Source organism: Pirellulales bacterium (genome assembly GCA_035656635.1).
Lineage (GTDB): Bacteria > Planctomycetota > Planctomycetia > Pirellulales > JADZDJ01 > DATJYL01.
The window spans coordinates 1-57,671 of record DASRSD010000098.1; the positions used below are offsets into that span (position 1 = coordinate 1).

38 protein-coding genes are annotated in these 57,671 nt (G+C 55.9%); 12 read left to right on the forward strand and 26 right to left on the reverse strand.

The features are described from left to right. Nucleotides 1-275: 275 nt before the first annotated feature. A complete protein-coding gene (locus tag VFE46_08845) occupies nucleotides 276-668 on the forward strand; it encodes a hypothetical protein (GenBank protein ID HZZ28096.1) in 393 nt (130 codons plus the stop codon). Between the two features lie 302 nt (nucleotides 669-970). Beyond that, the gene (locus VFE46_08850) at nucleotides 971-2,305 is read left to right on the forward strand and encodes a DUF1559 domain-containing protein (GenBank protein ID HZZ28097.1); all 1,335 of its coding nucleotides are present in this window, start codon (nucleotides 971-973) and stop codon (nucleotides 2,303-2,305) included. Here VFE46_08850 and VFE46_08855 read toward each other — a convergent pair. From VFE46_08855 to VFE46_08865, 3 genes are all read right to left on the reverse strand, one after another. Further along, on the reverse strand, nucleotides 2,302-3,258 hold the full coding sequence (locus tag VFE46_08855; protein HZZ28098.1) for a hypothetical protein: 957 nt from the start codon (nucleotides 3,256-3,258) through the stop codon (nucleotides 2,302-2,304). The genes VFE46_08850 and VFE46_08855 overlap by 4 nt on opposite strands. Before the next feature lie 194 nt (nucleotides 3,259-3,452). Continuing rightward, nucleotides 3,453-4,361, reverse strand: coding sequence for a response regulator (locus tag VFE46_08860; protein ID HZZ28099.1), 909 nt, complete (start codon nucleotides 4,359-4,361; stop codon nucleotides 3,453-3,455). Between the two features lie 224 nt (nucleotides 4,362-4,585). After that, on the reverse strand, nucleotides 4,586-8,143 hold the full coding sequence (locus VFE46_08865) for a response regulator (protein ID HZZ28100.1): 3,558 nt from the start codon (nucleotides 8,141-8,143) through the stop codon (nucleotides 4,586-4,588). Between the two features lie 341 nt (nucleotides 8,144-8,484). Here VFE46_08865 and VFE46_08870 point away from each other — a divergent pair, with 341 nt between their 5' ends. Beyond that, nucleotides 8,485-9,579: a DNA polymerase III subunit gene (locus VFE46_08870; protein HZZ28101.1), complete on the forward strand. Its 1,095-nt coding sequence runs from the start codon at nucleotides 8,485-8,487 to the stop codon at nucleotides 9,577-9,579. Nucleotides 9,580-9,611: 32 nt separating this feature from the next. Here the strand turns inward: VFE46_08870 and VFE46_08875 are convergent, their stop codons facing one another. After that, entirely contained in the window at nucleotides 9,612-10,043 is a 432-nt protein-coding gene (locus VFE46_08875; GenBank protein HZZ28102.1) for a secondary thiamine-phosphate synthase enzyme YjbQ, read from the reverse strand. A gap of 367 nt (nucleotides 10,044-10,410) precedes the next feature. Here VFE46_08875 and VFE46_08880 point away from each other — a divergent pair, with 367 nt between their 5' ends. Further along, entirely contained in the window at nucleotides 10,411-10,635 is a 225-nt protein-coding gene (locus VFE46_08880; GenBank protein HZZ28103.1) for a hypothetical protein, read from the forward strand. 77 nt (nucleotides 10,636-10,712) lie between these two features. On the opposite strand, the gene VFE46_08885 is transcribed toward VFE46_08880, so the two are convergent. The 7 genes from VFE46_08885 to VFE46_08915 all read right to left on the reverse strand — a co-directional run bounded on the left by VFE46_08885 (nucleotide 10,713) and on the right by VFE46_08915 (nucleotide 19,156). Next, nucleotides 10,713-13,007, reverse strand: a complete 2,295-nt coding sequence (locus VFE46_08885; protein HZZ28104.1) for a hypothetical protein — start codon at nucleotides 13,005-13,007, stop codon at nucleotides 10,713-10,715. A 220-nt stretch (nucleotides 13,008-13,227) separates the two neighbouring features. Continuing rightward, nucleotides 13,228-13,446 carry a hypothetical protein gene (locus tag VFE46_08890; GenBank protein HZZ28105.1) on the reverse strand — a complete coding sequence of 73 codons (219 nt, stop codon included), beginning with the start codon at nucleotides 13,444-13,446 and terminating at the stop codon, nucleotides 13,228-13,230. Between the two features lie 6 nt (nucleotides 13,447-13,452). Next, nucleotides 13,453-13,680 (reverse strand): hypothetical protein, encoded by a 228-nt coding sequence (locus tag VFE46_08895; GenBank protein HZZ28106.1) that lies wholly within the window; start codon nucleotides 13,678-13,680, stop codon nucleotides 13,453-13,455. 162 nt (nucleotides 13,681-13,842) lie between these two features. After that, nucleotides 13,843-16,329 carry a phosphoketolase family protein gene (locus VFE46_08900; GenBank protein ID HZZ28107.1) on the reverse strand — a complete coding sequence of 829 codons (2,487 nt, stop codon included), beginning with the start codon at nucleotides 16,327-16,329 and terminating at the stop codon, nucleotides 13,843-13,845. A gap of 51 nt (nucleotides 16,330-16,380) precedes the next feature. After that, the gene (locus VFE46_08905) at nucleotides 16,381-17,499 is read right to left on the reverse strand and encodes an acetate/propionate family kinase (GenBank protein ID HZZ28108.1); all 1,119 of its coding nucleotides are present in this window, start codon (nucleotides 17,497-17,499) and stop codon (nucleotides 16,381-16,383) included. 273 nt (nucleotides 17,500-17,772) lie between these two features. Further along, on the reverse strand, nucleotides 17,773-17,991 hold the full coding sequence (locus tag VFE46_08910; protein ID HZZ28109.1) for a hypothetical protein: 219 nt from the start codon (nucleotides 17,989-17,991) through the stop codon (nucleotides 17,773-17,775). Nucleotides 17,992-18,031: 40 nt separating this feature from the next. After that, nucleotides 18,032-19,156 (reverse strand): sugar nucleotide-binding protein, encoded by a 1,125-nt coding sequence (locus VFE46_08915; GenBank protein ID HZZ28110.1) that lies wholly within the window; start codon nucleotides 19,154-19,156, stop codon nucleotides 18,032-18,034. 535 nt (nucleotides 19,157-19,691) lie between these two features. Between VFE46_08915 and ppdK the strand changes: the two genes are divergently transcribed. Next, nucleotides 19,692-22,400, forward strand: a complete 2,709-nt coding sequence (ppdK, locus tag VFE46_08920; protein HZZ28111.1) for a pyruvate, phosphate dikinase — start codon at nucleotides 19,692-19,694, stop codon at nucleotides 22,398-22,400. 348 nt (nucleotides 22,401-22,748) lie between these two features. After that, nucleotides 22,749-25,274: a family 16 glycosylhydrolase gene (locus VFE46_08925; protein ID HZZ28112.1), complete on the forward strand. Its 2,526-nt coding sequence runs from the start codon at nucleotides 22,749-22,751 to the stop codon at nucleotides 25,272-25,274. Between the two features lie 3 nt (nucleotides 25,275-25,277). Here VFE46_08925 and VFE46_08930 read toward each other — a convergent pair whose 3' ends face one another. Together VFE46_08930 and VFE46_08935 are read right to left on the reverse strand one after the other, a co-directional pair. Next, on the reverse strand, nucleotides 25,278-28,187 hold the full coding sequence (locus VFE46_08930; GenBank protein HZZ28113.1) for a hypothetical protein: 2,910 nt from the start codon (nucleotides 28,185-28,187) through the stop codon (nucleotides 25,278-25,280). A 313-nt stretch (nucleotides 28,188-28,500) separates the two neighbouring features. Continuing rightward, nucleotides 28,501-28,668, reverse strand: coding sequence for a hypothetical protein (locus VFE46_08935; GenBank protein HZZ28114.1), 168 nt, complete (start codon nucleotides 28,666-28,668; stop codon nucleotides 28,501-28,503). Nucleotides 28,669-29,009: 341 nt separating this feature from the next. Between VFE46_08935 and VFE46_08940 the strand changes: the two genes are divergently transcribed. Together VFE46_08940 and VFE46_08945 are read left to right on the forward strand one after the other, a co-directional pair. Next, nucleotides 29,010-29,678, forward strand: a complete 669-nt coding sequence (locus tag VFE46_08940; GenBank protein ID HZZ28115.1) for a hypothetical protein — start codon at nucleotides 29,010-29,012, stop codon at nucleotides 29,676-29,678. Between the two features lie 3 nt (nucleotides 29,679-29,681). Next, complete coding sequence (locus VFE46_08945; GenBank protein ID HZZ28116.1) at nucleotides 29,682-30,194, forward strand: S8 family serine peptidase; 513 nt, start codon at nucleotides 29,682-29,684, stop codon at nucleotides 30,192-30,194. 359 nt (nucleotides 30,195-30,553) lie between these two features. Here VFE46_08945 and VFE46_08950 read toward each other — a convergent pair whose 3' ends face one another. Both VFE46_08950 and VFE46_08955 read right to left on the reverse strand, forming a co-directional pair. Then, entirely contained in the window at nucleotides 30,554-32,548 is a 1,995-nt protein-coding gene (locus tag VFE46_08950; GenBank protein HZZ28117.1) for a S8 family serine peptidase, read from the reverse strand. A 3-nt stretch (nucleotides 32,549-32,551) separates the two neighbouring features. Beyond that, complete coding sequence (locus VFE46_08955) at nucleotides 32,552-33,574, reverse strand: WD40 repeat domain-containing protein (GenBank protein ID HZZ28118.1); 1,023 nt, start codon at nucleotides 33,572-33,574, stop codon at nucleotides 32,552-32,554. 710 nt (nucleotides 33,575-34,284) lie between these two features. On the opposite strand from VFE46_08955, the gene VFE46_08960 reads away from it, so the two are divergent. Beyond that, a complete protein-coding gene (locus VFE46_08960) occupies nucleotides 34,285-36,228 on the forward strand; it encodes an acyl-CoA dehydrogenase family protein (GenBank protein ID HZZ28119.1) in 1,944 nt (647 codons plus the stop codon). A gap of 5 nt (nucleotides 36,229-36,233) precedes the next feature. Here the strand turns inward: VFE46_08960 and VFE46_08965 are convergent, their stop codons facing one another. Beyond that, on the reverse strand, nucleotides 36,234-37,157 hold the full coding sequence (locus VFE46_08965) for a hypothetical protein (GenBank protein ID HZZ28120.1): 924 nt from the start codon (nucleotides 37,155-37,157) through the stop codon (nucleotides 36,234-36,236). A gap of 293 nt (nucleotides 37,158-37,450) precedes the next feature. Then, a complete protein-coding gene (speA, locus tag VFE46_08970) occupies nucleotides 37,451-39,373 on the reverse strand; it encodes a biosynthetic arginine decarboxylase (GenBank protein ID HZZ28121.1) in 1,923 nt (640 codons plus the stop codon). Between the two features lie 1,055 nt (nucleotides 39,374-40,428). On the opposite strand from speA, the gene VFE46_08975 reads away from it, so the two are divergent. After that, nucleotides 40,429-41,418: a Gfo/Idh/MocA family oxidoreductase gene (locus VFE46_08975; protein ID HZZ28122.1), complete on the forward strand. Its 990-nt coding sequence runs from the start codon at nucleotides 40,429-40,431 to the stop codon at nucleotides 41,416-41,418. A 19-nt stretch (nucleotides 41,419-41,437) separates the two neighbouring features. Here VFE46_08975 and VFE46_08980 read toward each other — a convergent pair whose 3' ends face one another. The 8 genes from VFE46_08980 to lysS form a co-directional block, all read right to left on the reverse strand. Then, nucleotides 41,438-42,130: a SpoVG family protein gene (locus VFE46_08980; protein HZZ28123.1), complete on the reverse strand. Its 693-nt coding sequence runs from the start codon at nucleotides 42,128-42,130 to the stop codon at nucleotides 41,438-41,440. A gap of 193 nt (nucleotides 42,131-42,323) precedes the next feature. Then, the gene (gene ispE / locus VFE46_08985) at nucleotides 42,324-43,259 is read right to left on the reverse strand and encodes a 4-(cytidine 5'-diphospho)-2-C-methyl-D-erythritol kinase (protein ID HZZ28124.1); all 936 of its coding nucleotides are present in this window, start codon (nucleotides 43,257-43,259) and stop codon (nucleotides 42,324-42,326) included. Between the two features lie 466 nt (nucleotides 43,260-43,725). Beyond that, nucleotides 43,726-45,039, reverse strand: a complete 1,314-nt coding sequence (locus tag VFE46_08990; protein ID HZZ28125.1) for a PQQ-binding-like beta-propeller repeat protein — start codon at nucleotides 45,037-45,039, stop codon at nucleotides 43,726-43,728. 8 nt (nucleotides 45,040-45,047) lie between these two features. Beyond that, complete coding sequence (gene ilvE, locus VFE46_08995) at nucleotides 45,048-45,956, reverse strand: branched-chain-amino-acid transaminase (GenBank protein HZZ28126.1); 909 nt, start codon at nucleotides 45,954-45,956, stop codon at nucleotides 45,048-45,050. Between the two features lie 89 nt (nucleotides 45,957-46,045). Further along, the gene (locus VFE46_09000; GenBank protein HZZ28127.1) at nucleotides 46,046-46,846 is read right to left on the reverse strand and encodes an ABC transporter ATP-binding protein; all 801 of its coding nucleotides are present in this window, start codon (nucleotides 46,844-46,846) and stop codon (nucleotides 46,046-46,048) included. Nucleotides 46,847-46,919: 73 nt separating this feature from the next. Further along, nucleotides 46,920-48,497, reverse strand: coding sequence for an FtsX-like permease family protein (locus VFE46_09005; protein ID HZZ28128.1), 1,578 nt, complete (start codon nucleotides 48,495-48,497; stop codon nucleotides 46,920-46,922). 68 nt (nucleotides 48,498-48,565) lie between these two features. Continuing rightward, nucleotides 48,566-48,940: a GxxExxY protein gene (locus tag VFE46_09010; GenBank protein HZZ28129.1), complete on the reverse strand. Its 375-nt coding sequence runs from the start codon at nucleotides 48,938-48,940 to the stop codon at nucleotides 48,566-48,568. Between the two features lie 74 nt (nucleotides 48,941-49,014). After that, on the reverse strand, nucleotides 49,015-50,547 hold the full coding sequence (gene lysS, locus VFE46_09015) for a lysine--tRNA ligase (GenBank protein ID HZZ28130.1): 1,533 nt from the start codon (nucleotides 50,545-50,547) through the stop codon (nucleotides 49,015-49,017). Between the two features lie 397 nt (nucleotides 50,548-50,944). Here lysS and VFE46_09020 point away from each other — a divergent pair, with 397 nt between their 5' ends. Further along, entirely contained in the window at nucleotides 50,945-51,466 is a 522-nt protein-coding gene (locus VFE46_09020) for a VOC family protein (GenBank protein HZZ28131.1), read from the forward strand. Nucleotides 51,467-51,611: 145 nt separating this feature from the next. Continuing rightward, a complete protein-coding gene (locus VFE46_09025) occupies nucleotides 51,612-53,816 on the forward strand; it encodes a protein kinase (protein ID HZZ28132.1) in 2,205 nt (734 codons plus the stop codon). Between the two features lie 46 nt (nucleotides 53,817-53,862). Here the strand turns inward: VFE46_09025 and dnaE are convergent, their stop codons facing one another. Beyond that, nucleotides 53,863-57,462: a DNA polymerase III subunit alpha gene (dnaE, locus tag VFE46_09030; GenBank protein HZZ28133.1), complete on the reverse strand. Its 3,600-nt coding sequence runs from the start codon at nucleotides 57,460-57,462 to the stop codon at nucleotides 53,863-53,865. Between the last annotated feature and the right edge of the window lie 209 nt (nucleotides 57,463-57,671).

Below are 57,671 nucleotides of genomic sequence, written 5' to 3' on the forward strand. Positions count from 1 at the left end.
CAAGATCACATGATCGCGCTGGATTCGCTGGTCAACAAAATGCTCAATCCGTTCGAACGCATGTTCGGCACCACCTTGCTCGGCGCCCAAACCATCCAAAACATCCGCTCCCTACCCTCCGCCCCAGCAGGTCTGTAGACAGGGCCCTTTGAACACGAGTTACGCTGTCTGATTGCGTCCCAAATTCACGGTGATTCTTGATTTTATTCAAAAACCATTTGCCTGCAGATTGAAGTAAGATAAAATTCTGTGGGACAATCTACGCGGAGGTCGAAATGAAATACTTGCTCATGTGTGTCAGTTCTGCCGCACTGGCAATGGGAGGCATGTTGTCGACCGCCGCGGCACAACAACCCTTTTCGAATACTCAATCCTCGCCAACTGTCAGCCCGTATTTGAATTTAACGACTCGCCAGGGTGGTGGCGGAAACGTTCCTGGCGCCTACCAAACGCTGGTTCAGCCATTTATTCAGCAACAACAAACCAATCTTCAACAACAGCAACAACTTCAAAGCTTGCAAAAGCAACAGCAAACAAGCTTGACGGGGCCTGAACGCCGGGGCATTTCCAGCGAAATCCGCGGCACCGGCCATGTAACTACCTATATGGACTATCTGCACTACTACGCAAGGCCCGCAAGCGGCACCCCGCAAGCGCCACGCCAGTAGCAATCGATTGTTTTCTCGGACCCGCCCCGGAAACGTCCGAAAACGGCTCGTTGCTCTCATCCTCAGCCCATCCCACGCAGAATCTGCCGCCGGCGAATCTCCGACCAAACAACGGCTTTGCAGGCCGATTTTTGGAAGCGCGGCCCCGCGCATCGAGCCCGGTTGTTTCAGTCCGGCAATTCGGCCGTGTAAAATCAAGTTGCCTGTGACCTTATTTTTACTGGCGTTTTCGGCGCAGATGTGAAATAATGAGTTGGGCAGGCAGCTTTCCCCATCCGGGCCTGAAAGAAGAGGAACGGCGTATGAAACTGCGCAAATTCGATGTTCTCTCCCTGCATGCAGGGCACATCTTAGGGAACGTCAAAAAACAGAACCGGCCCGCCTTCACGCTCGTGGAATTGCTGGTGGTAATCACCATTATCGGCATGTTGGCGGCGCTATTGTTCCCGGCCGTAAACAGTGCGCGCGAGGCGGCACACCGTGTGACGTGCATGAACAATCAGCGGAATTTCGCGCTCGCCATGCACGAACACAACTTTTTCCACACAGATGACGGCTATTTTCCGGGCTATCGACAGATTTTGAAAGTGACCGATGCCACCACGGGAAATACTACAGATCTGGCCGTGGTCAACTGGCAAGTCATCCTCATGCAGCACATGCGGCCCGATGTTTATCAGGCCATCACCACCGGCGCGATGGGCCAATCGACGAGCGCCACTCCGCAATTGCCGTATTGGGATATTTCTGTTTGCCCCAGCGACAGTACCATTCAAGGGCATACCAGCCCTTGGACCAGTTATGTGGCGAATACAGGCTTGATCGATTCCCCAGCTCCTAACTCATCCGGTACGTACACGGTCAACATTGGTGGAAACCCTCTGCCCACTTGGACTCCGCCTCCATTTCCCATCGAATCGACCGCCAATGGCATTTTCCAAGATGCTGTTTTAGGAGCGACGGTTACAGTCATCGCCGGCACGCCGCCGAGCGTGACAGTAGTTCAACCGAAAGTGAAAGTGGACTTCAGAGATTCGCGGTCAACAACGCTGATGTTTACAGAAAATCTCGACGCTCATTTTTACACCGCTTACGATTCAACCAATAACACGATTCCCTTGCTTACCGTACCCACTACCGCGGGAACTGTCACAGCGGCGCAACAAGGCCAGTGGTTATCGTACTTGAATCAGCAACAATATGGCGATTGCTGGGAGCGCGGCGCCGGATTTATCTGGTGGGATACCTCCACTGCTAACTCGGCGAATCCGCCAAGCTATCCAACTAACACGGCGCCTCCTTATGTTGTGGCCGGAATCAATGGCGCCAAGGGAGATTACGATCCGGGCAGCCTCGGCTGGCCTGCCAATCCATCCGACGCCTTAACGGCGCCTGTTAATCCTCCGACAGTGCCGACCGTGAACAGCAACTACGCAGCGCGGCCGTCGAGCAATCATCCCGGTGGAGTGGTAGTCGTTTTCGCAGATGCCAGCACAAGATTTCTGCGCGAAGATATTGATTACCCGACTTATTGCATGTTAATGACACCTGACGGCATGAAGGCCACCACTTGGTCACACACCGTGGCCGGCGTCAGTTGGCAATCGTTTTATCCGCTGCAAGACGGTTCGTACTAAGGGGCAACCGTTGACGTTTGCATGCGCAACTGCTGCACATGCGCGGCATTGTGAAAGAAGGCCGCGTGCTGCGGGTCAAATTGTTCTCCCTCCGTCAGCAACGTTTCCGCCTCGGCAAAACGGTGGGCATCGCACAAAGCCAGTGCCCAGTTGTTGATGGCCGCCAACAAATTTTCTCGCGCCAGCAAATTCTCTGAATCCAACAGCAGTGCCTTGCGATTGACCGCCACGGCCTCTGCAAAGCGCCGTTCGTTGAACGCATCAATACCACGGTTGTAGTAAATCATGGCCACTAGTCCGCAAGGCGAAACAGCACGGGCCGTGCCAATTGCCTGCAAGTCGGCGATGTATTTCCGCACTGCCGCTTGCCACACCGGGCAGGTCGCTTCCACTTCGTACTGCTGGCCGCCGCAATCGACAACGGCCCGGACGTGCCCGGGCAGCTCGATCGCTTGCGCGGGAATGTTTAACTCCGCCGCCAGAGCGACAAATAGCAGCGTGGCGCTGGCACAGTTGTACACGCCGGTTTGCAAGGTCGTGGCCAAATTCGTGGCATTGGCGTTGTACCCACCCTGAAGCAATCGCTCGTGCAAAACATGGTGAATTATTTCAATCCGCAAGAGCGGACTTTCAGCATGCATCGCCAAGGCAGCCGCTTCATCGCACGCTGCAAAAAACTGCTGGCGATAACGATTCATTCCTGCTGCATCTTCCACGCCGCTGGCAATTAAAGCCGCATCCACGAGCGATAACCGGTGCAGCCCCCCATCCGCGCAATCCAGGAACAATTCGCGTTCGACCAAAGAAAAGTCCAGGGCATTCGTCAGTGGATTTCCAGGCGCCATCCCAATGGCCGGACGTTCGGCCGGAAAGCGGCCATCGGAAGCACGCGCAACCCACGGCGCAGCTGTCAAAAGCACAAATGCCGCGGTGAATGCCAAACGAGCCTGCATGGCCTAAGCAATTCTCAGGGAGCCGGTGGTGACGCTTATACCGACGGTGCCCAGCGCGCAAGCTTACGCGCCGGTTATGCAAAGCTAGGTTGCAAAATGGCAACGTGCTGCAAAACGGCAACTTTTTTTGCCGCCATAACCGGAATAAAGCTAAATAGCCCGACTGTGTCAGTCGGGCGGGCGTGGGCTGCCCGTCATTTCGCCGAGTCCAGGCGCTTAATCAAAGTCACTTGCCGCCCATCTGCCGCGTATTGCACGTCGTCCATGAAAGTGCGCATCAACAGCAAGCCACGACCGCTTTCCCGCTCCAAATTGGCCGGATCGGTCGGGTCGGGCACGTCGGCCGGATTAAAGCCCCGGCCTTCGTCGCGAATGACAAAACTCGCCTCTTTCGGACTAACCGACACCTGAAAATGAATTCGCCGATCGCGATACGGGGCCTGCTTCCGGCGCTGCTCGATCAAATTTCCATTGCCGTTGCTGATCATGCCGCTGCGGGCTTCGCGAAGTTGATCGGCCGACAATTCCAGGTTGCCATGATACAAAGCGTTCAAGAGCGCCTCTTCCAGGGCAATCCCCACGCGAATGCGGCCGGTTTCATCGCACAATTTCATGCGCGTGACCAGCCGTTGGCAATGATCGACCAGCGGATACACCAACGCGGTGTCATTATCCAAGACAAAATCGTTAGCGGTGCGGTGCAGGCATTCTCCGAGCCGCTCGTTGTGCCGATCGGCTTTGGAAACCGCCAACACCGATTCCAGCACCTCGGGCAATTCCTGCGCCAGCTTGGGCTTGGGCACGTAGCTAGATGCGCCGCGGGCCAGCGCTTGCACGGCAATATCTTCGCTGCCGTGGGCCGTCATCAAAATGACCGGCACCAAGGGGAATCGGCTGCGCACGGCCCCCACCAATTCCAAGCCGTCCATTTTTGGCATTTGCAAATCGGTCAGCACGGCATCAGGCGGCGAATTTTGAATTTTCTCCAGCGCCTCGGCGCCGTTGGTCGCATATTCGACTTTCAAGCCTGAACATTTTTCCAAAATGCCGCCGGCTAAGCGCCGGTCAACCGGCGAATCGTCGACAACCAGTACCGTAGGCATGGTACACCCCGGGTCACGATGACGAGATGAGCGGTTCCAAACCAACAGTGTGGGGCAAAACCGCGCCGCGGTCAACTAGCCGAATAATGGGATTAGTGTGCATCTCGTATTTTTGTAGCATCTTCAACATAGCCGGAAGGCCACGCCTTCCGGACCCGGATGCTATGAGCATCCTGCTACCACGAATCGCTCAATCGCTGGGGCTAAAACACAGCTTACCGCACTTAGCACGGCTGCTTGGCAAATTCCGCCAATGCCGGGGTTAGTTGATCCAGCTCGGCCTGGAGCCGGGGCCAGAGAATAATTGCCCCCTGCAGATTTTGCCCCCGCGCCAAATCTTCCACTTGCTGGGCCAACTGCTGCGCACTTCCGGCCGCCAAGTGCCCCAGGGCTCCTTTCAAGGTATGTGCCGCTCGCCGCAGACCGGGTAAATCGCCGGCGTCAATTGCGGTTCCAATTTCACCGCGTAACTTCGGACACTCTTCCCGGAAGATATCGATCAGTTCACCTAAAAGCTGCCGATTGCCGTCCAGCGATTCCAGCGCCTGCCGCCAATTGATGCCGTTGTTGCTGCTGCCGGGCGAACCGTTGCCGGCCGGCGTCTCCGGCAACTTTTCTTCCGACGGCGGCGGCCCGCCGGCCGTGGCTGAAACGACCGAATGAATCACGCGCATTAGTTCCTTGGAACGAATGGGCTTGGTCACGTAGGCATCCATGCCCGACGACAGGCAGCGATCGCGGTCTCCCTTCATCGCATGGGCCGTAAGAGCCACAATCGGCACGTGCCCTCCCGCCGATTGTTCGTATTCTCGAATGGCACGCGTGGCTTCCAAACCGTCCATCTCGGGCATTTGCACATCCATTAACACTAAGTTGAACGGCTGCTTTTTGAAAATTGCAATGGCTTGCCGGCCATTGGAAGCGACGGTCACACGGTGGCCCCCTTTTTCCAGCATCGCCATGGCCACACGTTGATTTACCGGGCTATCTTCCGCCAGCAGCACATGGAGCGACCGCTGGGGAAGGGCGGCTTCGTGCGGCATGGCCTCCGCATGCGTTTCATGTTCTACCAGCGGCCCCAGCGCCGCCATCATGGCATCGAGCAGTTCGGAAGGCTTAATAGGCTTGGCCAAATAGGCTTGAATTCCCAAGCGCCGGCAGCGTTCCGAATCGTCCGGTCGGCGCATCGCGCTGAGCATCATAATGGTAGTGGCGCGCAGGTTGGTGTCGCTGCCGATTTGCTCGGCCAGCCAAAAGCCATCATGGCCGGGCATGGCGGCATCGACCAACACGAGCTGAAACGGCCGGCCCGCGGCAATTCCGCCACGCAATTCCGCCACGGCGGCATCGGCACTGGCCACGCTGGTGGCAGCGATGCCCCAGCTATGCATAATTTCGTTAAGAATTCCGCGATGCGTGGCGTTATCGTCGACAATTAGCACTCGCAAATCGCGCAATTCCTGCCAGGGCTGATCGTGGGGTTCGTCGTCGAGAACTTCCGCCGGCAGTCCAAACCGGGCCGTGAAGTGGAACGTGCTGCCGGCGCCTGCCGTGCTTTCCAACCACAATCGGCCCCCCAGCAGCTCGACAATTTTGCTGGAAATGGTTAGGCCCAACCCGGTGCCGCCGTAACGGCGCGTGGTGGAAGAATCTGCCTGCTCGAATGCCTCGAACACCAATCGCTGCTTTTCTTCCGGAATGCCAATGCCCGTATCGACAATGCTGAATTGAAGCACGACTTGCCGACCAAATAGGGCCGCCGCGCGCTGCTGCGTGAGAATGGCAAACCCGCCGCTTTCGGTAGACGAACGATTACCCCCGCCGTCTGCGAAGGCGCTGCCCGCCGTTGTGGCCGCTGTGTGCGGAGCGGCCGAAGAAAGCTGTTGGCCGGGCGCCGCGGCGGCACTGATCGTCGGAGCGCCAGATTCTTTGAACGTTTGCACTCGCAGCACTACTTCTCCACGGTCGGTGAATTTGATGGCGTTGCCGACCAGGTTGATGATGATTTGCCGCAGCCGTGCCGGATCGCCCACCACCACTTCCGGCACATCGGGCTGCATGCGCCAGGCCAGCTCCAGCCCTTTTTTGTCGGCCCGCAGCGCGAGCAACTTCAAGGCGTCCCCCAGCACTTCGCCTAGTTCGAAGGGAATGAACTCCAAGTCCAGCTTGCCGGCTTCCACTTTCGACAAATCGAGCACGTCGTTGATGAGGCTCAGCAGCGAATCGGCCGATTCGTTGACCATCATCACGTATTCGCGCTGGTCGCTGGTGAGGGGCATATCCAGCAGCAGTTCCGACATGCCGATAATGCCGTTCATGGGCGTGCGAATTTCGTGGCTCATGTTGGCCACAAATACGCTTTTGGCGCGATTCGCCGCTTCGGCCGCATCTTTCGCCTGCTGCGTAGCTTTTTCCGCCAACACACGATCGGTTACGTCCCACGACATGCCTTGCGTGCCGACGGCATCACCTTGTGCGTTGAGCACCGGCGCCTTGAAGACTTGAATGTACCGCTTTTTGCCGTCGCTGCCTTGAAATTCCTCAATGGCCTCGAACACCTGCTTGGAATCGACCACCCGGTGATCGTCGCGCTGGTATTTGGCCGCCAAATGCGGCGGCGAGAAATCAAAATCGTTCTTGCCGACAATTTCCTCCAGCGGTCGGCCGTGGCTGCGGCACAGGTTTCGATTGGCGAAGGTGAATCGCCCTTGCAAATCTTTGCTCCAAGTGCGCAGCGGCAAATTTTCGACCAGGGAATAGAAACGCGCTTCCGCATCGCGCAAAGCCTGTTCGGCGTTTTTCTGGGCCGTAATGTCAGTCGACACGCCTCCCACTGCATAGGGCTGCCCTTGCGGATCGAGTAGCGCAAATTTGTTGGAAATATAAGTGTGCAAGCCATCGTCATGCTGCACGGGCTCTTCCACCTCAACCGGCAGTCCGGTTGCTAAAACCCGTTGATCGTTTTCGCGGTAGGCATTGGCATCGTTTGATGGAAACAATTCCTGGTCGCTCTTGCCCAGTACTTCCTGCCGCGACTTTTTGAACAACTGTTCGAAACGCCGGTTCACCAGCACGTACCGCCCGAGCGGATCCTTCATGTACACCACGTTGGAAGTGTTGTCCAAAATTGCCTGCAGTCGCTGCTCGCTTTCTCGTAGCGACACCGTCACGCGCCGCGCCAACGCAATGGCCGCCGCCCGGCGTGCGCCCCCCGACCACAAAATGCCAGACATCAAGATGCTCAGCATCACCCCGCCCCACAACACGACTTGCGGCGTGAGATGGTCTATCTCCGCGTTTTCAAACTCCGGCAGCGAATAAAACGAAAAATCCCAAGTTCGATCGCGCTGGGTAATCGGTGCACGGCGATGGAACAGCGCGGCGTTGGAAGCCTTTTCCGTTGCCGTTGCCGAAGCCGCATACGGATAAACCAACTTCCGCTCCCCTTTGGGATCAATCTCATAGGCCGATTCCACGCCCACCGATTGCAGTTCAATGGGGGAAACAACGTCGTTCAACGAACTATCGGAGGTGTCAGGGAGTTGCCGCAAAGCCCGAGCCAGCGATGGCGCAATCAAGTTCGTTTCCGCTAGAAAGGCTTGTTCGGCGCGCGCGTGAACAAGTTGCACGGCCCAAAAATACGCCCACACCGTGCCGGCCAATCCCAGAATCAATACCGCCAGCGGCACTCCGTAGCGCCACCATGTCGCCAACGGCGCCAATTCGCCGACCTCTCGGCTGACAACGCCTCCGGGCGAGGAGAGCCAGTCGTTATCTTTCATCGCGAGTTCCTTCCGCGGCGCACACGGTCATCTCGCGAGTTGGTCCCCTCGCTGGATGACGGAGAGCCACACTTTCCGCCTGTGGCCATGCTCGTTGCCCCACTTGTGTTCCGCTTGTATTTTCTGCTGAGAAGGGAGGCACTGCAACTACTTTCTTTCATACTTTCTTCCAAAAATAACGGCGCGACCTGGGCCCGATTTCCTTCGCGCTTTACTACTCGGGCGTGAATTGTCTCCGCTCGTACGGCAATCGGAAAGGGGATGGCATTACAAATCGACGTGTGCGATGCTTGGGGCCATAACGTCCTTTCGTTTTCTGGCTTCACTTCCCTTGGCAATCCATGGCCTGGCTCCAGCTTGAAGGTCACGACGATGTAGTAGCCCATTTCCGTGCTGCACTGGCGCAAGAACGGCTGGCCAGCACGTTTTTATTCGTCGGCCCGGAGGGAATCGGCAAGCGCTCGTTTGCCATGCGGCTGGCTCAAGCACTTTTGTGCGAAACCCGCGATGAACGTTTGCTCGATCCCTGTGGCCATTGCCCGGCCTGCGTGCAGGTTCTGGCCGGCACAAACCCAGATTTTCTATTCGTCTCTCGGCCGCCGGGGAAAAGTTTTATTCCGCTGGGATTGCTCAAAGGGGACGAGCCCGACTGGCCGGTCCACAATTCCCTGCTGTTCAATTTGGCCCTGCGGCCGTTCCGCGGAAGGCGGAAAGTGGCGGTCATTGACGACGCCGACTACTTGAACCAGGAAGGGGCCAATTGTCTACTGAAAACGCTCGAAGAACCGCCACCACACAGCGTCCTGATTTTGATCAGCACCAGCGCTGACCGGCAATTGCCGACCATCCGCTCCCGCGCACAACTCATTCGTTTTCAGCCGCTGCCGGAATCGCTGGTCGCCAGGTTGCTTGTGGAGCGGGGCGTAGCGACCGATGCCGACCAGGCTCGCCACCTGGCCGCGTTTAGTGGCGGCAGCCTGTCGCGCGCCGCGGAATTATCTGACCCGCAACTGTGGACCTTCCGCGCTGCGTTGCTCCAGAACCTGGCGGAATCACCGTTTCCGAGCACGGCCCTGGGGCAATCGCTGTTGAAGTTTGTGGACGAAGCCGGCAAAGAAGCGCCGCTCCGCAGAGTCCGGTTGCGTTGGGCCATTGGCTTTGCGGCCGAGTTCTTCCGGCAGCTCGTGCACGCTTTCGCTGGATTGCCGCCAGAGGGCGATGCCGAGCTCACCAAAAACGTGCAACGTGCTGTGCAATCGGCAACATGGAATCTCGAATCGGGCGCCGATGCTGCTCAGCGGTCTTTGGAAGCGTTGAATCATGTTGACCGCAACGCGAACCAGCACACGCTGGTGGAAGCCTGGCTCGACGATTTGTTGGTGCTAAGCCGACACGGCGCCCCGCGCCCCGAACTGGCTGCCAAGTCTCGCCGCTAACCCAGCGATTACGATGCGCGTGCTGGAGGCAGTTATTCGTCGCGCATTTCTCCATGCAGCGTCAGGACAATTTGCCGTCGTCCGCCGCGGTTACGATGCTCGCACAAATAAATTCCTTGCCACGTTCCCAGGCACAGTTTTCCGTTTTGCACCGGAACGCTTACCGAACTCCCCAATAGCGCCGCTTTCACGTGGGCTGGCATGTCGTCGGGCCCTTCCACAGTATGGCGATGCGGAAAATCTTCCGGCGCAAGTGCGTTCAACGAAGTTTCCAAATCCGCTGGCACGTCTGGATCGGCATTCTCGTTGATCGTCAGCGAGGCACTGGTGTGCTGCAAATATACGTGCAGCAAACCCACCCGAAATTCGCCAATTTCCGGCAGCGCTTCCAGAATTTGCGGAGTAATGAGATGAAAGCCGCGCGGCTTGGGCGGCAGCAAAATATTTCGCTGAAACCAGGACATTTTTTCTTCGTCGCCGCAAGTTGTTATCTGACCGTTAGGTTAGCAAAAATAGCGAGAATTTCCCGGCCTTTTGCGTACAAAAAACATTGTGCAAAAGCTTGACTTTTGTGTTTCAATCTTAATAATGGGATGTTTTGAGCATGGTGACAAGTCGGTTGCATCCGTCCTGCCTTTGAGGAACCCCGCGCGCCATATTTTACTGAGCCAGCGGATGCTTCGACGGGAATAATGTCTTATGTAAAGCTGGGTTCCATTCAATTTGCAAACAATCGGTCGGCACCGGCGATCGCTACATCAGCATCGCCCGAGCGTTTCGCGCCGAACCGCCACAACATTTTTTTTATTTGTGTAACCAGAGGTATTTGCAATGCGTAAGCATCGAAATGTGTTTGAAACAATTTTACAGTTTGGTCACGACGAAAACTTTGCCCCGGTGCGAACGGAAGATTTTGTTCCTACCGATGCACCCGCCGGTTCGCGCGCTAAAATCGACCAGATGGCGGAGCGCATTCAAATGGGTCTGCCCCTGTGGCACCCGGAAGATCGTGGCGATTACAGCGGCCTAACCGGCGCGATTCGTCCCCGCGAATAGTCCATCGCCCGCTGGCATTGCTCAGCAGGCAAAAATTGAACAGCCCCAGCGGCCCGGCGAGATTCGTCGGGCCGCTGCTATTTCAACTGGGGCAAATCGTCGCCAATTCCCGGCGGAAGTTCGGTTCGGCCGGGCGCTAGCCAACGCCGCAAACGCGAATCGGCTGGGTCAGAGGTCGCTGGACCAACAAACTCGAACGGGCTGGCCACCAGACCTTCCACCGGCAATGCTTCCTCCGGCAATGCTTCGCCGGCGCCGTTGTGCTGCCATAACACCGTCGGAATTGATTGGGCCACAAGCGAATCCTGACCGGACCAATCGAGCGTGGCCAGCGTTCCGCCGGCAGATTTCGGCCAAGCCGGCCCGTCAAAAATGACGAGCGCGCCCGATTCGTTCGGAGCCAGAACGCACGCCGTGGTGTTTAGCGCCACGGTTCCGCTGGCCTCCAGGGGATGCTCTGCGTGAAGCACAACCACCGCTACGGCTCCTCGCACCGTCACATGTTCCAGCGTAATGGCTGAGGAAACCTCCGCAGCCGGCGCATGGAGAAAGCGCACCAGCGCTCCCTTTCCCAAGTACAGCGTGTTGTGCATCTCGATGGATGCCGGCCCGCGCGTTTGGCAATCGACGCCGCAAGCCACTCCGCAGAGCACGCAATCTCGCAGTTGCAATCGTATTGCCGGCGGCAGTGCCGTGCTGCGTCCCAGCTTGTCGCTAATGCGAATGGCGGCGGGCAGCTCAAACGATCCCACCATTTGCGCTTGAAACGTACAACCTGCGAACTCGACATGCGCCGCTTGCAAATCGATGAGCGCATGCCGGTCGGGCGAAGTAATTTCTTCCGGCCGCTGGCGCCACACAAAGTCGACATTTTCAAACCGCACATGATCGGCCGTGAGCAAAAATCCATTGGGGGGCGTCGCAATGCAGGGCCGGCCTCCATCCTTGCCGCGCACAATGGCGCCGGGCGGCAAACGGAACGCGGTGGCCGAAGTTTCCGTGGTGCTTTTCAGTTCCACAATAGGCCTGGAAAGCGCATCTGCCGGCGGCTTTTCGCGATTGACAGCAGCGACGGAAGCATTGTCGACCGTTTCATAATTTACCGGACGAACTGCTTGATGCGGCCTGGAATCGTCCGCTGCTTGTGCGCGATGGGCTGCTTCATTCGCAATTTTTTGACGCAGCTCTGGCGTGCGATGCGCCTCTTGCGCCGCCACCGGAGTTTGCCGCCTGGAGGGCTCGTTTGCCGCCGGCCGTGCTCGCCACAGCGGCCAAGTGGCCGCAACCAATAACAGCGCGCAGCCCGCCGCCGCCAGCAATGGCTGGGCACTTTTTTTGACGGCGGTTTGGGCCTGCCGCAGCCATGGCGTTTGATCAGCATGAATGCCACTGTCGGCAATTTCCGCGGCCAGTTGACGGCGACCGACGGCAGTCGGTGCGCCCAGCAGCGTTTCTAAATCCGCAAAGGAGTGCGGCCGTGCCGCTGCATCGGTCTGCGTGCAGCGTTCAATGGCCATGGCAAGTGCGTCGCTGACTTCGGGCGCAATTTGCCGGATATTCGTAATCTTGGAACTGCCTGAACCGCCAGCCCGCGGCGGCCGCCCAGCTAACAACTGCCACCACAGGCAGCCGGCGGCGTACAGATCTTCGGCAATCGATGGTTCTTTCGCGCCGGCGGCGCCGCGCGCTCCGCAATAAGCAAGTTGAGCCTGGCCCGAGTTGGTCAGCCGTAGCGTCGCTGCCGAAATATCTCCGTGAGTAATGCCTGCGCGCTGCAGCGCTGCCAAGGCCGCCGTCATCTGCCGGGCAATTTCCAAGGCCGCGACCGGCGTCAATCGGCCATGCCACGAGAGCCACTGGTCAACTGCAAATCCGGTCAACAAATCGTACTGGGCCCACAAGGTTCCTGCGGCATGGCCAGCTGATTTCAGCAGCGTCACGCCGGGCACTGGAATTTCCGCCAATTGCTTTATGACCGTTTGCAGCTTGGCAGCGGCTTGAGCAGCCTGCGCCGCTTCCAACCCCCGAATGACGAACAACTGAACATGCGGGCGCGAATTTTTCTTTGCGCTTTCATCGCCGGTGGTACTGGCGGCCAAAAAGCATTCGGCGCCGTCCAGCCGCTGAATTCGGCGCTGCAGCACATACGGCCCGACGAGCAACTGTTCTCCCCGGCCGGCGTTGATTTCCGCCGACTGATACGGCGTGAGCAGCCGCGCCTGAGCCAGGGCGTCGATCCACACCGAATCGAACAGCGGCAGATCACGCGCCAAGTGCCGCGCGCGCCCGTGCATCGCCTGCACTTGTTCCGGCGTGGCCAAGTGCAACCGTGCTAGCAAATCGGTAAGTGCCGCCGACGGTTTTTCGCGCATCGTGCGGTTGCTAGCAAAATGCCCGCCGCCGAGCAAGAGCGAATGCTCAACCCGGCCGATAGCGTTTCAAGTCGGACACGACGTCAAAATGCGGATCCGTCGTATAAACTGCTGCCTTCAGGCGTTGAGCAACCGCCGCCACCAGCAGGTCGGTAAGTGGCAGCTTATTTTCGCCGGCTGCAAGACGCCGCCCCAGCGAGGCCGCCGCTTGCCAATCGTCTCAGTTCAGTTCCACAAAGTGCGCCATCCGTAACTTGGACGATACCCATTGCGCATCTTCTTCACGACGAAATCCAATTAACACTTCGCTGAGAATCGGACCCACCAAAGCAATGCGATCCGTATCAATCAATTCGTCTACAGCCTTTTTTTCTCGTGAACTGGGCTTATTGAAAAACGATGCCCAAATGCACGTGTCGACCAGCACCCAGTCGTCCATGGGTCCTCACTGACCGTGGCTTGGATATTGCTGTTCTGTGAGTTCACGTGCTTCAAGCTGCTCGGACGCATCATCAAACTCAACCTTGCCGCTGGCTGCCTTCAATTCGCGCAATTGGCTGATCCGCACAAATTCGCGCGCTGCCTTAACCACCGCCTCGGCGTCGTTGCCGATTCGGGTGAGTTCTCGGATCATCGCTAGCTCTTGGCCCGACAATTCAACCGTGATGCTCATAGCAAATATCCTCGTAGGTACTAATTTGCTCCAGCAGGAGTGTCTCGGCGGTAGCCTGGTAGCACAAAAATCATGTCAATGCGTGCAAAGTCCGTGGTCGACCAACTAATCTACCATAATTATCCGCTACAGCGTTACACGAAATCAAGTAAAGCCTCGAGCCTAAACATTATCGCCTCCGGTGGCAGAGTGCCCCGGCTTGGCTTCTTCGCCATCGCTCGATCCGGCTGGCCGCGACGATGATTTTCCACCCCAGCGCCAATCGCGAATTTCGGGCATATCGTCACCCACGCGGCGGATGTATTCCTGGTGATCCAACAGCTTGTCGCGGATCGCTTGCTTGGCGTAGGCCGCTTTTGCGCCTAATTGTGGCAAACGATCGATCACGTCTTCCACCAAGTGCAGCCGGTCCAAATCGTTCCGCACGCACATGTCGAAGGGCGTGGTGGTGGTTCCCTCTTCCTTGTAGCCGCGCACGTGGAAGTTATCGTGATTGGTGCGCTTGTACGTCAAACGGTGAATCAGCCACGGATAACCGTGAAACGCAAAGATGACTGGCTTGTTCTTGGTGAACAACACGTCAAATTCCGGATCGGTCAGGCCGTGCGGATGCTCGCGATCCGATTGCAGCCGCATCAAATCGACCACGTTAATCACGCGCACTTTCAGCTCCGGCAAATGCTGGCGCAGCATTTCCACGGCCGCCAGCGTTTCCAAGGTCGGCACGTCGCCGCAGCAGGCCATCACCACGTCGGGCTCCACACCATTGTCGCTGGAGGCCCATTCCCAAATGCTGATGCCCGCTGTGCAATGCTTCACCGCCTCCTCCATTGTCAGCCACACCGGGGCCGGCTGTTTGCCCGCCACGACCAGATTCACATAGTTGCGGCTGCGCAGGCAATGATCGGTCACACTGAGCAGGCAATTGGCGTCTGGCGGCAAATATACGCGAATAATCTCGGCCTTTTTGTTCACCACGTGGTCGATAAAGCCCGGGTCCTGGTGCGAAAACCCGTTGTGATCTTGCCGCCAAACGTGGGAACTGAGCAAATAATTGAGCGAGGCAATGGGCCGCCGCCACGGAATTTCGCGCGTTACTTTCAGCCATTTGGCATGCTGGTTAAACATCGAATCAATGATGTGAATGAAGGCTTCATAACACGAAAAAAATCCGTGCCTGCCGGTCAGCAAATATCCTTCCAACCAGCCTTGGCACTGATGCTCCGAAAGCACCTCCATGACCCGGCCGTCGGGCGCTAAATGATCGTCGTACGAATACGTTTCCGCCTCCCACGCCCGATTGGTCACGTCGAGCACATCCTGCCAGCGGTTGGAATTGTTTTCGTCCGGGCTGAACAAGCGAAAGTTGCGTCGATCCAGATTCTTTTTCATCACGTCGCGCAAAAACTTACCCATCTCGCGAGTGGCTTCGGCATCGGTAGCGCCCGGCGAAGGCACGTCGACGGCGTAATCACGAAAGTCGGGCAGCTTCAAATCGTGCAACAATAATCCGCCGTTGGCATGCGGATTGGCGCTCATCCGGCGGTCGTCTTGAGGCGGCAAGGCAAGCAATTCCGCGATCAGCTTGCCCGAGGAATCGAACAATTCCTCCGGCCGATAGCTTTTCATCCAATCTTCCAGGATTTTCACGTGCCCCGGCTTGGCCATGTTGGCCATCGGCACTTGGTGCGAGCGCCAATAATCTTCCGTTTTTTGCCCGTCGACTTCCTTTGGCCCGGTCCAGCCCTTGGGTGTGCGTAGCACAATCATCGGCCAGCGTGGGCGGCCGGCGGCGCCCTTCTGCCGGGCGGCCGTTTGAATTTGCTTGATATCGGCCAGCACTTTGTCGAGCGTGGCGGCCAGTAGTTGATGCACCGGTTCCGGATCGTGTCCGACCACAAAGTGCGGCTCGTAGCCGTAACCGCGCAGCAGTTGCTCCAACTCCGCCTGAGGAATTCGCGCCAGCACCGTGGGATTGGCAATTTTGTAGCCGTTCAAGTGCAAAATCGGCAGCACGGCGCCATCGCTGGCCGGATTCAAAAACTTGTTGCCGTGCCAGCCGGTGGCTAGCGCGCCGGTTTCCGCTTCGCCATCGCCGACAATGCAGGCCACGATTAAATCGGGGTTATCGAACGCCGCCCCATAAGCGTGCGACAAGGAGTAACCCAACTCGCCTCCTTCGTGAATCGAGCCCGGCGTTTCCGGCGCTACGTGGCTGGGAATGCCGCCCGGAAACGAAAATTGCTTGAACAAACGCTTGAGGCCCGCTTCATCCTGTCCAATGTCGGAATATACCTCGCTGTAAGTGCCTTCCAAGTAGGCATTGGCCACCGCCGCCGGGCCGCCGTGCCCCGGGCCAATGATGTAAATCATGTTCAAGTTGTCGCGCTTGATCACGCGGTTCAAATGCACATACAGAAAATTCAAACCCGGCGTGGTGCCCCAATGCCCGAGCAACCGCGGCTTAATGTGCGTCAGCTCCAACGGTTGCTTGAGCAGCGGATTGTCGAGCAAATAAATTTGCCCGACCGAAAGATAATTTGCCGCCCGCCAGTAAGCGTGCATTTTGCGCAGCTCGTCGGCCGAGAGAGCGTTGGCGGTATTCATCTCCGCTTTACTGGGCTGCTTGGCGGTTGCGGAAGTTGCCATGGCTTGGTTCTCCTTAAAGCCTGGAAGGATTCTCGCGCGGCAAGAGAGTCGTCAAAATTTGAGATTAGCAATCTGAATCGTAGTGCGCGCAATCACGATTTCCTCATCCGTGGGAATTACTCGCACGGTCGCTGGACTGTTATTGGCCGAGATCACTGGGCCGTCTGCGGCATTTCCGGCTGCATCTAAATTCACACCAAGGTGGCCCAAGTGGCTGCAAATTTGGGACCGCACATCCGCCGCATGCTCGCCGATGCCGCCGCTGAACACCAGCGTGTTCAATCCGCCCAGGGCGGCAGCCAGCGCGCCAATCCATTTTCGCGCCTGATAGCAAAAGATGTCAACCGCCAGGGCCGCCCGAGTGTCTTTCGAGCGTTTCTCTAACAATTCTTTCATATCGGAACTGCTTTCGGAAATGCCCAGCAGTCCCGATTTGCGGTTCACTAAGTCGTCAATTTGATCGGCAGTCATTTTTTCTTGTCGCATCAAGTACACCAGGAGTCCCGGATCCAAATCACCCGTGCGCGTGGCCATGACCAAACCCGCCGTGGGCGTAAAGCTCATGGTGGTATCAATGCATTTTCCCTGGTAAACCGCGGCCATGCTCGCCCCGGCGCCAAGATGCGCCAAAATAATCCGTCCTTGAGCGGCTGTTGCTCCCGCCTGGCGCGCCAATTCGTCCATTAAATATGAATACGACAGGCCATGAAATCCGTAGCGATGCACTCCCTCGGCTTCGTATTTGCGCGGAATCGGCAACCGCTTGGCCACCGCAGGCAAGTCGCGATGAAACGCCGTGTCGAAGCACGCCACCTGCGACACTTGCGGAAAGGACTTGCCCAGCGCTTCAATCAGCGCAATTTCTCCCGGCAAGTGGTCGGGATCAATGGGCGAAACCCGCTTGAGTTCCGCCAACATTTCCGGCGTGATCAGCGCATGCTCCAAATACTTCGGCCCGCCATGCACAATCCGGTGGCCAATGGCCGCGATGTCTTGAGCGCCGAGTTGCTGTTGCTTGATCCAATCCAACACGCCTTGCGCCGCATCAAGAGAATTCTGACTCTTGAACGAGCCGCTCGATTTGCGCGCAAGTTGCAATCCTGCCGCGTCAAATAGCGCCACTTTCACACTCGACGATCCACCGTTAACGGTCAGAATGAAACCATCCATGGCCTACCTATAAACTCGCTAATAAGCGCTCGTATTCCGCATGCGTTCCAATGAAGAACCACACCATCGAATCATCCTTTCGCACACCGACCGCACGATAGGAGTCAGTAATCCGCACCGACCACAGCGGAAGAATTGTATGAAGCCGCTTAAATTGCAGTCCAGGATGAGCCGGATCAGCCTGAAATCGTCGGTACGCTGCTTGGGCACGTCGCTGAATGTCCGCAGGCAACTTGGCGAAAGCCTGACGAAACGACGGATGCAGGCGAGAGTTCACAGTTTTTCGGGGTTAAGCGGCTCACATTCACCACGACGATCAGCTTCCAACAAGTCCTTGACAAATCCCTGGAGCTTCGCGGAATGCGATTCTGTAGATCGCATCCAACGCTCATCCTCTTCAATTTCATGGAGCATCAGGCGCGCAATCATGTCTTGCCGTTCTTCCGGCATCTGCTGCAATCGCTCAATCGCCTGTTTTAGCGCATCCGTCATGTAAAAATTATACCATCTTCAACGGTTTCTGAAAGAAATGTTACACCTTCCCCGGATTTCTATACAGCACTTCCGCCAGCAGTTCTTTTGAACCCTTGAAGCTGCTGCGTTCAAAATGCCACTGGGCGTGCGTCGGCACAAATTCTTCCTTCAGCGGCCAAGGGTCCAGCGGATCATAACCCAGCGCGTCGGCCAGCTTGTTCGAATTGAGTGAAACGTTGCCGGCCCGCGGCGGAATGGGCCCGGCCATTTTGCGTGGGCAGCCCATCAGCAATTTGGGATCATACCCTCCCACGCGGTTGATGATTTGGGCAATGTTGTACAAACTCAGCCGCCGCGGTGCGCCGGCGTGGTACAGCCCGGTCAACTCACTGGCCAGCACTGCTTCGCACATTTCGTTCAAGCAATCGGTATAGGTCGGCGTGCGAATTTCGTCGAAGTACAGTGTGGCGGGCCGGTCTTTTTTGAAGCGCGATTGAATCCAATCGATCGCCCCGGCATGGCCATTGAAGCTGACGCCCATCGGCAGCGAAATGCGCAAAATGCACGCGGAGAACGGCTGGCTGTTGGCGGCTGGCGGCTGGCTGTCCAAACCATTCGCCAAATTGCCTTCCGCCTTCTGCCCGCCACCTTCTTCTTTCCGCCTGCCATCTGCCGCCTGCCGCCCGCTGTCTGCCGCTTTCAAAATCATTTCTTCCGCCGCCACCATGGTTTTGCCGTACACGGTGACCGGATCGGTCCGATCGGTTTCTACATGCCCGCCGCAGCCGGCGCCGGAGAAGACCAAATCGATCGACAGATGCACAAACCGCACTTGCCGCTGGACGCAAATTTCCAGCAGGCTTCGCACGCCGTCAACGTTGATCCGCCACGCCATGGCTGGATCGAGCTCACAACTTTTCAGCGCGCAATTTCCCGCGCAATTCAGCACCGCCGAAAATTGATACTGCTCAAACAGCCGCTCCAGCGTTGGCCGATCTTCAGCATTGCATTCTTCAATGCCCGACCCAGCGAGCCGCCAGTTATCGCGCTGCCGAATGCCGATCACCTGTCCCGGATAGCGCGCTTGCAAATACGGCAGCACATTGTACCCGGCCACGCCGGAAATGCCGGTCACCAACAGCGGCAGCGGCGGCTCAACAGCAAAAGTGGCTCGGCGAAGCATATTGAAAATGGGCCGTTGACAAAAAATAGTAGCAATGAGTTTAGCCGCGACCCGCCAGGGGGAGCGCTTGCCTTAAATTAGGCGCCATGCTCACAACGAACATCGCGCCGAAAACACAAACCAAATGAACGATGCGGGGTAAGCCGCGGAATTTCGCATTCTAAAGATGACGAATAATCGCAACAACCCCGCCTTTTCCGCCGGTTTTCTCGCGATTCCTTGACGCTTCCCCGCACCGCTGATACACTCGCCAGTTCGTTTATGCAATACTTTCGAGCACTTCCTGTTGCCTGCAAGCAGGCGCGCTAAGGCCCGGCCATCTGCGAAGTGCAACGCGTGTTAAAATCGAAGTATCGACCCCGCTCGAATTCCGTCCCGCCAAAATAGAATCAAGGATTAAGCAATCATGGCGACCGTCACCAAGCGCCGAAAAAAATCTGCCTCCAAGTCTTCCGCCAAGCTCAGCAAAACGTCCAAAAATGGCGCGCCACATGCCAAAGCGGGCAAAAAATCGGCCGGCGGCAAAGTCGGCAAAATGATTTACCATTTCAGCAAGTCGCGCACCGATGGCAACGGCTCCATGAAGCCCCTGTTGGGCGGCAAAGGCGCAAACCTGGCCGCTATGACCAGCATTGGCCTGCCCGTTCCGCCGGGTTTCACCATCACCACCGAAGTCTGCATGTTTTACTATAAGAACGGCAAGAAGTATCCGCCGTCCTTATTGAACGACGTGAAAACCGCAGTTACGTGGCTGGAAAAAGAAACCGGCAAAAAATTCGGCGACACCAAAAACCCGCTGCTGGTTTCCGTCCGCTCCGGCGCGCGCGATTCCATGCCCGGCATGATGGATACCATCCTCAACCTGGGCCTCAACGATAAAACGGTCGAAGCGCTCAAATCGGCCACCGGCAACGGCCGCTTCGCTTGGGATTCCTACCGCCGCTTTGTGCAAATGTACGGCGACGTGGTGATGGGCGTGCAAAAACGCCACGAGCACGAACACGAGCCGTTCGACGAAGTCATGGATGGCCTGAAGCACGAACGCGGCGTGCAGGAAGATACGCACTTGGGCGAAGCCGATCTCATGGAGTTGGTCAACCGGTTCAAGGCGCTTATCCGCGAGCGCACCGGCAAGGAATTTCCCGCCACGCCGTTCGAGCAGTTGCAAGGCGCCATTGGCGCAGTCTTCGGCTCCTGGATGAACGAACGGGCAATTCTGTATCGCCAGAAGTACAAAATTCCCGATGAATGGGGCACCGCCGTCAACGTGCAAAGCATGGTGTTCGGCAACATGGGAGACGATTGCGCCACCGGCGTCGCCTTCACCCGCGATCCCGCCACCGGCGAAAACGTGTTTTACGGCGAGTACTTGGTCAACGCCCAGGGCGAAGATGTGGTGGCCGGCGTCCGCACGCCCAAGCCTGTGGCCGAAATGTCGCAAGATCCAATCATCGGCTCGGCGTTCAAAGAACTGGAAAAAGTTCGCAAAACGCTGGAAAAGAATTTCGGCGACGTGCAGGATTTTGAATTCACCATCGAAAAGAAAAAACTGTACATGCTGCAAACCCGCAACGGCAAGCGCACCGCGCTGGCCTACGTGCGAATAGCTCACGACATGGTGCAGGAACGATTGATGAATCCCGAGCACGCCATTCGCAGCGGCGATCCGGAAGCCCTCAATCAATTGCTTCAGCCCATTTTCGATCGGCAAGATTACGAACAAGCCAAGAACGACGGCCGTCTGATGGCCACCGGCCTGGCCGCCGGTCCCGGCGCCGCCAGCGGCAAAGTGGTGTTCAGCGCCATCAAGGCCGAAGAGTGGGCCCACAAAGGCGAAAAAGTGGTGCTGGCCCGCATCGAAACCAGCCCCGAAGATTTGCGCGGCATGATCGCCAGCGAAGGCATTCTCACTTGCCGCGGCGGCGTTTCCAGCCATGCCGCGCTGGTCGCCCGCCAAATGGGAAAAGTGTGCGTGGCCGGCGCCGGCGACATTCGCATCGATTACCATGCCGGCACGCTCCAATGCAAAGGCGTCACGCTCCGCGAGGGAGATGCCATTAGCATCAACGGCAGCACCGGCGAAGTGTTTAACGGTTCTCTCAAAACCGCCGACAGCGAGCTCAAACAAGTGCTAATTAGCAAAACGCTGGACCCCAGCGAAAGCGCCGTCTTCAAGTATTACAACTCGCTGATGAAGCTGGCCGACAAGTACCGCAAGCTCGGCCTGCGCACCAACGCCGACCAGCCCGACCAGGTTGAAAACGCCATCGCCTTCGGGGCCGACGGCATCGGCCTGTGCCGCACCGAGCACATGTTCTTCGAAGGCGATCGCATCATTGCCGTACGGCAAATGATTCTTTCGGAAACGCTCGAGGATCGCAAGCAAGCCCTCGACAAACTGCTGCCGCTGCAACAGGGAGATTTCGAAGGCATTTTCCGGGCTTTGAACGGCCGGCCGGCGTGCATTCGCTTGCTCGATCCGCCGCTGCACGAATTTTTGCCCCAGCACGATAACCCCAAGGGCCAGCAAGAAGTCGCACACCAACTGGGCATTTCGGTGGAAACCGTCAACAAGCGCGTGCACGAGTTGCACGAGTTCAATCCCATGCTCGGCTTCCGCGGTTGTCGCTTGGGCATCAAGTATCCGGAAATTACCGAAATGCAAGCCCGCGCCATTTTCCAAGCTGCCGCCGCGGTAGTGGGCGAGGGACTGAAAGTGCAGCCGGAAGTGATGGTGCCGCTGGTCGGCTTCAAGCGCGAGCTGGATTTACAGGTCGAAATCATCCATCGTGTGGCCAAAGAAGTCATGCAGGAAACCGGCAAGAAATTCAAATACACTGTGGGCACGATGATCGAAATTCCCCGCGGCGCGCTCACGGCCGACGAAATCGCGCACACCGCCGAGTTTTTCAGCTTCGGCACCAACGATCTCACGCAAACCTGCCTCGGTATGAGCCGCGACGATTCCGGTTCCTTCCTGCCGGCATATCAACAGTCCGAAATCATTAAGACCAACCCCTTCGCCTCGGTCGACACCACCGGCGTGGGCCAACTGATGCAAATTGGCGTAGAAAAAGGGCGCCGCACCAAGCCCGATTTGAAAATTGGCATTTGCGGCGAACACGGCGGCGATCCTTCATCCATCGTCTTCTGCCACAAAATTGGCCTGAACTACGTCAGTTGCTCGCCGTTCCGGGTGCCCATTGCCCGATTGGCCGCCGCCCAGGCCGCGCTGGCGAAGTAATAAAAAGTAATAAAACTTCCCTTCGCCGCATGCCGCTTTTCGGCACCCCTTGCGGCTTAGCTTGCCCCCTTGCGGCTTTTCGGCACGGCTTGCGGCTTAGCGTTTATGCCCCCTTCCCAAAAACCAATCGTCATCGCCCACCATATTATGTGGACGGCATACGGCTGGTGGCTGCCAAACGATCCGCGGGGCTCGACCTCCACGCACAAAAGACGGCGTTTGAACAAAAATCGGCCGAATTCTTAGCAGTGTACGTGCAAAGATTTGACTTTTCGCCTATATTAAGGGGACGTAAAAAAGCATCTACGAGGGTATGCTTTTCTACGCCCTCGTGGAACGGGCGAAGCCATGGTTTTTCGTCGGGCGATCTTACCACTTGCGACTGTGCTGCTGGCGGCAATTGGTTGCGCATCGATTGTCGCGCAAGCGTGGGCCGATCCGCCGTCAGGCACGAATGAGCGGCTGGTGTTCGCCGACAATTTTAACGGCACCACTCTTGATACTTCCAAGTGGCTGAACTCCAGTTCCAGTGACAATTGGGCCATGCCTGCCAGCGCCGCCACCGCCAACTCCAGCCAAGTCAAAGTGGCTAATGGAATGGCCACGATCACCGCGCAGCGCACGAGTTCGACCGCGTTTACCTCCGGCGACATCACCACGTATCAAAAATACAATTTCTCCGGCGGTTATTTCGAAGCTCGTATTCAGTTGCCCAGCACCGTCGGTTCCTGGCCCGCGTTTTGGGGATTGTACACCGGTTGGCCTCCCGAAGCCGACATCATGGAGTACCCCGACACCACCAATGGCGGCACCACCGGACTTTCGAGCAGCCAGTACAACACCAACTACCACTACACCAACTCCAGCGGCGGCGACTCAGCCGGGGCCGGCGCGGTAAATCCCGGCGCCGGAAACTTGGAAGGCACCTGGCACACCTTCGGCATGCAATGGAATGCTGGCGCCAGCGTGGCCTTTTACTTCGACGGCCACCAGGTTAGCTCGTACACTGGCTCGACGGTCGCGCAGATGGCCAACATGTACATGCTTCTCGATTATGCCGTCGGCGGCTGGCCGGGCACGCCAAGTACGACACAATGGGCCATCGGACACACCGATCAAATGAACATCGATTGGGTCCGCGTGTGGCAAACCAATCCTAACAGCGATGCGCCGACAAGCTGGAATGTAAGCGGTAATGGTAATTTCGGCACGTCCGGCAACTGGACTGGCGGTGTGCCCAACTACGGCAATGAGGTGGCCACTTTCGGCCGGGTGGGCACTGCTTCTTCCGCCTTCATTACGATGAACAACTCTTGGCAATTGTTCGGCGGCATTACCTTCGATGGCCTTACCACCGGCACAAATGCCGGCACGACGGCCTACACCGTGGGCTCCGCAGGTTCGACCAACCAAATTCAATTGGCTTCCACCGGCAACGCTGTTGTTCAAGCCACGGCCGCTAGCACGGCCAACCAAACCATCAACGCGCCCCTCGATCTGAACAACAATGTCTTCTTTAGTAATTTCATGACCGGCGCCCAAACGCTCAGCTTAGGCGGCACCATCGCCGGCCCGGGCAGCCTGATCGTGGGAACCACCAACGGCACGAATGCCCCCGGCACGGTCATCGTGAGCGGAAATAATTCCTACACGGGGGGCACGGTCGTCGGCAGCAACCAGGAAGGCGCTATTCTGGAAGCAACTTCCAATACCGCACTGAGCACGGGCACAGTAATCATCGGCACCGCCGGCAACGGAACCACTGCCAGGCTCGAAGTCGCCGGCAGCCACACGCTGGCCAACAACATCGACTTTCGTGGCCGGAACACCAATTCCGTCGGCATCGAAAGCCTCAGTGGCAATAATGTCTTCAGCGGCACTATCAGTGCCGGCGCCGGCGGCAGCACGTATCAAATTCAGGTCGACTCGGGCAGCAACTTAACGCTGAGCGGGGCAGCCGCCGGGGCAACTACCGCGGGGGTCGCGCTGGAAGCGAGCTCCACTACTTCCACCCGCACTTTCACGCTGCAAGGCGCCGGCACGGGCTCAATTAACGGCGCAATTGCCAACGGCAACGCCACCGTGACCGTGGCCATTGCCAAAAGCGATGCCGGAACCTGGATTCTTAACCACAGCAACAGCTACACCGGCCCCACCACCGTCAACCTCGGCACGCTTTCGTTGGGAGTTGCCAATGCCATTAGCAGCTCTTCGCAAATTGTGCTGAACGGTGGAATCCTGGCGACCGGCAGTCGAAATCAGAGCTTTACCACGCTGGTGTTGGGCGGGAACTCCATTCTCGATTTGGGCAATACCCTGCAGGCAAACAATGTCACGTTTGCAGATTCGCACACCACAGCCTGGTCTGGCGCCTTGACGGTGCGGAACTGGAACTTTGGCGCCGATCACCTATCCTTCGGCGCCGGCGGACTCAGTTCAACACAGCTAGGCGACATCCAGTTTTCCGATTTTCCCGTGGGCGCTTCGCTGATTACTGCGACGACTGCCGGAGCAGCCCGGGCAATTGGCGAAGTTACGCCCCTCGTCGGCGACGTGAATGGCGATGGCCACGTCGATGTTTCCGACGTCATGGCATTGGCACAAGCCCTGACCGATGTTGCCACCTATCAGCAAAATCGCATGAGCGGCTCCGGCGGCATCACTGCCTCGCCAACGGGAACTTTCACGGCCAGCGATGTCCAGTTTGCGCTCGATATCAACGGCGACGGCGCGGATAACAACATGGACTTGCAGTCGCTGCTGAACTATTTAATTGCCGGCAACGGCAGCACCGCGGCGGTGCCCGAGCCAAGCAGCGTGGCCCTGCTCACCCTGGGCGCATTGGGATTCATCTGGACAAAGCGCCGGCGGTAAGCATCACTTCGAATGGTTGGGGCTGCGGTTCAATTCCAACCGCCCGCGCAGGCCGTGCTCCTCAAACGTCAGGCCGAAGTTCGCGCTTTGAAATTGGGCCAACGCGGCGCTCATGCTGGGCCTCTGCTTGGATTGCCCGGGATGCCCATACACCGTCGATTCCATGGTTTTCCACTCGTCGTTCCACACGTATTGTCCGCCGCCGGGGCAAATCAGCTGCGTGTGCCACAGCCGCTGGTGAACTTTCACCGGGTCTTCGCTAGGGAACAGCCGCTTCCATTCGTTCAAAATGGGAATGTTGCCCCAGGCCCGCATTTGCAGGGCCGAGTCGGTCAAGGAATCGAAGTCGAGCAACACGCCCACGCCGGAGTTATTCAAAACTTCAAACATCTTTCGGTCTACGTGAAAGCAAACGTTTTCGCCCAGCCATGGTAAATCGGCCAGGCTTGGATCTGCCGCTTTAGCATCCGGCGTTTTAGCATCTACTGCTTTCGTGCCGCCGCCTTTGTCATTGCTGCTTTTGGTCCCGGCCGCCTCGCGCGCCGCTTGGCGATCCAGCGCCTGCTTGAGCACCTCTTCGTTCAAACTCACAATCAAGCTGTCGCCGGTCGGCGCATAATACAGTGCAACATTAGCCGCTTCACCCAGGCTGTGGCGTCCCCGCTCCGTGGCTTTTACGCGCACATAGGGTTGATCTTTGTACGTCAGCGATTCCCACTGCGTCATTCCCGGCGCCGTTTGCTCTATCACGGCTCGCACCCCCGTCAAAAATCCAGCCAGCTTGAGCGGGCTGGAAACTTCGGCTTGCAAGGCAATGGGCAACTGCGACCAACCACCATCGTCGAAAAAATTTTGCCGCTCCTCCGGCTGCATGTCGTGGAGTTTTTTCCAGACCGGGCTGTCATCCACGTACATTGCAACCGACGAGCCCAGCCAGCCCAGCAAATCGATGTGCGCTTGCGGCGAAAGTGCCGAGGCCATGTTGCTCCAGCCGCGCATCTGCTCCGATTTCGTGTTCAAGGCCACAATCAAATGGGCCAAATCGGCATGCCGATCGCCGGCGTCAGGTTGAATTTTCGTCCCGCGCGAAATGTTGACAAAATCGCGATATTCGCTGCCAAACACGAGCGGCATCACCGTTAAATCGCCGGACAGCTTGCTGTCGGCCACGCCGATGCGCAGGGCAATCGGATCGAATTTCCACCGCCAATTGTTTTCGTAGCCTTGGCGCCATTGGTTGTAGCCGTCGGCTTCGCTGCGGCTGATTTTATCGACCGGCATTTCCACAATCGGCGTCATCCAGGCCAGCGTGCCATATATGGAAGAGTTGATCCCGGCACCGCTCAGCGTCAAATCGCCCACATCCGCCGGGGCAAAGTCTGGATGGATTTTGCTGGGCTGCGCGTTTTGGCTTTCCAATTCCGCTGCGTGTGTGGCGGTCAATTCGGCCAATAACGAGGCCACATAAATTCGCCGGGCCGAAGCAATGCGCCATTGCGGACTGCACCAGCGGCGAATCGTTGGATCGCTGATGAACAAAAACGCGGTCTCGTCTTTGTCCCCCAGTGGGTAGCGCGTGCGGAAAAATTTGTACTCGTCGAGCGAGGAAATTGATTCCGATTTTTGTCCAACCTGTGCCAGCCGCTCCAACTGCTTCGGCGAGTTCGTCACTACCACGGCTCCGTTCAAGGCCGCAATGTACGAGCAAATCGCGCGGTCCGGCGAGCGAAAGAATTTGTAATTTACTCCGCTCATTTCGCCACTTTCCGGTAGAACCCCTGCGTGCTGGCCAGCATACGAGCCAATTTGCACTGCCAATGCGGTGGCCAGCGCATCGGGATGATCGGTTTCCAACAGAACTGCCACGTCGGTGCCGGTGGGAAAATACGGATCGGACCCCGTCAGCGCCACGCTCTTAACCGTCGCTTGACCAACCATGCGGCCCACGTCGCTCAGCGATAATCCCAACTGCTGCTCGTAGCGCTGCCGAATGCCGGCATCTTCGCTGTGCGGCCGGGCCATTTTCCACAAGAGCGTATCGTCGGCTGACGACTCATCAGCAAACTTCGTCGCCGCGGCAAACGACGGGAAAAATAGCACGTGCTGATCGGCCGGAATCAACTTCGCCAGCGGGTCGAGTTTCGGACTGGCATCTTTCAGCAGCGGCTTCCAATCGATTTTGTCGACCGTAATGCCCGTCAGCGTGCCGATGTCGATCGACCGATCTCCCACGTCGGGCGAGCTTTGCAACTGCCGATCTAATTGCAGGTTCTCGCTGATTGCCTGGCCGCCGGAAAACAAATCGTAAGCATCGGTCGGATCAGGCGGCACTACCCAACCGCTGGGAATGGCCGTGCCGTTGCCATGCCGCTGCGGATCGAGTTCCTCCAACTTTTGATCGGCAGTCTGAACTTGATGGCGAAACCATGCGCCTCCCGGAAATCGCTGTTGCCCCAGTTCCACATAGTGATGTGCTTTAGCGAGGTAAAATCCTTCTTCAGCTAATTTTTTTGCTGCCGTGGCCGGCACGTCAAACTTCACCAAATTCATTCCGCTCATGTCGTCCGTGGGCAAACCCATGCGGCCGGCAACGTCGCGCTTCTCCGGCGCACGAATGAACAAATGGCCTTGCGAAAAATCGTTTTGCAAAGTTTGAAAGTTCCAAAACGATTGGTCAGGCACATCCAGGTATGCCTCCCCTTCGCCGTCGAGCGTGACGTCAGGAACCATGGCATTCCAGCCCGCCTGAAAATGAAACTTTCTATTCGGCTTGGGCAATTCCCCCGACGTAATTTTCAAATCCGCCAGCGGAATATCAAAAAACGCATCTTCGGCCGCCGCGCTGCGGACTAACAGAATTGCCACGGCCCACGCCGCCAGTGCCGCACCAAAAACATGTCTGGAAATACGCATTCGCCTGTTTCCTCACATTCAAAATGATTGACCGGCTCCCACCGTACCGTTCCCCACATCCTCTAGCCAAAATACCCCCGACGGCCACTGGCGGTTTCAAACAATCAATTACTGAAGTGCCAGCACTATAATGCCGACGGCCCATGCGGCCTAGCACAGAAAGACTTTTTAGTGCGCGCATGTTTCAATTCACGCTGGCGCGAATGTTGGGAAGCACAGCCTTAGCGGCCGCTCACCCCATCACCTCCTCACCTCATCAACTGCGCACACCTAACTTCATCCGTCATTCGGATTTCGTCATTCGACGTGGACCCTAACTGTGCCCGCTCCCTCCTTGGGCCCGCAGCTGCGACGTTTCCTGTTGGCTGATGTGCAATTTACGTCCCCGTTTGCGGGCATCATCGTCTGGCCGTTTTTCTTTGCCGTGATGGTCTTGCGATTTAGGCTTTCGATCTTGCATCTTTTGTGCTTGCATTCTCATGGTAAAACCTCGTCTTCGGCTGATGTTTAGAGTTCGCCCCGCCAGTCACGGGTGCATGTTTCATGCCGCCAATGAGAGTTTTGGCCACTTTGAACATCAGGAGAGTTTGGGTCCCCTTGGCATTGCTTTGGGTGCCCGTGGCATAGCGCACGGGTGCAACTGCTGGCCGGGCACCCCATGCGACAATCTTGGCACGTAGAAACGCCTCCATGGAGAAGCGATCTTCGAGATCACCCCTCGCAATTGTTCGCTGAAGGGAAGTACCGAGTGGCCCACTTTGGCCCTTACACCCGTTCCGCAGAGTGGGACAATGCGGGGGGGGACAAGTGGAGGGTGCATTTATGTGTTTCAGAACGCTGTGCATTGCGTTTCTTGCGTGCATATCTTTAGCGGCATTTGGTGATCCGCCAAATCAGTCGAGTACGGTGACCATCCCGCTCAAAGATATTTGGGCGTCGAATATGCCGGGCACAATCGACGTTCGTGATTTGGAGCCGGAAGCCTATGGCAGCGATGCAAAAAAATTGCCGCTCGAACAATATCAACAGGCGTATAAATCATCAAAGATAACACAAATCATTATCAGTTTGGAAAAACAGCCTTATGACCAAGTTGCTTCGGATGGTTTCGCAGTAGAGGGAACGGGCAAGACCGCACTAAATGCCGCTTGTGACGTGATAGTAGAACACAAAAAGCCACAAAAAATACTTGTGGGTCAAGATGTATCCATTGTGTTCTTCTCTCGTGAATTTAATTATTACATTCACATTACGGAAGTTACACAACAGCAAAACACGTTTCATATTCAATATCAATTTGTTCCACACGATACCAAAGATACCACCGTGCATTTTGCTTTGATTCCTGTCGGTAAGCTGTCAGGTGGTGTTTATTCTGTCGAAATTGAGCCGACACAGCATTTGGAGCAAAAACTCAGAGATTGGGAAAAGCGGATCGTGTGCAAGTCTTTCTCTTTCACCGTGGCGAACGATACGAAGAAAAAGGAGTAAACCATGAGTTATCGTGGCATAAGAATTTCTTTGGTTGCCGGAATTCTACTCACCGCACAATGGACATTTGCGAGTGTCGATACAAACGGTCCAGATGGAATCAGTTCGACCGGGCTAACCGGCTTCAATACCAATCAACCACTGACCGGCAGCGGTATAAAAATTGGCCAAGTTGAAGTGGCACGGCCAGCAGTTCCAAATTTTGATTCCAATGCGTCGTCGAGTATCAAGCCTACAGCAGTTTTCGTCCAAACGGGTCCGCCTACGGCAAATGCAACTCCACCTGAGGACGATGAACATGCAGAAGAAGTTGCGGGCATTATGATTTCCCAAGACCCGTTAATTCCTGGCGTTGCACAGAATGCACTGTTGTATTCCTCTGCATTCGTTGATGACTCACAAGCTCAGGCGGCAGAGCAGGTAGAGTTGGTAACAATGCAACAAATTGCATCGCAGCCAAATATGACGGCGGTCAACAACAGTTGGGGACAATCTTTATCATCCATATTTATTTGAAGTTCACGAACCCGAATTAGCGCGCGGGTGCCACTGGCTCCGCACGAATTCCACTGGTCTGCCAGTGTTCGAGTGCCACTGGCTCTGCCAGTGTTGCCTGCCTGCACGACAAAACACTGGCCAAGCCGGTGCCACCCAGTCCGGCTACGCAGAGGTTACAATGCGTGAATGAATAACACGCTCTTTAGATTGATTTGCGGTGCGCTAGCCGCGTACTTCTTGTGGACACTGCTATATGTTCAGCACGGATGGCTCGCAACAGCTTGCCTGTGTTTTCTGATTGGCCTGTTCGCAACCTTCTCAATGCTCGGTAAACCGTCCACCACCCGTATTCGCACTTTCTTCCAGGCTTACAAGCTTTAGCCGATCAATTTCCACTTGAGTCCGAGGCACGAAGAGCCGCCAAGTCGTTTCCGGAGTAACGCCAGTGCGCCGATAGCCAATAGCATGAGCGATGTTGGCTCAGGCACTGCATTCGTCGAACCATTGCCTGCCAAGAGGAAGTTAATCAAGGCTTGAATATCGAGATTGTTGAATTTGCCGTCGCCGTTCACATCGCCCAGAAGCGATAGGTAGTCGGTAGCAATACCGATTGAACTTGCGTACCCAGTCTCGTTGGTTAACGCCTTCTCCATTGCGACGATATCCGCCGAATCCACGTGCCCGTCTTGGTTAATGTCGCCAGCGCCGGAAGTCAATGCTCCAACTCCGTCGGCCCACCAAGCGACGGCATAGTTTTCCGCACCAGTGGTGGTATTAAACGGGTCCACCCAAAATTCATACTCGCCGGTCGTAGGAATTTGAAAAAAGATATGATCGACCGTGCCCGTGTCACTGATTGATTCAGCAATGGCTTGATTGATATTGGCAGAGTTCTTTGGCAGCAGATACAAATCCAGATCGGTATATTGATCATATCCTGGATTACCGAATGGATTCGATGATGGTTCGAATATATCGCCTCGATTGTAGACTCCATCAGCCCCAGCCTTTGTAACCGTGCGATCAAATGTCAACGTGATTGAAATAAAACTTCCGGCAGGCAACTGCTGATTCAATCGGTAAATCGACGGAAAATTAGATCCTCGGGCATCACTTCGTCCATAATCCCAACCAATCACCGGAACCTCCGTATATGTGTTCGATACTTGAAAAGAATGATATTCTCCGGCTGCGAATTGCTTGAGTGCTCTTTTAGCGTCTAACTCGCCTGTTCCCATTTGCTGGTCGAGTGCTACAAGCCCCAAGCCAGTGTTAACGTCATCATCGTATGCCGGTGAATCAAACCACGTCGAAGTGCCGTCCTGCATCACGACAGTTCGATCCATGCCGAGCAGACCATTTGCTGGAATTGGTAATAGTCCAGCATGTGTATATCCGACGTTATCCTGTATCTTGTCCGCAGAGTTCATCAATACAGCCTTCATTACCTGGTGGTGCGAATAATCACTGCTCCAATTTGGCGCTACTTTATTTAATCGTTGCTGGCCGTACTGATCCAAAAGAGCCGCCGTCGCAGTGACCATTGGTGCAGCGTAGCTGGTTCCGCTCCGAACAGGGATTGTCATACTTCCGTTAAAATCTGTTAACTGGATACCGTCACCAGGCGCGATTAGGTCGATGACAGTGCGGCCTCCGATAGGTTCTTGGTCGTAGGTATTTAAGTTGGCAACCTTCCGGTAAACCAATCCGTTGCCATTCAACAAGATCGTCGAAGCTCCAACATCGATTCCGTTAAAGGAGTCATCTGGTATCGGAATCCCTTTTCCTTCGTCCCCTCCTGAAACCTGCAACACGTCATAATTACTGGCAATCCAATCATAGCCAAGCGATATTTGCGAATTCCCATCAATGATTGCACCGGGCCTCGCAAACTGACCCCAGCTATGGTTGACGGCCCGCATTCCGGTCTGTGAAGCAACCTTTTGAATCGATAGAAGTATGTCGGCGTCACTTGTGCTATTGTTATTAGTGTTCTCGTAAGCGGAGGCAAAAAGTGAGGCCTGCGTTGCCACCCCTGTTGTCACGGGGTCTTGTGAAACCATTACACTTGCCACCCATTCGGCATGAAAAAAAACATCTGTATCAGGTGGAGCAACGTTTTCAATCGCAAATACGGCGGCTACTTTTACATTGAAATTTGAATTCGAGTCCGAATCATAGTTTGGTTTACCTGGTCGCTGAACTTCCACCTCACCAATCGAAATGCCATCTCCGGTAAGCGGCTGCCCATTAAAATCCAAAAGGCCCTGTGAGTTTATGCCATGCGGGCCTATAGTATCCTGACTGGCATCTGCTAACGAGTGAGGAATAAGAAAACAAAGCACCACAATAAGTGATCGACAGCGTTTCATCGTTTACTCCTTTTTATTCGGCTTAACGGCGTCAGACTCTGGCCTCCAAATCAAAACAAGTTTATCTCTTCCCGCTGAGGCCAACTTCTTACCGTCCTTGGAGTACGACAAGTAATTAACTTGGTCGCCATGACCTTCGAGCAACCCATGGAGTTGCCCGCTCACGTCCCACAATTTAATGGACGGTTCCGTACCACCGGTTGCGATGGTTTTTCCGTCGGGATTGAACGCAACGCAAAAAACAGCTTTTTTGTCAGCCTGAATTTGTTGCACCATTTTTTGAGCTTTCACGTCCCAAATTTCAAACATTCCTGCATTCTCACCTCCAATAGCGAGGAGTTTATTATCAGGCGAAAAGGCTAAGCTTCGTGCAGGGCCCAGATAAGGCCACGCCGTAAATAGCTCAGTGCCACTTGGGAGCTGCCAGACATGAACCCTTGGAATTTTGGAGTACGGCCATTCAGCAATTCCTTGAAGGCCGCCTGCGAGCATCGTTCCATCGGGTGAGATTGCCACCGTTAAGGACCTAGCAATATCTCGTTTATCAACAGGGAAAACTTGCAACTGTTTGCGTCTTTGCAAATTCCACACAGTAATCTGTGATTGCTCTGCGATTGCAAGATCTAAACCATCAGAAGAAAACGCTAAACCATTCACGCCATCGGCAGGGCAGGCTTCTTGTTGCTGCTCGCCTGTGATTGGATTCCAGAAAGTAACAGGTTTTAGACGTGCCGTGGCAGCAATTAAATTACCTTCCGGTGAAAACAAAACGGTAACTGGGCCTCCTAACTTGTCGCCTGTATTGTAGATTGCAAGGCGCCTGAGTTCCTTTCCGTTCAAAGCATCCCAGATTCGTGCAGTGCCATCGTCGCTGCCAGATACAACTAACTTCCCGTCAGGGGAAAGCGAAACCGAGGTTACGAATCGTGTGTGGCCGACGCATTGAAGAGGTTGCCCTAAAGCAGACAGATAAACCAGCGTGACCCCACAGGCGAAAATGAAAATACGCAGCGTTCTGAAAAGCATGATTGCACTCTCCTTTTGTCCCCGCTCATTATCTCACGATGGGGGGACGGGACAAGTAGCAAATTAGGCCATTGCCAAATGCTAGCCGTCAACTGGTGATTGGAAGTGACAACCCGTTTTTCATTGCGGCCACCTTATAAAAATCTCTGCCTGCTTTCTCTGCGCCTCTGCGCGTGAATTGTTTTCATCGACACTCTTGAAATTGGGCCACTGGTTCTGCTAGGCTGTACGCAGTAGTGTTCATGTGTACATATACTGCTTAGACTGTTTAGATTTTGAATTCTTATGCGTTTACTTTTTTGCAACCTGATGCTGGGGCCGCGCGGCGGATGTTGTTCGTCCGGGTTGAAATGTTCCGCACGGCCACAGCGGGATCATCGTGGTCCGATTAAATCACCCACCATTCACCAAAAATGATTGCTGCCGGACGTAAACTCGATTGCTTTTGTCACCTGCCGCGCGGAGGACGGCTGCGGTTTCGCAGTGACCGTCGGCGATTTTGCATAGCCGGCCGACGCTTTCGCAGTGCGGACTTGGTCGCAGCCGTGACAAAATGTTCCAGTTTTGTCACCAAAATAAAAATCCAGGACAAAACTTGGCCGGAAGCAGTGGCCGATTTCTGCCGTTTCGGATTCGCGGCGGTGCCCTATAATTCAGTACCGGATTTTCTGCCTGTTTTTGCCGCGCCCAATTTTTGCAGGAATTTTGTAATGCCCGAGACTGTTCGCCCCACGTCCGCTCCCGCCGCCGGCCAGCCTGGCCACGAGGGCGCCTCGTTTGCCGAAACCGCCATGAAGTTGGGGGGCAAAAGCGAGGAGGAAGCCCGCCGCATGGGAGCGGTGGACAAGGCGGACGATCAGGTGGAGGCGCTGTTTGCCGCACGATTTCAGACGGTGAATAGCCCGATTCATCGGGCCGTTTGGGAGCGCGAGTTGCCGATCGAGTTGTTCGTTAGCCAGACGCCGGTGACGCCGCCGGAAGTGGACCGGGTGATGCAGCAATCGCTGGATGTAGTTCGCGGGCATGTGACGGCCCACACGCTTTTGGACGAAAACAAAAAAATAACCAACCGCGTGTTGGCCGATTTGGCGGCCGCCGGATATTGGGGTCTATTGGTGGATAAAGAATACGGGGGAAGCGGGGCGCCATTTGCATCGTTCGCCACATTTCTGACACGCATGGCGATGCTGGACCCGACGGTGGCCGGGTTGGCCTCGGTACACGGTTGCATTGGGGCGGTCGATCCGGTTCGCACTTTCGGCACGCCGGAACAAAAGCGGCGATTTTTGCCACAGCTTGCCAGTGGCCAGCGCCTTTCCGCTTTTGCCCTGACGGAGCCGGGAGCGGGATCGGACCTGACGGCGCTGCACACCCGGGCCCAGCGTGTGGGAAACGAGTTTATTGTAAACGGCGAAAAGCTGTTCATCACCAACGTGGTGCCAGGGCGCACGATTGGCCTGGTGTGCTTGATCGACGATCGGCCGGCGGTGCTGGTGGTCGAGTTGCCCGAGCAAGAGAACGAGTATTTTCAGCTTCGCAAATACGGCCTGTATGCCCTGAAGCACACCTACAACCAGGGGATTTTATTCAAAGACCTGCGTGTGTCGGCCGAGAATTTGTTGACCCCCACCCGTGGCGACGGCTTAACGATTGCCTACCACGGTCTGAATTTGGGGCGCGTTTCGCTGTGCGCCAATGCCGCCGGCACTATGCGGCTGATGCTGGCCAGCATGATTCCTTGGGCACACTTCCGCAAAACCTACGGCGCCGAGATTGCCAGCCGAGAATTGGTGCAACGGCGCTTGGGGCGGATGGCCGCGCTGATTGTCGGCTGCGATGCGCTGGTGCAGTGGTGCGCGGGGCTGTTGGATCAGGGTTATCGCGGCGAAATGGAGTGCATTATCGCCAAGATTTTTGGAAGCGAAGCCCAAAAGGAGGCGGCTGTCGAGCTGTTCATGAAAACGCATGGCGGCCGCTCGTTCTTGCACGGCCACATGTTCGGCGACAACGTGCACGAGTTCCTCGCTCCGTGCATTTATGAAGGCGAAGGGGAAATGCTAGGCATGGCGTTTTTCAAATCGCTGGTGAAGCAGCACGGTACTCGATTTTTCGAGCCCATTGGCAAGGCGCTGGCGGCGGCGGGCATCAAAAAGCCGAACCCGCTTAATCCAGCACACGCCTGGGCGCTGCGCACAGCCGTTGGGCCGTACCTCAAATGGCTACTAAGCGAAAAGCTAAGCCGCAAGCGGATGTCGGCGTTGCCGCCAGGCATGCCGGCGGGATTGCGCGAGCATGCCGAGTTTGCCGCCAATCGCCTGGACCATTCGCCGCTGGCCATTGATGGCGTGATGCGCAAGCATCAACTGGCGCTGGCCGATCGGCAATGCCGCATGGCTTACCTTTCGCAGCAAATTCAAGACGCCGTTACGATTTTGTGCACCAGCCTGTACGCCGCCCGCAATAGTGATGAGGTGGTTCGCGCAGCCGCCGATGTGTTGTGTCAAGACCTGACGCGCAAGCTGACCGGGCGCGCGCCCAGCGACCGTTATTTCCGGACCGTTACGAAACTCGGCGCAACGATTGCCGAAGGAGGTTTTCAATCGATCGCCGGCCTACATCCCGACAAGATTTTAATGCCCTATGGCAATGCCTAAGAATTTTATCGGGCCGCTGACTTCGGCCGACTGGCCTGGTTCAAATCAGCGGGGTTTCCCGCCGGCATTTGCGTGGCGGCCGGCGGGGGCATGAGATCGGATTCCATTACATGCTTCGAGCCGAACGGGTTGGGCCGGGCAAAATCGTCGAACAGGTTTTGCAGCGGCGCCCAAGGATTGTTGATGGATGGATTATCAAGCTGGAGGACGGTGCGCGAGAGATTTTGAGCATTGGCGCCGGGATTGAAAATTTGAACGGCCGCCGGTTGCAAATCGGCTTTATTCAGAATGATGGTAACTCGGGAGAAATTGGCGGCATCTTTTTGCATTTTTGGAAACGCCTCCAGCCAAACCTGGGTTTTCGCCTCCGACGGCGGAGTAATCAATCGCATGTAGTAGCGTTTTTTCAAGGAGTCGGCCCGAGCGCCGAAGACGAACGGCAGCGGACCTTCGGTAATGGCTTTGCCCTGCATTTCCGGTGGGAGTGGCTTTTCCACGACGAGCGTTTGCTTGTCGCGCACCGTGACTTCAAACATCGATTTGCCGTCGCAGGTCCACCATTCCGTCGGCTTCGCGTTTTGCTTAACTAGTTTTCCCGTTTTGGGATCGGGCACAAAATTCGTAAGTTCCTCAACTTTGAACATGCCTTTGTCGGGTGGAGCATATTTAAGCTCTCCGCTGCTGATAGCAGTAGGTTGGTTTGGATTGCCACCGGCAATCGTCGGGTCGTACTCCCAGCGGGTAAACGTACATTTGAAAGTCTTGATCTTGGTGTTTGCAGATTCCCAATCGGTGAGCAGTTGATTCAAATTACTTTCTTCCGTGGAACTCAGAACGAACGGCGGTGCAAGCGGCAACTGTTGGGGTTGTGCTGCCGCACCGTTGGACTGCGAGCCGGAATTTTCCGGAATGCCAGCGTTTGCAGGCATGCTGTTAGTGGCCGACGTTCCAGCGTTCATCGGTCTATTGGCATTTGCCGCCAGCGGCGATGTTTGCGCTTTTGCTGGTAGCGTAGAGGCAGCCAAGCATGCAGCAATGATCAATGCGTTTTGGGTTCCGGCGCATAGTGTCATACATTGGCCCTTTCGGATAGCGGGAGCTTAAAATTCCCGATGGAAGGTCGAGAATTCTATCGGCTGCCCCCACGCGGCCCTAGAGCGATTCAGCCGCTAAAACGGAACGCAGATCAGATTCCCAGTCTCCACAATGCTAGCATCGTTCGTTAGCGTTGTTCCGGTTCTTCCAAGTAGGTATAGCCGTGCAGTCCCTCTTCATAAAACTTGAGAAATCGGCCGGCCTCTTCATAGCCAATGCGGTTTTCACGTACGGCGGCTTCCGTCGCATCACGCAGGCTTCGGACCAAGGCATCGGGCTCGAATTCTACATAATCTAGTACCTCACGCACGGTGTCGCCTTTGATGACGGCCTGCAAAATCACTTGGCCCGATTCATCCATGGCCACGTGAACCGCGTTCGTGTCGCCAAACAGATTGTGCAAGTCGCCCAAAATTTCCTGATACGCACCGATGAGAAACGCACCCAAATAATATGGTTTGCCTTCATACTGGTGCAGCGGCAGCGTGCGTTTTACATCGCGGCGATCAATGAACTGATCGATCTTACCATCACTGTCGCACGTGATGTCGCCAAGCACCGAAAACCGTGTCGGCCGCTCAGCCAGCCGATGGATTGGCATCACCGGGAATAATTGTTTAATGGCCCAACTATCGGGAATTGATTGAAAGAGCGAGAAGTTGCAGAAGTATGTGTCCGACAACAGCGAATCCAAACCCTGTAATTCTTCGGGCACAAATTCCATCTGCTGGACCAGTTTTTGAATTTTATGACATATGGCCCAATATAAGTTTTCCACCAGGCTGCGTTGGTCCAAGGGCAAGTATCCGTTGGAAAACAACGTCATCGCGTTATCGAGCGATTGCTGAGCGTCGTGATAGCTTTCCAAAATGTTGCGCACCCCGAGATTCTGGTACGTTTCCATGAGGTCAGAAAGCGGCTGCTCCACTTCGGCGGGCAATTGCGGTGGTATGCCGTTTTGTCCCTGTTCGGAAACTCCCAAGACGCCGAACACCAACACACTATGATAGGCCACCACTGCCCGGCCGCTTTCCGAAACAATCGTCGGATGCTTCACGTTGGCGTCGTCACATGCGCGCTGAATGTGATACACCACGTCGTTGGCATATTCTTGCAGGCTGTAATTCACGCTCGATTCGAAATTCGTTTGCGAACCGTCGTAATCCACACCCAGGCCGCCTCCCACATCAAGGTATTCCAGGCCTGCCCCGCGGCCGACCAACTCCGTGTAGACATGGGCGGCCTCGTTCAGTGCCGCCTTAATGTGCCGAATGTTGGTAATTTGGCTGCCTTGATGGAAATGTAGCAGTTTGAAGCAATCTTGCATTCCACGACTCTTCAACTCCTCCAGGCCCTTCAAAATCTCCGACACGGTAAGCCCGAACTTGGAACGGTAACCTCCCGACGATTGCCATCGACCAGAGCCCCGGGCCGCCAACTTTACACGCATGCCAATTTTGGGCCGCACGCCAATTTTCTCTGCGTATTCCAAAATCAGGCCCAGCTCGGTGTATTTTTCCACCACAGGAATAATGTTGCGGCCGATTTTTTGGGCCAGCATGGCCGTTTCGATGAACTCGGCGTCCTTAAAGCCGTTACAAATAATCGGCGTGTCGTTGCTGGCCATGGCGATCACAGCCAATAGCTCCGGCTTGCTCCCGGCTTCCAGCCCGAACTTGAAGGGCTTTCCAAAGTCCAAAACTTCCTCCACCACCTGCCGTTGCTGATTCACTTTAATGGGGTATACGCAGCAATACCCACCTTGATATTTTTGCTCCGTCATCGCCGATTGAAATACGCCGTGAATTTCCGCCAAGCGGTGCTTCAAAATGTCGGCAAAGCGAATCAGAATGGGCAAATCGATGCCCCGCAATTGCAACCGATCCACCAGTTGCTTCAAATCGATCGATCGCTCCGGGTTTTTGGTGGGATGCACACAAACGTGCCCCTCGTCGTTGATCGAAAAGTATCCGTTTCCCCACCGTGGCACTTCGTACAGTTCGGCGGCATCCAGCACCGACCAACGTTCCAAATCCAAATCGATTTTCAACTCAGGAGTCCTCGTAACGAGAATCAGAAATTGAAGGTCCAGAGACGACCGGTTTGCGGAGGCGTTTGCACCGCATCGAGCATGATGAAGAAAGTTCGCTACATCCTGTGAACCGTGTTCAACGATGATCGCCGGCGCCAATTGCCGGCGTGCCACACAACACAGAGGCAAACATCGTATCATACATACTTCCAGGAATTTGTGTACACGGTTTTGGGCCGTTTTGGAAAAATAGTTGTTAATTTTTCGTGAGCGGGGTTGCGCGGCAGAACGAACAAACTGATTTTTCCGACTCCCGCCAGCCGGAACCACGCGGTCGACATCCGTGCTTGAACCGGCGGCAATGTTTCGCGACGGAAGTGGCGGCACTCCAGAATGTCTCGCCGCAGCACCAGCGGCCAAACGATGTCCAGCGGGAGCACAGCGAGTGCGTTTTGTCGCTTTGGGCAGGAGGTTTTTTGGGGGCGACAAAACCGGGTCATTATGCGCGAAGTTCGCGCCATGCCGCTCGAGAATTCCAGGACTGCCGGCCGGTGGCGGCGGACAAAAATCAACAGGTTTTGGTTGGGCCGTGGGCATTTTCGGTCAATTGTTGTGTTGTTTTTGTGGATCAGGTTGGTGCAAATTTACTGGAAAGACATGAACAACAAGTCATTAAATCTCGGTCCTGCCAAGCCGTGTCGGCCGGGCAAGCAGAGCAGATTCGTTTGGCGCCGCCGGCCGGCATCGCGGCCGGAATAAGTGGCGCTGTCACGCGGGAATCAAATGCCGGCCGCTGGACGGCCCAACGGCCTTATATGTACAAACGAACACTAACTGGTCCTGAGCTTACCAGAAACGCTGGCCCCATTTCAAGGAACATTTTGGGCCAGTGCAAATAAATTTCGCGCAGCAGCGCAAAGAACGCTTTCCATCACAAGTGTCGTTGTACGGATCGCTCCCAGCAATCACATCATACTCGATTGGCCTTCCCAAGCGGGAAAGCCAGCGGGGGAATGTTATGACAACTGCGGCTATGGTAAAAGAGTCGCTGGGGGTAACGTGAGATAAGCGTCATGAAAAAACTTCGTTGGGGAATTTTGAGCACGGCGAAAATTGGAACCGAGAAAGTCGTTCCCGCCATGCAGGCCGGCCAGTTTTGCGAGGTGGCGGCCATGGCCTCGCGAAATTTGGAAACGGCCCAGGCAGCGGCCAAGAAATTGGGGATTAGCAAAGCGTACGGTTCGTACGAAGAGCTGCTGGCCGACAAAGAAATTGACGCCGTTTACATCCCACTGCCCAATCATTTGCACGTGCCGTGGTCGATCCGGTGCTTGCAGGCCGGCAAGCACGTGCTGTGCGAAAAGCCAATTGGAATGAACGGGCAGGAAGCGGCGGATTTGCTGGCCGAGGCGAAACGGCATCCACACTTAAAGATGATGGAAGCCTTCATGTTTCGGCTGCATCCGCAATGGCAGTTGGCCCGGCGGCTGGTAAGCGAAGGGCAAATTGGCCAGTTGCGGACCATTCAAGCGTTCTTTTCCTATCACAATGTCAACGCCGACAACATTCGCAACATCGCCGCAGTAGGGGGCGGTGGGCTGATGGACATCGGCTGTTATTGCATTTCGCTGTCGCGGTTCATCTTTGCTGCCGAACCGCAACGTGTGCTGGGAATTGTTGAGTACGATGCGAAGTTCAAGACCGATCGCTTGGCTTCGGCGATTTTGGAATTTCCGGGCGGCACAGCCACGTTCACGTGTTCCACGCAATTATCGCCCTACCAGCGAGTGAATATTTTCGGCACGGAGGGGCGCGTGGAAATTGAAATTCCATTCAACGCGCCTCCCGATCGGCCCAGCAAACTGTGGCATCAGCGTGGCACAGAGATTCAAGAACACCCGTTGAAAGTATGCAACCAATACATGATCCTAGGCGATTCGTTTTCGCAGGCCGTGTTGGAAAACAAGGAAGTTCCAACACCTCTGGCCGATGCCGTGGCCAACATGCGCGTCATTGAAGCCGTGGCCGGCAGTGGAAAGAGCAACGCTTGGGTAGCGCTGTAGCAATCCTTTGGCCAAGCGGTCAAAAAACTCCGTCGCCGAATCCGCTAGCTTTAGGCTGCGACGAAGCATCATCGTCGGCCACGCGCTGACTCTCGGCAGCGGGCTTGTTATCGGCAGCGGCGTGGCCATCGATGCCGGAAACCTTCGTTGGCATACCAGCGGGACTGATTGACTTCATGTGAGGCCGACCAGATCGCTCTCCCACCGGCGCGTGGGATGATTTGTGCATGGGACGGCCATAACTGGTGGTGGGATGGCTGCGCGCGGGGCGAGAATGACGGGCCGGAATCAAGTCGTCGACGTCAAAGTCATCATATCTCGAGACATAACCCGGCTGTTTGGCTCGTTCCTGTTCTTGAAGAAATTCGGTAATGACGCGGTCCTGAATCATTTCGCGGCACGCGCTGTTAATGGGATGGGCAATATCTGCATACAGCTTTGCGCGGCCTTCTTCATCCAGCGGAGCGCGGTTGGGGTTCAGCTTTTGACCGCAATCGTTGCAATACGCCGCCCGCAAATGGTTTTTTGAGCCGCACTGCGGACAATGCGAGGTCAGCTTGCGACTGGGCATGGCGACAAAGGGACCATTGGCGCCGTCAATGATTTTCAAATCGCGGATGACGAAGCAATTGTCGAAGGTAATGGAGCAAAACGCCTGTAATCGTTCGCCACCCTCTTCCATCAGCTTGATGCGAACTTCGGTGATTTCCACGGCTGTTCTCCTTGCGAAGCCGGTGCAGGCCCGTCCTTGAGAGGTGTTCTCAAGTAATCGCACTAAACTCCGAGTCTGTAGGGGTAAATATCGGTGGGAGCCAAATCATGCCTTGGTCGAGAGCAGCGAACGGTCGCAACAAGTTGCCCACGGCTTGTAATGCACAACTTTTCCCTTTCGACCATCTGTTCATTCAAACCGAGCTTACCGACCAAACGTTCCCAAGCCCCGGGTGGCGGTTGCGCAATTTTGCTGCCACGCGGCGTGATTGAACCGCCGAGTTGCAAATGGCAAAACAGGCACTACCGCTACCGCTCATTCCAACAACCGGACAATTCTCCTTTGCCAGTTGATCCAATACTTTGTCGATCCAGGAAGAGAGATTGCGGGCAGGCTCCAGCAATCGGTTATGTGCCTGCGGGCCAAGGCTCTTCCAATCCTGTTTACGGAATGCTTCGACGACCGGCTCAACTCTCTGCGGTGGATTTCCCACTTGGCAAGCTTGGTAAACTGTGGCCGTCGACAACCCGACAGGCGGCTTGACGATGACCAAATGTAGGCGTCCGATTCGATCTACAAGTTCGATCTGTTCTCCTTTGCCCCGGCAAACCGCCGTGCGAGAATTAAGAAAGAACGGTACGTCGCTTCCTATTTCCGCCGCCACCGCCCATAATTGCGCTACCGGCCAATTTAGGCTCCAAGCCAAATTAGCCGCCAGGAGTGCCGCCGCCGCATCGCTCGACCCGCCGCCCAAACCGGCCGCAGCCGGGATTCGCTTAATCAATTGCAGCTTTGCACCGCGCTTGATTCCGGCATGCCGGGCCAGCAGGCGTATTGCCCGCACCGCATGGTTGTGTTCTACCTCCGGTAGTTTTTCCCATTGATCCGCCGCCCCATTCGGTCCGGCGATGCCTGCTGGCTTTCCGTATGCTAAGGCCCAGCGAGCGGCAAGCGTTACTTGTCCAGAAGGATCGTCCTCCAGGAACAAGGTGTCGTATAGCCCGATAGGCGCCATGAGGGTTTCGACCTCATGGAATCCATCACTGCGCTGGCTTAGGACTTCGAAGAAAAGGTTGATTTTCGCCGGCGCTAACACTTCAAACCCAGTAGCGCTGCGGCGGATCTGCACCCGACGTTCCCTCGACGGCCAAAACTCAGCGCGGCCTTGCCGACCGCGATCAACCAACTCATGCGCACTGTATAACAAGAATGAATCCGGTTTCCGGCCGATTGATCCCTGCCGAAAACCACCCTATGCGCGTGTAATTTAGCGAAAGTCGACAAAACAGTCAATCAATCCGTCCAGGCGGTAGTGGGCCAATTTGATGGAAACAGTTTGGGTGGCCGGGGTCGAGTGCGGCCGAGCCCCCGGAATTTCTGCGACTGGGGGCTCACTTCGTTCGACCCCAGCCACCCTGAAAAATCAAACTGGCCCACTACCGTCGAGGCAGATTAAGACGTGCCTTTATATAGCAGCCAGCCGTGAACTGGAGATTTATGCGGTTTCTGCCGCGCGGTCTCAAAAAGGGAATGGTATGACAGCAATCTGTCTTAAGTCGATGGCACGAAATGCCCAGCGATTTAGCTGCGGCGGCTTAGTTTTGTGCGGCCAGTGATGCACATACAAGCTCTTGGTCGTTCCGGGCAAAAACATGCCGGTTGGCAAAGGCCGGGTGCGACCAGCACACGCCGCCACGCTGATCCAACTGACCGGTCGTGGGTTCGATCAGCTTGGTACGGCTGATTTCTTCAAAACCGGTAGGCGACAACCGGGTGATCAGCAATTCGCCCCGCTCGTTGAACATCCATACTTTGTCGTCGTGGCGAATCATGTGAATGGCTGCCCAACGAGCTTTAGGCACCGCATCCTGGCTTTCCCAAATGCGCTCGCCGGTGGCAGCATCGAGACACCGCAACTGACCGAAACTATCGACGCCATAAACGTACCCATTTTCTAAAATGGGAGTGCCGATCATGCAGTGCAAGCTTTGCGTATGGATTTCGTCGGGACCGACTTTTCGCCACACGCGCTCCACGGCTGGCCGCGCGGTTGCGGAATCTGTCTTTAACCGCAACATGAGCGAACCATCGTAAAACGACGACACAAACAACAAGTCGCCGGCAACCACGGGAGTGGCAATGCCGATGGGCATTTGCTTGGGCTTCATTTCTTCGCGCCAGTACACGCTACCATCGGCCGGGTTGAGTCCCACCACGCCCGCACCGGTCCAAATCACGAGCACGGGCCGGCCGGCTTGCTGGATCAGAATCGGCGCAGAGTATTGCGCGGGATCGTCCAGCGCTTTCCAAATTTCCTCGCCGGTGGTTTTATCCAGGGCCACGACACACGCATGTTCTCCGCCGACGTTGAGAATCAACCGCTGTCCGTCGATCAGCGGCGCCGCGGCAATGCCCCACATCGGCATTTTGATGTTGTAAAGTGCTTTCAAATCTTTTTGCCATAAAACATCGCCTGTGGCAGCATTGAAGCAGAACAGGTTTCCCATCGCACCCAGCGAATACGCCTTGTCTTGGTCAATCGTCACGGCAGCGCGCGGCCCGGCGGCATAGCCGACGCCCACATAGGGGCAATCGTAGGTGTGGTGCCACAGCGGCTTGCCGGTGGCGGCATTGAAGCAGTGAACCCGTTCCACTTGCGCGGGCTCGACTTGACGATCAGTCACATACACGCGGCCTGCCGCCACGGTTGGTCCGCTGTAACCAGGACCAATTTCCGCCCGCCATTGAATGGGGAGTTGCGGCGCATCGAACTTTTCGACAACCCCCGTTTCCCGCCAAACGCCATCGCGCAGCGGTCCACGCCATTGCGGCCAATCGTCGGCCAGCGAACTGTGCAGCGAAGCCCAGCAGAGAACCACGCCAATTGCAATCGATTTGCAAGCAGACATCGGTGATGCTATTCCCGCGTCAGTTTGTGAAAGCGCTGGATTAAATCGCGCGTGATGGGGCCGGGCTTGCCATCGCCAATGGCGCGGTTGTCGATTTTCACCACGGGAATGATTTCGGCGGCGCTGCCCGTGAGAAAACATTCGTCCGCAATGTACACGTCGTGCCGAGTGAGCGACATTTCCTGCACGGCAATGCCTGCGCCGCGGCCCAGTTCGATCACCGCATCCCGAGTCACGCCTTCCAAAATACCGGCATCGAGCGGCGGGGTTTGCAGCATGCCGCCGCGCACCAGAAAGATGTTATCGCCAGTACACTCGGCCACTTCGCCCTTGTGGTTGAGCATTAATGCTTCACTACATCCGGCTTTCAACCCCTCGATTTTCGCCAAAATGTTGTTCAAGTAATTCAGCGATTTAATGCGGGGGTTGAGCGCGCCGGGATGATTGCGCATGGTGCTGGCGGTGACAATTTCCAAGCCGTTGCGGTAAAAATCCTCTGGGTACAGCTCAATTTTATCGGTAATAATAATCACTTGAGGATTGCTACACCGATTGGGATCCAACCCCAACGTGCCGGCGCCGCGGGTCACCACGAGGCGAATGTAGCCATCGCTAATGCCATTGGCCGCCAGAGTGTCGTTCACCGCCTGGGCCAGGGCCGCACGGCTGAGTGGAATTTCCAACCAAATGGCTTTGGCCGAGCTCCACAGCCGATCTAAATGCCGCTGGAGCCGAAACACTTTGCCGCCGTAACTGCGCATGCCTTCAAACACGCCATCGCCGTATAACAGGCCGTGATCGTAAACGCTGATTTTTGCGTCTTCCTTTTCGAGCAACTTGCCGTTGATGTAAATCTGAAGCGATTTGCGCACAGCAGCGGACGGAGCGGCCTGTGGTTGATTTTTAAGTTCCGGCATGGCTATTTTCTTTGCAAAGGAATAGGGCTTACTTGGCGGAGCGGCGCGCTTTTTTGCAAACAGACAGGTTTGACACACCGTCGCCCAGATTATTCGACCCCCGGCGCAACAACCTGGCCATTGGCCAAGCGCACAATGCGGTCTGCCTTGGCGGCAATGGCGGCGTCGTGCGTCACCATGACTATAGAGAGCCCCTGCTCTGCATTCAAGGTTCGCAGAATTCGTAAGATTTCCTGACCCGTGCCTTGGTCAAGATTGCCCGTTGGCTCATCGGCCAACAGCACTTGCGGCCGGGCAATTAAAGCCCTGGCAATTGCTACCCGTTGCATTTCGCCGCCGGAAAGTTCGCGGGGCCGATGTTTCAGCCGGTGACCCAACCCCAGTGTGGCCAGCAACTCTTGGGCTCGCTGGACAGATTGGCTGCGGCTGCGCCAGTAGCTCCACACGCTGCGGCCAATCATTAGCGGAGCCAGCACATTTTCCAGCGTCGTCAGCTCCGGCAGCAGGTGATAAAACTGAAAGATCATGCCGAACCGCTCGTTGCGCAATCGATCGCGCGCCGCCGAAGGTAAGTTGTCGATCCGCTGGTCAAAAAAATGAACTTCGCCGGCGGTCGGGCCATCGAGCGTGCCCAGCAAGTGCAGCAGCGTGCTTTTGCCGCAACCACTTTGGCCCACAATCGCCAAAAACTCTCCTTGCCTCACTTCTAAATCGACACCGGTGAGAACGGGAATGTCGAGCTGACCCTTGCGGTAGGTTTTTTGCAGTGCCACCGCGGAGAGATGGATGGCGGCAGAATTCGATAATGGGGAATGGGGAATGGGGAGTGGGGAATGAGGAAGCACAGATTCTGAGTCTGGCGGCAAAAGTGTGGAATTGGCAGTTGGCATAGATGCGTGGGGAGCGGAGATGATTGAATTGGAAGATGTTGTGGCACGGCGCGGCACAATCAATTTCGCCTGTTCACTCATAGCGCAAGGCCTCCACGGGGTGCAAACGGGCAGCACGCAGCGCCGGAAGCACGCTGGCCAGGACCGCAATCGAAAGCGCGCCCACCACAATCCACGTGACGGTTACGGGATCGATAATCGTGGGAATTTCGTAGAAATAATAAATCGCCGGATCGAATACTGGCTGCCCCGTAACCCACTCCAAGGCATCGCGAATTTGATTGATGTAGTGCACAAACAACAATCCAATCGCCATGCCCACCCCGGCGCCGACCAAACCCAGCGACAGCCCATAACCCAAAAAAATGCCGAGAATCCCGCGGCTGGAAGCGCCCAGCGATTTCAGGATTCCCACGTCGCGGGTTTTCTCCACCACAATCATGAAAAATATCGCCAGAATGCCAAACCCGGCCACGGCAATGATCATGAACAGCAGAATATTGAGCACAGCACGTTCCATTTGCACGGCGGCCAACAAGGCGCCTTGCTTATCGCGCCAGGTATAAACGCCGAACAGCTCCGGCGGGAATTTGCTGCGCAATTGGTCGCGTACTGTATCCGGATCGATGCCCGGCTTGAGCTTGATTTGGATCGCGGAAACATTGGTGCCGATGCCGCGCATTTCTTGCAATTCTTTGATGGGCACAAACACGAACGACGAATCGTATTCGCTCATTTTGCTTTCATAGAAGTCGACAACCGTAAACGGCCAATCCTGGCCCTTAATTTGCGTGCCGGCGGTGGGAATCGTAATGCGGACATCATCGCCCGGCAGCAGGAAAAAATGATCATTCCCTTCGTGATCGCGTCCACTTGCCAAGGCAATTCCTGGAATCACTCCGGGATGCTGTTCCTTGGCTGGATCAAAGGGAACATATTGCTGCGGGCCAAAGGGATCCTGCTTGGCAGCGGCAGTCGCAGGATGCTTTTGCAGATTTTGCGATTCAGCATCGGCACGGTGATTGATTGAATCTTGGTTCTGATTTTCAGCGGAATCAGGAGTTGATTCTCGAATCGGCATTTCATGAGATTGTTGTTCCTCCCAGGCCTTTTGCCGTTCGGCCGCCAGTCTCCGCCGTTGCCAACCAGCTTGTTCCATGCCCAGACGCAACGGAGCTTTGTCCTGAAGTTGATGATCGCGCACATCGTACCCATCTTCGCGCAGCTTAAAGCTCAAATGTTCGCGATTGTCTGAATGGTTGAGATATTTGGAAAAATCGCTCACCGAAGCGTACGTCGCCTCGTCAATGCCGATAAACATGATTTGCTGTGAGTGGTCTTGCCCATTCGCACGAAACGTAAGAATGCCCGGCACGTGGACGGTGGGCGTCATCCCAGCGATCGAGTTACCGGCCAACATCCGGATGGTATCCATCACGAACTGCGGGTTTTCGATGTTCTCCATGCCGTGCCCTTCCAACACCACGTCGGAAAGCACCCCATGCATGCGGTCTTCCATTTCGTGGGAGAACCCGGACATGACGGCGTTGACCACAATCATGGTGGCCACGCCCAGCGTCACGCTGATGATGGAAGCCAGCGCAATGTAGCGCGTCCGCAAGTAACGCCAGCAGAGAAGCAGTTTGTACATGGCCAATCCTTTGGCTTGTGAATCCGTGAGTTCACCACGGAGACACGGAGGTCACAGAGCAGGCAAAATTATAAAACCCGGCGTTTGATTCCATCCTTGAGCAGCGGAACGTTGAAATTGATTAGCAGGCCAACTTTTTTTCTGCTGAGTTTTAAATACGTCAGCAACTGGGCCTCGTGAATCGGGATAATTTCATCAATACTTTTGATCTCGACGACAACGGCATCTGCGACAAGCAAATCAATTCGATAGCCACAATCTAAATGAATTCCTTTGTAAGCAATTGCAATTGGAGCTTCTCGGATGAAGGGCACGGTGCGCAAACTCAATTCGCGACAAAGACATTCCTGGTAGGCACTTTCCAACAATCCTGGACCGATTTCTTTATGAACTTCGATCGCACTGGCAATGATCTGGTTTGTAATATCTTCATGAATCAACATTTCTGCCCTTTCGCAACGTGATTCAATTCGTACTTTCTCAATTCTCTCCGTGTTCTCTGTGCCTCCGTGGTGAATTATATTTCCGGGCGTAAGAGCGGGAACAAAATGACATCGCGGATGGAAGTGCTGTTGGTCAAAAGCATCACGAGCCGGTCGATGCCGACGCCCAAGCCGCCGGCCGGCGGCATGCCGTGCCGCAGGGCGCGGATAAAATCGTGATCCATTTTCGCCATGGAATCTTCTTCCTTCTGGCCAGCCAGCTGCTTGCTGAACAACTCGGCCTGCAAGTCGGGATCGTTTAGCTCGGTATAGGCATTGGCCACTTCCATGCCGTTGACGATCAGCTCAAATCGCTCGGCGATGTCCGGGTTATCACGCTTGCGCTTGGTGAGCGGGCAAGTGCTGGCCGGGTAATCCATCACGAAGACCGGCCCCACAAGTTTGTCTTCCACCTTTTCTTCAAACACTTCGCTCTTGATCACGTCCGGATGCTTGCCGGCGGTGTCGAAGCCGATTTTTTCCGCGAGCACTTTAATTCCAGCCTGGTCATCGCCGGCTACGCCCGTGTGTTGTTGGAATAACTCGTCATACGTCTTGCGGGCAAACGGCGGAGTGAAATTGATCGTAACATCGCCGTAGGGGAGTTCGAAATTGGGCGGGGCGTTTTGGTCGGGTTGCATGGCGCGGATGGCATTGACGATGAGTTTTTCGGTCAAATCCATCATCGAGTGATAATCGCCGTAAGCCTGATACAACTCCAGCATGGTGAATTCCGGATTGTGCCGCGGGCTAATGCCTTCGTTGCGGTAGACACGGCCCAGCTCGAACACGCGCTCCATGCCGCCGACCAACAGCCGCTTGAGATGCAGCTCCAGCGCGATCCGCATGAACAAATCGATATCGAGCGCATTGTGATGCGTTTTGAACGGCCGGGCCGCCGCTCCGCCGGCAATGGAATGCAGCGTGGGCCCCTCGACTTCGACAAACCCTTCCCCCGCCAGCGTTTGGCGGATCGATTGCACAATTTTGGTGCGATTGATAAACCGCGGCAGCACCCCTTCGCCGTGAATTAAATCGAGATAGCGTTGCCGCTGGCGCAATTCTGGATCGCTCAGGCCGTGAAATTTATCGGGGGGTGTTTCCAGCGACTTGGTCAGAAAAAAAAGCTTGTCGACGAAAATCGTTAGCTCGCCGGTTTTTGTGCGCTTCAGTTCGCCATCGACGCCGATTAAATCGCCCAAGTCGAAGCATTGGGCCAGGGACCAATTCTGGTCGCCGACTTGTTTTTTGCCGATATAGAGTTGAATCTGGCCGGTCCAGTCGCGGATGTTGGCGAAAATGAGCTTGCCGGTATCACGCATCAGGACAATGCGGCCAGCGGCACGAACCCGGGGGCCATGCTGCTCGCCATGCTGGCTGCCGGCGGCGGGTTCGGACACGGCAATTTCGGTTTCCCGGCGGCGTATTTCACCAATGGCCTGATAACCGTCGAACCGCGAACCCCAGGGATCGATTCCCAGGGCCACGATTTTGCGCAGTTTTTCACGGCGGGCGATTTCCAACGCATCGCCGGGACTTTCAGACGAATTGCCAGCAGGGTGGGTCATTGTGGCGGACATTGCGCGTTTCTCTTAACCCTAAGAACCGCAACATTTTAGTGAAAACGGATTGGGGGTCAATGTCAGCCACGAATGCCAGTTACAAGGCCGAGATACTTGGCATAGGAACATGGAATATTGAAAAGGAAATAAGAACGCAAGCGAATAACCACTTGAGGTTTGTGACGCCTCGGAAATTGTTGGCGACAAATGATGTAACCTGTTTGCCGGTCGAGAAATCTAGCTTGATTGCCCGGAGTGCAAAACCAGTGAAAACCTTCCGCCGAACCGAATCCAGATAAATTCCAAAAAAATTCGCACCATTCGGCGAGCCAATCCGCTTAATAGATATAGAGAGAGACTTATCCCGCACCCGGTTCAGTAGTCTCATAAAGGTTCCAGCGCTATGCCAGCACACCACCAACAGGCTGCACGTCCGACCCCCTCGCCCAAACAGGCCCCGAGGTTGTACGATCCTAAATCCACGCAGGCGCGCCCTGCCGCCACACGTTCGACCGAACACAAGCCATCCCGATCTGCTTATACGATGAGCATTGGTTACAAACGTGAAACTCGGCCCGGGCTATATTGCGTGGAACTGCGCACCAATCAGTGGGAACAGGCGGTCAAGTGGTATCGGGAAACGTTGGGTTTACGCGTATTGGTGCGTGTGCCGGAAGATGGTTACGCGCTGTTCGAAGCCGGAGAAACTCGGCTTAGCCTGCTAGCAAGAAATAGCGCCGGCGAAGCTAGCGGGCGGTGGAGCTTAGGCTTCGAAGTCGAGAACCTAGATCGTATTGGCCAGCGGCTGTTGGAAGCCAGTTCACCGGTGACACGCCCGCGAGAAAATCCGGAGGGGTTTCAGGAGATCATAACTTCTGATCCAGACGGCAACACGATCCGCTTGTTTGCCTGGCCGAACGGTTAAAACCGACCTGCAAATGCCGCTCTACGGTACGCATTTGCAGCCCTAAGGCGGTGGCACGGGGGCCCTTGTCGGTGGTAGATTAAAAGTACGGTTCACCGGCGATGAGTTTCGGTATCCGTCCCACCGTCATCTTCCCGCCCACTGTATGACATCTGATTTCACTCAAGCGCAGGGAAGCGAAGAGCTGGAGCGATCGCTCAACCTTAGCCGGCAACGCGCCGCGCCCCCGTGCGATGTACCCGGTTATGAGCCCCGGCGCTTTTTGGGCGCTGGCGCTTACGGCGAGGTGTGGGTCGCAATTGATCGCACCACCGGTCGGAAAGTTGCGATCAAGTTTTATTTGCATCGCGGTGGGCTGGATTGGTCCCTACTGTCGCACGAGGTGGAAAAGCTGGCTTTCTTGTCGGCCGATCGTTATGTCGTCCAACTACTTGATGTCGGTTGGGAAGCCGAGCCTCCTTATTACGTAATGGAGTATATTGAGCACGGTTCGCTCGCTGAACGCTTAGAGGAACAAGGTCCATTTTCAGCATCGGACGCGACCGCGCTGTTTCGCGAAATTGCCGTGGGGTTAACGCACTCGCACAGCAAGGGCATTTTGCACTGCGACTTGAAACCGGCCAATATTTTGCTCGATCAAGACGGCAAACCGCGACTTGCCGATTTTGGGCAATCGCGGCTTTCCAGTGAGCAAACCCCGGCGCTGGGCACACTATTTTACATGGCGCCGGAACAGGCCGATGCCCGAGCGGTGGCCGATGCGCGCTGGGATGTGTACGCGCTGGGTGCTATCTTTTATGCACTGCTGCTGGGACATCCACCTTATCGTAACAAACACAGCCTGAGCGAAATTGATGATGCACCTGACTTGACCGGCCGACTGGAACGCTATCGGAAGTTGATTGAAGAATCGCCGCCGCCCTTGGAGCACCATGTAGTGCATGGCGTTGATAATGAACTGGCGACGATTATCGATCGTTGCTTAGCGGTCGAGCCAACGGAGCGGTTTCCCACCGTACAAACCGTACTCGATGCGTTGGATGCCCGCCAGCGCCGGCGATCCAGGCGACCCTTGGTGGTTTTAGGAGCGCTGGGGCCAGTGTTGCTCCTGGCGGTGATGTCCGTGGCAGCGTGGTTGTGGTTCAGTACTTCGCTGCAGCGCTCCAACGAGGCGCTCACTCAAAGCGCACTGAAAGGCTTAGGTTTTGCCGCCCAAAGTGCAGCTCGGGGCGCCGGCGCCGAATTACAAAGCCGGTTTTACGATGTTGAAGAAGCGGCCCGCGATCCGGAAGTTATTGCTGCTCTAAGCGCCATGCAAAACAATCCGCAAGTGCACGCCGTCCTGTCAGGACTGAACGATCCGGCGGAGACGAAAACACGCTTCAACGAGTTAGTCGATCAGCTGCGCAAGGCGCCAGAGGCGGTAGTTCTGCAAAACCGGCTGAAGTTTTTCGACAACGAAATGCTCGCGGAAAATAAACACAGCGAAAGTTGGTTCATAACCGACTCCCGCGGCGTGCAAGTGGCTCGGTGGTTCGCTTATGACCCATCGCTGGGGCACAATTACGCTTGGATGAGTTATTTTTACGGCGGCCCGACCGACCAGCCGACCGATTGGCGCCCCGCTGCGGACCAACACGTGCAAAACACGCAGCTTTCCGCGGCATATCCCCGGCTCGATAATCCTGGCCGCTGGGTCGTGTCGATATCTACGCCCGTATTCAAACCCGACGAAAAGAATCCCGACAAAAAACAATTCTTGGGCGTCGTTGGCGTGTCGTTCGAGCTGGCGAGCAACTTCATCAATTTGCTGGAAGAGAATCGGCAATTTCCGGTGCTGGTGGATGTCCGCGACGGGGCGCACAAAGGTTTGATTTTGCAGCATCCGCTGTTGCAGAAGCTGCGGAAGGAATCGGATTCGCACATCGACCGCTTCGTCAACGATGAAAAATATCGCATTTCGAAGGAGGCCATTGAACAATTGAAGGACGGCGCTGCCGAATACTATGACCCGCTGGGAAAGGACGACGAAGGGGGCGATTACCGGCAGCCTTATCTGGCGGCAGAAGCGCCCGTCGAACTTGTGGAAGGCGAGGGACGCAAACAGCACGTCGTGCCCTCGGGCTGGGTAATTATTGTGCAAGATCCGTACGAGCAGGCCATCGGTATGACATTGACGCAATTGCGTAGCAGTCTTTTGGGGAGTGGCGCGGTAGCATTGGGAGTAATCGGGTTGGTAATTCTCGGACTGTGGTGGCTCGTTTTGCGAATGACGGAATCGCCGGCCCACTGGCAACCAACGGGCGCGCTTTCGAAATCGGCTGCGGAAACCGTTCACGCAGGCAGTTGATAAAATCTGCCAGTGACTTACCCGAAACAACCCATTTCTGCTGCCTTCAATTATTCGCTGCCGTAGTGGAACGAGCCGCAAAGTGTGCCGGCCGCGGCGCTATGGTTGCAGTCGGCCGGGGCGCTGTTAGCACACGCACATTTCCCGGGCCCAAAACCTGATCAATGCGTTGCCGCAGCTCGGCAGTCACTTCCACGTGCAACGAATCGCTTTTCAAGTGCAAACGGTGGCCGTCGGCCAGGCATAGCATTAAGTTCAATTCCGCCTCGCCGGGGAATTCCGCAGCCAGCTCGCGCAGTTGCTCCAAGGCCGCGGCGCCGTGCGTCTCCTCGTTGACGCGAATCAAAATTCCTTTCGTGCCTCGGCGTCGCAATTCCTCCAGCGGCAGCAGTTCGTTCACTATGAGGTTGGATTCCTCGCTGCCGGCCCGTCGATCGACGACGCCGCGCACCGCCAAAATGGCTTCGGCTTGCACCAACGGACCGAATTTCACAAATTCCTCCGGCCAAACGATGCAGCGGATGATCCCTTCCAAATCTTCCACATCGAACATGGCGTACTTGGTGTGTGTCGAACCGGGTCGTGGATTCTTGGTGTAAGATATTTTCACCGCCGAAAGCAGGCCGCCGAGCGTAACTTCGGCCCGTGGCGGCAGGCCACCAATTTCAACGGTCGTGTGCGAGCAATGCGTGGCAAGCAAATCGCGGTGCTCCGCCAACGGATGGCTGCTGAGATAAAAGCCCAGCACTTCCTTCTCGCACGACAGCCGTTCCTTTTCCGGCCATTCCGGCACGGAAATCAGCGATTCCCCTGCGGCACTTACTTGCTGACTGGCCGAATCGTCATCGAACAAGCCTCTTTGGCCTGCCCGTTTGTCCGCCAGCTTCGCGGCTCCCGCTTGCAAAGCCCGGTCCAGCGATTGCCACAGGGCCGCACGATTGCTGTGATTGGAAAGTTGATCGAACGCGCCGGCTTTAATCAAACTTTCCACGGCCGTGCGGTTCACGACGGAAGGATCGCACCGCTCACAAAAATCGAACAGGCTTTGGAACGGTCCCTCCGCGCGGCGGGCAGCGGTAATTGCATCGCCAGCCGTGCCGCCGCAGCCTTTAATCGCCGCCAAAGCAAACGCAATTTTGCCGTCGCGCACCGTGAAATCGGCCTGCGACGTGTTGACATCCGGCGGCAGCACTTCCAATCCCATGCGGCGGCAATCATCCAAGTGCTCTACGAGGGAATCTTTCTTTTTGAAATTCCGCCCATCGATGTCGCCCGATAACAGGGCCGCCATAAATTCCAGCGGATAATGCGCTTTCAAATACGCCGTCATGTAGGCAATCAGTGCGTAGGCCGTGCTGTGCGATTTGTTGAACCCGTAACCGGCGAATTTGGCAATCAGCTCGAAAAGTTCCGTCGCCTGTTTTTCGCTCAGGCCTTGCTGCACGGCGCCGGCGATAAAATCTTCCTGAAATTTGGCGATCTTCGGCAAATTCTTCTTGCTGATGGCTTTAATGCAGGTGTAAGCGTCGGCCAGATCAATGCCCCCCAGGCGATTCAAAATGCGCATCACCTGTTCCTGATACACCATGACGCCGTGTGTTTCTTCCAGCACGTCTTTCATCACGGGATGCAAATACGTCGCTTTTTTGCGACCGAGCTTCACCTGCACGTAATCGTCCACCATGCCCCCTTCCAACGGTCCGGGGCGATACAGCGCATTGGTGGCGATAATATCGCGGAAGTGGTCAGGCTTCATCTTTTGCAGCAAATCGCGAATGCCGCCGCTTTCCAATTGGAAAATGCCTTTGGTTTCCCCGCGGGAAAGCAGGGCGAACGTTTCCGCATCGTCCAAGGGGAATTGGTAAGGATCAACGCGCTGGCCTGTCGTTTGCTCAATCAAATCGACCGCTTTCGAAAGGACGGTCAAGTTGCGCAGGCCGAGAAAATCCATTTTCAACAGGCCGGCGCGTTCGACATCTTCCATCGCCCATTGGGTGATAATTTCATCTTTGTTTTGCACCCGGCACAGGGGCACGTATTCAATCAGCGGACGATCGGCAATCACGACCGCCGCCGCATGGGTGCCGACATTCCGCGCTAGCCCTTCGATCTTCCGGGCCAAGTCCAGCAGTTCATGCGTTTCGCCATCGGTTTGATAAGCTTTTTTCAGATCGGCGCTTTGCTCCAGTGCCGCGTCCAGCGTAATGTTCAGCACGTCGGGCACCATCGCGACGATGGCATCCACCCGGGGAATGGGCATGCCCAGCGCGCGGCCCACATCACGAATGGCGGCCCGGGCGGCCAGCGTGCCGAATGTTCCAATTTGAGCGACGTTGTCCGCGCCGTATTTTTCCTTCACGTATTGAATGACTTCGCCGCGGCGGTCTTTGCAAAAGTCGATGTCGATATCGGGCGCTTCCCGGCGATTCAAATCCAAAAACCGCTCGAACAGCAAATCGAATTCCAATGGGCAAACGTGGCTCAAATACAACGCGTACGACACCAGTGAGCCCACCCCCGAACCGCGGGCGGTGGCGGGAATGCCTTGCTGGCGGGCATAACGCACAAAGTCCCACACGATGAGAAAGTAGTTCGGGAAGCCGAGCGTGTTGATGACGTTCAATTCATGATCGAGCCGCGCCAGCACATCCGGCTTGAGCTCGCCGTTTTCACACCGGTCGGGCCGCTGGGCATACCGTTCTTTCAGACCGCGCAGGCACAGTTCACGCAAATAATCGGTGGGTGGTTGGCGATCGGGCGGATCAAAGTTCGGAAAATGCCGCTTGCCCAGCTCCAACTCGATATTCACGCTGTCGGCAATCAACTGGCTTTGCTTCAGCGCTTCGTCCAGGCCGGGAAAAGCCGCGTACATTTCGGCTGGGCTGCGCAGAAAAAACTGGTTGGTGTCCATCCGCAAGCGATTGGTGTCCGACCGGAACTTGCCCGTGTTGATGCACAGCATGACGTCCTGGGCGTCGGCGTCTTCTTGGTTGACGTAGTGGGCATCGCTGGTGGCGACTAAGGGCAGGCCCATTTGCCGGGCGACTTCCACGGCCCCTTCCATTTGCCGCTGTTGAATTTCCAGGCCGTTGTTTTGAATTTCGATGAAATAACGATCGCCGAACAGTCGCTGGAACCAGGCGGCAATTTCTTTGGCTTCGGCCAGAAAGTGTTGTTCTTTGCCGGTGCCTTTTAGCAGGGCCCGACTAAACTGGCTGGAAACGCAGCCGCTTAAGCAAATCAGGCCTTCGTGATATTGCTCCAACAATTCCCGATCGATGCGGGGCTTGAAGTAAAAGCCTTCCAAATACGCCTTGGAGGCCAGTTTGATGAGGTTGCGAAAGCCGGTGCGGTTTTGGGCCAGCAGCGTGAGGTGGTAACTGGCTTCTTTCAAGTTGCCCACATCGCGCTTCAGCCGGCTTTCGGGAGCAATGTAAGCCTCGTAACCGAGAATCGGGTTAATGCCTTCCGCTTTGGCCCGTTGATAAAACTGCAGCGCTCCGTGCAAATTGCCGTGATCGGTCAAAGCCAGCGCGTTCATCCCGTGTTGTTTGGCCCGCGCAATCAGCTTATCGATCGGACTAGCGCCATCGAGCAAACTGTAATGACTGTGGCAATGCAGATGAACAAAAGGCTGGGTGCTCATAAGATTCCTCGCGGCAAAATCGATCCATCGGTAAGAGCAGATGGCGCAAACCGCGATTTTAGCAGGCAACCGACGGAGCGAACAGCGGCGAGCCAATGCGATGCGCGCTGGCGAAGACGTGAACACGCATCCCTGGGAGATTTTTTCGCTTTTGTCCCGGATTTTTTCTTTCCGGACAAATTGGCGTGGTTTTGTCGCGCGCTCAAACA

Excerpts from the sequence above, each read along its gene's own strand:
- VFE46_08900 (HZZ28107.1), bottom strand. The coding sequence starts at position 16,329 with ATGGCAACTTCCGCAACCGCCAAGCAGCCCAGTAAAGCGGAGATGAAT.
- VFE46_08940 (HZZ28115.1), top strand. The coding sequence starts at position 29,010 with ATGTGTTTCAGAACGCTGTGCATTGCGTTTCTTGCGTGCATATCTTTA.
- dnaE (HZZ28133.1), bottom strand. The coding sequence starts at position 57,462 with ATGAGCACCCAGCCTTTTGTTCATCTGCATTGCCACAGTCATTACAGT.
- VFE46_08975 (HZZ28122.1), top strand. The coding sequence starts at position 40,429 with ATGAAAAAACTTCGTTGGGGAATTTTGAGCACGGCGAAAATTGGAACC.
- ppdK (HZZ28111.1), top strand. The coding sequence starts at position 19,692 with ATGATTTACCATTTCAGCAAGTCGCGCACCGATGGCAACGGCTCCATG.
- VFE46_08950 (HZZ28117.1), bottom strand. The coding sequence starts at position 32,548 with ATGAAACGCTGTCGATCACTTATTGTGGTGCTTTGTTTTCTTATTCCT.
- VFE46_08935 (HZZ28114.1), bottom strand. The coding sequence starts at position 28,668 with ATGAGAATGCAAGCACAAAAGATGCAAGATCGAAAGCCTAAATCGCAA.
- VFE46_08875 (HZZ28102.1), bottom strand. The coding sequence starts at position 10,043 with ATGTCCTGGTTTCAGCGAAATATTTTGCTGCCGCCCAAGCCGCGCGGC.
- VFE46_08955 (HZZ28118.1), bottom strand. The coding sequence starts at position 33,574 with ATGCTTTTCAGAACGCTGCGTATTTTCATTTTCGCCTGTGGGGTCACG.
- VFE46_08945 (HZZ28116.1), top strand. The coding sequence starts at position 29,682 with ATGAGTTATCGTGGCATAAGAATTTCTTTGGTTGCCGGAATTCTACTC.
- VFE46_08855 (HZZ28098.1), bottom strand. The coding sequence starts at position 3,258 with ATGCAGGCTCGTTTGGCATTCACCGCGGCATTTGTGCTTTTGACAGCT.
- VFE46_08860 (HZZ28099.1), bottom strand. The coding sequence starts at position 4,361 with ATGCCTACGGTACTGGTTGTCGACGATTCGCCGGTTGACCGGCGCTTA.
- VFE46_08965 (HZZ28120.1), bottom strand. The coding sequence starts at position 37,157 with ATGCCTGCAAACGCTGGCATTCCGGAAAATTCCGGCTCGCAGTCCAAC.
- VFE46_08925 (HZZ28112.1), top strand. The coding sequence starts at position 22,749 with ATGGTTTTTCGTCGGGCGATCTTACCACTTGCGACTGTGCTGCTGGCG.
- VFE46_08905 (HZZ28108.1), bottom strand. The coding sequence starts at position 17,499 with ATGGATGGTTTCATTCTGACCGTTAACGGTGGATCGTCGAGTGTGAAA.
- VFE46_08885 (HZZ28104.1), bottom strand. The coding sequence starts at position 13,007 with ATGCGCGAAAAACCGTCGGCGGCACTTACCGATTTGCTAGCACGGTTG.
- VFE46_08990 (HZZ28125.1), bottom strand. The coding sequence starts at position 45,039 with ATGTCTGCTTGCAAATCGATTGCAATTGGCGTGGTTCTCTGCTGGGCT.
- VFE46_09005 (HZZ28128.1), bottom strand. The coding sequence starts at position 48,497 with ATGTACAAACTGCTTCTCTGCTGGCGTTACTTGCGGACGCGCTACATT.
- VFE46_08865 (HZZ28100.1), bottom strand. The coding sequence starts at position 8,143 with ATGAAAGATAACGACTGGCTCTCCTCGCCCGGAGGCGTTGTCAGCCGA.
- VFE46_08845 (HZZ28096.1), top strand. The coding sequence starts at position 276 with ATGAAATACTTGCTCATGTGTGTCAGTTCTGCCGCACTGGCAATGGGA.
- VFE46_08895 (HZZ28106.1), bottom strand. The coding sequence starts at position 13,680 with ATGAGCATCACGGTTGAATTGTCGGGCCAAGAGCTAGCGATGATCCGA.
- ilvE (HZZ28126.1), bottom strand. The coding sequence starts at position 45,956 with ATGCCGGAACTTAAAAATCAACCACAGGCCGCTCCGTCCGCTGCTGTG.
- VFE46_08880 (HZZ28103.1), top strand. The coding sequence starts at position 10,411 with ATGCGTAAGCATCGAAATGTGTTTGAAACAATTTTACAGTTTGGTCAC.
- VFE46_09025 (HZZ28132.1), top strand. The coding sequence starts at position 51,612 with ATGACATCTGATTTCACTCAAGCGCAGGGAAGCGAAGAGCTGGAGCGA.
- VFE46_08930 (HZZ28113.1), bottom strand. The coding sequence starts at position 28,187 with ATGCGTATTTCCAGACATGTTTTTGGTGCGGCACTGGCGGCGTGGGCC.
- VFE46_08910 (HZZ28109.1), bottom strand. The coding sequence starts at position 17,991 with ATGACGGATGCGCTAAAACAGGCGATTGAGCGATTGCAGCAGATGCCG.
- VFE46_09000 (HZZ28127.1), bottom strand. The coding sequence starts at position 46,846 with ATGCCAACTGCCAATTCCACACTTTTGCCGCCAGACTCAGAATCTGTG.
- VFE46_08850 (HZZ28097.1), top strand. The coding sequence starts at position 971 with ATGAAACTGCGCAAATTCGATGTTCTCTCCCTGCATGCAGGGCACATC.
- VFE46_09010 (HZZ28129.1), bottom strand. The coding sequence starts at position 48,940 with ATGTTGATTCATGAAGATATTACAAACCAGATCATTGCCAGTGCGATC.
- VFE46_08915 (HZZ28110.1), bottom strand. The coding sequence starts at position 19,156 with ATGCTTCGCCGAGCCACTTTTGCTGTTGAGCCGCCGCTGCCGCTGTTG.
- lysS (HZZ28130.1), bottom strand. The coding sequence starts at position 50,547 with ATGACCCACCCTGCTGGCAATTCGTCTGAAAGTCCCGGCGATGCGTTG.
- VFE46_08870 (HZZ28101.1), top strand. The coding sequence starts at position 8,485 with ATGGCCTGGCTCCAGCTTGAAGGTCACGACGATGTAGTAGCCCATTTC.
- VFE46_09020 (HZZ28131.1), top strand. The coding sequence starts at position 50,945 with ATGCCAGCACACCACCAACAGGCTGCACGTCCGACCCCCTCGCCCAAA.
- VFE46_08890 (HZZ28105.1), bottom strand. The coding sequence starts at position 13,446 with ATGGACGACTGGGTGCTGGTCGACACGTGCATTTGGGCATCGTTTTTC.
- VFE46_08960 (HZZ28119.1), top strand. The coding sequence starts at position 34,285 with ATGCCCGAGACTGTTCGCCCCACGTCCGCTCCCGCCGCCGGCCAGCCT.